Raw genomic sequence first — 57,671 nt, forward strand, 5'->3', positions numbered from 1 at the left:
TCTTTCGGGTGCAAAGCTACTACTTTGCCCGTAACACGCTGAAGTCGATTTGCCATCAGTTAAGCATGCAAGGCTCATGGGATAAAGCGACCGCGTTTCAGTCGGATTTCGTTAAGCGCGTGCCTTTTCTCCCCTGAAGAACTATCGATTTACCAACAACTGAACCAGACCCACCAGCAGTCTGGTTCAGCGTTTCATGCTTACGGCGTAATCACCGACGTCGTCAGACGCGAAATGCAGCACAGGCGATTCTGATTATCAAAAATCTCAATCTGCCACACCTGGCTACGGCGGCCAACGTGAAGCGCACGGCATACTCCCCGCACTTCACCTTCACGCACGGCACGCAGGTGATTGGCATTGATTTCCAGCCCCACCACCTGCTGATCGCCCTCAGAACACAGATAGCCCGCGACGGAACCCAGCGATTCCGCCAGCACGACGGAAGCGCCGCCGTGCAGTAAGCCAAATGGCTGCCGCGTGCGTGAATCCACTGGCATCACCGCTTCCAGATAATCCTCCGCAAGGCAGGTATAACGAATACCGACATGACCAACCATACACGCTTGGCTCTGTTGATTAAGCTGTTCAAGCGTAGCCTGTCGTTTCCATAGCATCAGAGAATCTCCAGTAGGGCCTGTAGCGGATGGCGTAATGCACTGCCTTCCATCCGTTTTACCTGACTACGGCACGAATAGCCGGTAGTCAGACAGCGTTTCTGCGGCAACTTCTGCAACACCTGTTGCCAGGATAGCGCATAGATTCCCTGCGAGTTGGCAAGGTTTTTGGCTTCATGACCGTAGGTTCCCGCCATACCGCAACACCCAACGCTGACATTCTCCAGTTTTGCGCCAAAGCGCGAGAAGATATCGGCCCACTGCTTAGTGCTGATCGGCAGCGCGGTCGTTTCGGTACAGTGGCCGAGCAAATACCAGGACTCGCCAGTGGAAGACTGAGGCGTGCTGTCTGCCAACGCTGTCACCAGCCATTCATGCACCAATTGCACCTGGAAATCACCACGCTTCTCACCCAGAATTTCACGGTATTCATCGCGGTAGCAAAGCACCAGTGCCGGATCGACACCCACCATCGGCATCCCCAACTTGGCAACGCGATTCAGGAAATCTGCCGTCTTCGACGCCGTTTTAGCAAAGCGCTGTAAGAAGCCTTTAATGTGCTGCGCCTTCCCGTTCGGCGAGAACGGCAATAGCACCGGTTTCAGCTTCAGTTTTTCGATCAGATGAACGAAATCCGCCACCACCTGCGCATCATAATAGCTGGTGAATGGATCCTGCACGATTAACACGTACTGCTGGCGCGCCTGTTCCGATAGCTGTTCCAACTGTTCAAGCGTGGTGTTGACTCCGCTATGCCCGGCAAACTGCTGACGAAGCGACGGCGATGACAGCAAGGGCAAATCAACCATGCCGATCTGGCTGCGGCTCAGGTTATTCAGCAACGGCATTTTCAGGAAGAAGTTAAACGTCTTCGGACTCCGCGCCATCAGCGGCGCATAGCTTTCGACGCCGGCCACCAGATAGTCACGAACCGGGCGCAGGTAGCGCGTGTGATAAAGCTGTAGGAAGCGGGAACGGAAACCGGGCACGTCGATCTTGATCGGGCACTGCGTTGAGCAAGCTTTACACGCCAGACAGCCTGACATCGCCTCTTTAACTTCATGCGAGAAGTCGTAATCGCCTTGCTTCGCCTGCCAGGTATTGCGGGTTTTCTGGATAAAGGCGCGCAGGCTCAATTTCTGCTGCGGTAAGGCGTTCTCCAATACAACCGGATCGACGCCCTGCTCCGCCAGCAGACGTAACCATTCACGCACCAGCGTCGCGCGGCCTTTCGGGGAATGAATACGGTTTCCGCTGATTTTCATCGACGGACACATTGGGCTACGGGCATCAAAATTGAAGCACAATCCGTTGCCGTTACATTCCATCGCACCACGGAACGCAGTACGCACCGTCAGCGGGATCGTACGGTCGAACGTGCCGCGCTTGACTGCATCAACTTTCATCATCGGTGCGTCGACATCGAGCGGCGCACAAATCTTCCTAGGATTAAGTCGGTTATCAGGGTCAAACGCCGCCTTGATGCGACGCAGCTCGGCATACAGTTCCGGCCCAAAGAATTCGGGACTGTATTCGGCGCGGAAGCCTTTACCGTGTTCGCCCCACAGCAGGCCACCGTATTTGGCGGTCAGCGCGACAATCTGATCGGAAAGCTGTTTCATCAGCATTTCCTGTTGCGGGTCACACATGTCCAGCGCGGGGCGAACGTGCAGTACTCCTGCATCCACATGACCAAACATGCCATACGTCAGATTGTGGCTGTCCAGCAGCGCGCGGAACTCTTCGATGTAATCCGCCAGATGTTGTGGCGGCACGCAGGTATCTTCCGCAAACGGGATGGGCTTGGCCAGCCCCTTACTGTTGCCCAGCAGCCCGACGGCTTTCTTACGCATGGCGTAAATACGTTCGATTCCGGTAAGGTCGTTACAGGTTTGATAGCCAATTATCCCGCCTTCCCCAGTAGCCAGCAGCGTGTCCAGCCGTTGACATAGCGACTCAACCTGCCCGTTGATGAGTGCTTCATCGTCACCGGCGAACTCAACGATATTTAGGCCAAGCATTTCCTGATTAGGTACATCGGTAATCAGTTCACTGACGGAATGCCACACGATATCTTCACGGGCAAGGTTTAAGACTTTGGAATCCACCGTTTCGACGGATAACGCTTTCGCTTCCACCATAAACGGCGCATTGCGCAACGCGGAATTAAAGGAGTCGTACTTGATATTCACCAGACGACGGCTCTTCGGCAACGGCGTGATATCGAGCTTCGCTTCAGTGATAAAAGCCAGCGTGCCTTCAGCCCCAGTCAGAATACGCGTCAGGTCAAAGGTGCGGAGATCGTCGCTGAACACATGGCGCAGGTCATAACCGGTCAGAAAGCGGTTCAACTTGGGGAACTTGTCGATAATCAACGCGCGTTGTTCACGACAGCGGTGCAGCACCGTGTGGTAAATACGGCCGATAGATGAATCTTCTTCCGCCAGTTGCTCTGCCAGTTCTACTGGCATTGCCTGCGTATCCAGCATCTCGCCGCCCAGCAGTACTGCACGTAGCCCCAGCACATGGTCTGAGGTTTTACCGTACACCAGCGAGCCTTGCCCTGACGCATCGGTATTGATCATGCCGCCCAGCGTCGCACGGTTACTGGTCGACAGCTCAGGCGCGAAGAAATAGCCATAAGACTTAAGATACTGGTTGAGCTGGTCTTTAATAACGCCAGCCTCGACGCGCACCCAGCCTTGCTCAGGATTGATCTCAAGAATGCGGTTCATATAACGCGACATATCGACCACGATGCCGCGATTCAGCGCCTGCCCGTTCGTTCCTGTCCCGCCACCGCGTGGGGTAAAGGTTAGCCCTGAAAAGCGCGCCTCACCCGCCAGTCGCGATAGGATCGCGACATCGGCGGTTGAACGGGGGAAGACCACCGCATCCGGCAAGAGTTGATAGATACTGTTATCCGTCGCCATCGTCAGACGATCGGCATAATCAGTCGCCGTATCGCCCGTGAATCCGTTTTTCTTCAATGCTTCCAGAAAATTAAGCACCGGCTGGACCAGCCCGGGAGATTGCGTGATCTGTGGGATCATTATTTTTTGACCCTGTCCGTACATGATGTGTTTGCCAATATGTCGTGATATGCCTGTGAAGAGGGGTATATTCGCTTAAGGATAGAGATACCGTGGCGACCACGGTGTGAGGCATCCCTACGGGGACCTCATCACCGTGTTTCCCCTAAAGCCATGCTTAAGTGACTAGCATTTGTATATATAGCCGCCCTTTCATCGGGGACATCACGTTTTATCACATTTCGCAATCGTGTGCGCTCCCAGAACGGCAAAAACATACAGCGTGTTGGCTAACGGCTGTTTCACCAACAAAATGTTCAACAGGCTGTCAAAACACCCGGAAATATCTCATGATGACTTGTGATGAGATCCGTTTACCTAAACCACCTCGCCTTCAGCCTTTTCTTTTTCTATTAAGGAACGATTCGTTGAGCAAATATTCTCAACCACCACGATTTGACCTGGCCAGAATCCTGTTCAGTCTGGTGTTTATTACCATCATGATTATTGCCTGTTTTTGGGTGGTGCAGCCTTTTATTCTAGGATTCGCCTGGGCATGCATGGTGGTCATTGCCACCTGGCCAATGCTGATTAAATTTCAGGCGCTATTATGGGGGCGACGCTCTCTGGCGGTACTCGTCATGACGCTTCTGCTTATTCTGCTATTTGTTGTGCCGATTGCCGTCCTCGTCAGTAGTGTGATCGATAACAGCTCGGCACTAATGAGTTGGGGATCCAGACAGGAAAACCTTTCACCACCAACACTGGAATGGCTGACGTCAATCCCCTTAGTCGGGGAGAAGTTGTTCAACAGCTGGCAGGCACTATTGCAAAGCGGTGGCAGCGGTCTGTTCGCCAAAGTGCAGCCCTATTTTGGTAAAACTGCGACCTGGCTGGTGGCACAGGCTGCCCATGTCGGGCGCTTTCTGATGCACTGCTCCCTCATGCTTATCTTCAGTGCTCTGCTGTATTACAAAGGTGAGGCCGTTGCGAAAGCCGTGCGACATTTCGCTATCCGGTTGGGGCGGGAGCGCGGCGATGCTGCCGTGATTCTGGCTGCACAATCGATTCGTGCCGTTGCACTGGGCGTGGTGGTAACGGCCATCGTGCAGTCGGTGTTGGGCGGGATCGGTCTGGGCCTATCTGGAATCCCCTACACCACACTACTAACCGTTCTGATGTTTCTGTGTTGTCTGGCGCAGTTGGGGCCACTTCTGGTACTTATTCCGGCCATTATCTGGCTGTATTGGACGGGTGATAATACCTGGGGCACCATCCTGCTGGTCTGGAGTTGCGTCGTTGGAACGATTGATAACGTGATTCGTCCAATGCTAATCAGAATGGGTGCCGATCTTCCTATGCTACTGATTCTTTCCGGCGTGATTGGCGGATTGCTGGCGTTTGGCATGATTGGGCTGTTTATTGGCCCGGTCGTCCTCGCCGTTTCCTATCGTCTGCTGTTTGCCTGGATGCGCGAAATTCCCGAACCGCAGAACCTCCTCTCTGTTAATACGACCAAGACACCGAATAAAGAGTCATAGCGGTAAATCTCCCCTTGTCTTTCCGTGAGCGGTGCGCCGCTCACGCATTTCCCTCGCATTCCCTTCTTTCAGGATCGCGTCTTCGTGAGTATTTTTTTCTCATGACTCAATAGGTAAAAATAGCTAATGATTAAGCCTCTATTCTTAGGGATTACTCTTAAAAATTTTGGTATCATTTCTCTAATGCATCAATATTATTGACAATATAAAAACTCTGAGAGGCCAATCCTTAAAAGATAATTAACTATTAGGATGATTCTTAATGACTGAGTCGGGCATAATCCATAGGATTAATAACGGAGCTAGTATTAACCTACTGTTTGTCAATGAGGTTTCCTCCTCGTCAGAGCTAGTAACGAATTGCTGTGTGTAGTCTTTGCCCATCCCCTGAGATGGGCCTTTTTTTTCCTTTCATTTCTCTTCCATTCAATTACGCTGCATTCCTTTTTTGCTACTCTCCTGTCTGCCACCCTCGGTTCAGCTTTTTCAGGAGTTTTTCATGACGCCTCTCGCCGCGAAGAGATTACTACTCTGTGGCTTATTCAGTCTTCTGACAGCCTGCGATAATCCGACACCTTCAGCACAGCGCCCTTTGTTGACAATTGAAGGCAAAACAATGGGGACGTTCTACAGCGTAAAAATTAGCGGCGACGTCACCGAAGATAAAACACAGCTGCAACGGGAAATTGATGCTCTGTTGGAGCAAGCCAATAACGACATTTCTACCTACCGTGACGATTCCGTCCTATCTCGCTTTAATCAGTATCGGGGAACGGACCCGCAGCCTATCAGCAATGGCATGGCCGATATTATTCTAGCCGCACTGCGTATCGGTAAAGCCACTCACGGCGCGATGGATATCACCGTCGGCCCGTTGGTTAACCTCTGGGGGTTCGGCCCGCAGAAGCAGCCGACACGCATTCCCAGCCAACAGCAGATCGATTTAGCACGGCAAAACGTCGGGCTGCGCCACCTGAAACTGATCGGTGACGAAAAAGGAGAATGGATTCAGAAAGATCTCCCGGATTTGTACGTCGATCTTTCCACACTGGGTGAAGGTTACGGCGCAGACATTCTCGCGCAGTTGATGACGCGTAAAGGGATCACTAATTATCTGGTTTCCGTCGGCGGTGCGATTTCTAGCCGTGGCATAAATGCCGAAGGAACGCCATGGCGTGTGGCGATTCAGAAGCCAACCGATCAGGAAAATGCAGCGCAGGCGGCTGTGAATTTGCAGGGTTACGCGATTAGTACGTCCGGCAGCTACCGAAATTATTTTGAGGAGGACAGCAAGCGCTATTCTCACGTTATCGATCCCGAAACGGGCAGGCCGATTACTCATCAGTTGGTTTCTGCCACCGTGATTGCTCCGACTGCGCTGGAAGCGGATGGCTGGGATACGGGTTTGATGGTGTTGGGAACGGAGAAAGCGTTGAAGTTGGCGGAGCAGCAAGGGCTGGCGGTTTATCTGATAACCAAAACGGATAAGGGTTTTAGTACGGTAATGACACCGCAGTTTAAATCATTCCTGATTTCAGCACCGTGATTTTCAGCACGGCTTGCCATCAGCGGCGGTCAAGCGGTGGTAATGGATAGATCGTAAAGACGCTGTGAATACGTCCCTGTACGCTCGGATTGCGCAGATATGAATCTCATCCCTGAGATTCACCCTTTCAGGGCCGTCGCAAGCGACGTTCAAAAGTGTTCTTGACGCTTTTGTCCATGGCGCAAACGCTTTACTCTTCTATTCCATTACCACCGTTTTCATTCTGTGAATACTGTTTCAGTTACCTGATGCCTGATGATTATATATCAGGCATTCACCGTACTGATTACTTGTGCTCAGCCAGATTCAGCCAGGTTTGCACCACGGTGTCTGGGTTGAGTGACAGGCTATCGATACCCTGTTCCATCAGCCAGATCGCGAAATCTTCATGGTCTGATGGGCCCTGCCCGCAAATACCGACGTATTTACCCTGCTTCTTAGCGGCTTTAATCGCCATCGACAGCAGCGCTTTCACCGCATCGTTGCGTTCGTCAAACAGCGCTGATACCACACCGGAGTCGCGATCCAGACCCAGCGCCAGCTGCGTCATGTCGTTTGAACCGATGGAGAAGCCATCAAAGTGTTGCAGGAATTCATCAGCCAACAGCGCGTTGGACGGAATTTCACACATCATGATGATTTTCAGGCCATCCTCGCCACGGCGCAGCCCCTGATTCGCCAGCTCAGCAATGACCGCTTCCGCTTGCGCCACGGTACGAACGAACGGGATCATGATTTCTACATTCTTCAGACCCATCACGTTGCGCACGCGTTTAACCGCTTCACATTCCAGCGCAAAACAGGCTTTGAAGTCTGGTGATACATAGCGACCTGCACCACGGAAGCCCAGCATCGGGTTTTCCTCTTTCGGCTCATAGCGCTCGCCGCCGACCAGATTGGCGTATTCGTTCGATTTAAAATCGGACAGACGGACGATGACGCGCTTCGGCGAGAATGCCGCTGCCAGCGTCGCAATTCCTTCCGTCAGACGACCCACGTAGAATTCCACCGGATCGTCATAACCCTGCATCAGCGTTTTAATCTCGCGTTGCAATTCTGGGGCCTGCTGGTCGAATTCCAACAGCGCACGCGGGTGCACGCCAATCATACGGTTGATGATGAATTCCAGACGCGCCAGACCGACGCCATCGTTCGGCAGGCAGGCAAAATCAAACGCACGATCAGGGTTGCCTACGTTCATCATGATTTTCAGCGGCAATGCGGGCATTTCGTCAATCTGTGAACTCTTCACGGAGAAGTCCAGCAGATCCTGATACACATAACCCGTGTCGCCTTCCGCACAGGACACGGTTACTTTCTGCCCCTTGCGCAAACGCTCGGTCGCATCGCCACAACCCACAACAGCCGGAATGCCCAGCTCGCGCGCGATAATCGCTGCGTGGCAGGTACGTCCGCCGCGATTGGTAACAATCGCAGCCGCTTTCTTCATGATCGGTTCCCAATCTGGATCGGTCATGTCGGTCACCAGCACATCACCCGCGTTGATCAGGTGCATCTCGCTGATGTCCTGAATCACTTTCACTTCGCCCGCACCGATGCGGTGGCCGATCGCACGGCCTTCCACCAGCACCGTACCGCTGGCAGGTAGATGATAACGCTCCATAACCTGACCGTTGGAACGTACCGTTTCCGGACGTGCCTGCACGATATAGAGTTTGCCAGTATGACCATCTTTCGCCCATTCGATGTCCATCGGGCGACCGTAGTGTTTCTCAATCAGCAGAGCCTGACGCGCCAGCGCCTGCACTTCATCATCCGTCAGGCTAAAACGCGCTGTTTGTTCTGCCGGTACATCTTCAATCCGCACTTGCTTGCCATGTTCCTGGCTCGCGGCATACACCATACGGATTTTTTTCGATCCCATATTACGGCGCACAATAGCAGGCTTGTTGCTCTGCAAGGTCGGCTTGTGAACATAGAACTCATCTGGGTTCACCGCCCCCTGCACCACCATTTCGCCCAAACCGTAAGCCGAAGTAATGAACACCACCTGATCAAAACCGGATTCGGTATCAATGGTAAACATCACGCCCGCCGAGGCCAGATCGGAGCGCACCATACGCTGTACACCTGCCGACAGCGCCACGCCACGGTGGTCATACCCCTGATGCACGCGATAGGAAATAGCGCGATCGTTGAACAGCGATGCAAATACGTGCTTCACCGCGACCATCACCGCATCAATGCCTTGCACGTTCAGGAAGGTTTCCTGTTGGCCAGCAAAAGACGCATCTGGCATATCTTCCGCGGTGGCGGAAGAACGCACGGCAAACGAGGCCTCTTTTTCGCCATCGGCCAGTTGCTGATAAGCATCACCGATCGCCTGCTCCAGTTCTGGCTGGAACGGCGTATCAATAATCCACTGGCGAATCTGCGCACCGGCGCGGGTCAATTGGCTCAGATCGTCAATATCGGTACGATCGAGCAGCTCATAAATGCGCTGGTTAATCCCGCTTTGATTAAGAAAATCATTAAACGCCTGCGCCGTTGTCGCAAAACCGTTGGGAACGGCTACACCTAAATCTGAAAGGTTGGTGATCATTTCACCCAGAGAGGCATTTTTGCCTCCCACCCTTTCAACGTCGTGCATACCGAGCTGGTTATACCAAAGGACATTACGCAAATCAGGGCCGTTATTGGACATCGAAAATAATCCTTTCTGCATACAATTAGGGTATGAAAGAGTTCGGTTGAGAATCGCCTCAACACAATCAGGTTAGCATAGCGTTTTGATGAACATGGACAGGTGAATCGATCAACCTATGAAAAAAAACTGATTTCATGGCGAATGATTGCTTAACGCGGTAAAAATCCAATATCGTAGAAGATTAGTATTCTTTATCATGAAGATAATGAAATGGCGTTTTAATAAAAGTGTTATTGAAACGCAATTTTTGACGAAGTTAACGTATTTGAGCTGTCGAAAATATCACCAGGGGGTTATGTGGAAAGAAGCGTATTTTATGTCTCGGACGGTACGGCTATTACGGCAGAAGTACTGGGCCATGCGGTGCTGTCTCAGTTCCCCGTGAACACAGTTAGCTATACCTTACCTTTCGTTGAAAGTGAAGTTCGCGCTAAAGCCGTGTGTGAACAAATCAATACGTTGTATCAGCAAACTGGTGTGCGGCCGCTGGTGTTTTACTCCATCGTGACACCGACCGTTCGTAATATTATTACCAGCAGCGACGGGTTTTGCCAGGATATCGTACAAGCGCTGGTTGCGCCTTTGCAGGAAGAATTGAATATCCCTCCTACGCCGGTTGCCAACCGCACTCACGGTTTGACAGCCAATAATCTGGGCAAATACGACGCCCGTATCGCGGCTATCGACTATACGCTGGCGCACGATGACGGCATCTCGCTGCGCAATCTCGATCAGGCTCAGGTTATTCTGCTGGGTGTGTCACGCTGTGGCAAAACACCGACCAGCCTGTATCTGGCGATGCAGTTCGGTATTCGCGCTGCCAACTACCCTTTCATTGCCGATGATATGGACAACCTGCGCCTACCGGATGCGCTGAAACCTTTCCAGCACAAGCTATTCGGGCTCACTATTGATGCCGAACGGCTAGCGGCAATTCGGGAAGAGCGACGAGGCAATAGTCGCTATGCTTCTCTGCGCCAGTGCCGTATGGAACTTAACGAAGTCGAAGCGCTGTTTCGCAAACATCAGATTAAATATCTCAATACCACCAATTATTCCGTCGAGGAAATCTCCGCCAAAATCATCGACATTCTCGGCATGAGTCGAAGGATGTACTAGTACATGGTGTATTTTTTTGTCCTGATGCGGTTGTAATGTGCGCCATTTCGTTTATTGTGTGCTCCATCACTTCCCGGCATTTCGCCGCTGCGAAGCAACCCTTTAGTTGAAAACATCGCTTGAAAACAGGGTCTGAAACACTTTCAGCTCAACGTTTTTTCGGCAAAGACAGGTTTTCGACTTGACCGTATTCAGAGACAAAACATGCTACAAACAGATGAACTGCGGAGCGCGCGCATCGAGAGTCTGGTTACGCCCCAAACGCTACTTGCCAGACTCCCGATTACCCCTGACGTTGCCGAAAATGTCACCTCCTCACGCAAGAAAATTGAAGCCATTCTCACCGGCCACGATCCCCGTTTACTCGTTGTGATTGGCCCATGCTCGATCCATGACACCGACAGCGCCTTGGACTATGCGCGCCGTCTGGCAGTGCTACGCACGCAGTATCAGGATCGACTGGAAATTGTCATGCGCACTTATTTTGAAAAACCGCGCACGGTGGTGGGTTGGAAGGGGCTTATCTCCGATCCTGCACTCAATGGCTCGTTTCAGGTGAACGAAGGGCTGGAGATTGCTCGTCGCCTGTTGCTGGACGTCAATCAACTTGGATTGCCGACCGCAACGGAATTCCTCGATATGGTCACCGGCCAATATATCGCCGATTTGATTAGCTGGGGCGCGATTGGTGCGAGAACCACCGAAAGCCAAATCCACCGTGAAATGGCCTCTGCGCTATCCTGCCCTGTCGGTTTCAAAAACGGGACGGATGGCAATACACGCATCGCCGTCGATGCGATCCGTGCCGCACGCGCTCAGCACATGTTTCTCTCGCCGGATAAACAAGGTTTCATGTCGGTTTACAAAACGCAGGGCAACCCGTTTGGCCACATTATTATGCGCGGCGGGAAAAAGCCGAACTATCACGCGGAAGATATTGCCGCTGCCTGTGCGCATCTCAGCGAGTTTTCTCTGCCCGAACATCTGGTGATCGATTTCAGTCATGCCAACTGTCAGAAACAGCACCGTCGCCAGCTCGATGTTGCCGATGATATCTGCCAGCAAATTCGCGCTGGTTCACGCGCCATCGCGGGGATCATGGCGGAAAGTTTCTTAATCGAAGGGAGTCAGCCGGCCATCAACCCGCTGGCGCTAACGTATGGGCAATCCATTACCGATCCTTGCTTAAGCTGGCAGGACACCGAAACGCTGCTGGCACGTCTGGCAAGCGCTGTCGATAGCCGATTCTAGGCCTAATCACTCCCCAGTGGTTCACCGCCACTGGGGAGATTTAGAGTATGTCATTCGTTCCGACGATTTCGCGACGTAATAACCTTCCCTCCCTCTTTTATCTAATGAATAATATGGTGATATTAGTTTTCACGCTTATTTTTTCGCAGAAAAATAACGTGCGGACGTAGTGTCCCCCGGGCAACTATAAGTTGACCATATAAAACCACCGAGTAAAGTTATTAATAGAATCCAGAATAGGATTCATTATTTATATTTATCCATGCACGACAAGGCTATTCTTATTTCTGTACAGCAGCCTACTGGTGATATGGCATGGCTGTTTTCACTCAGCCAAATTATAATTATTGAATATGTGGTTTACTTACTATGACGATACTAACTACTCGAATTACGCTCAGCGCAATGCTGGCGGCAGGATTATCATTTTCAGCCGTTAATTACGCGGCAACAGATCATAATCAGCAAGATACACAGGCGATGGTAGCCGTTAATGATGGCGTTTCTGCGCATCCAGTGTGGTGGAAAGAAGCCGTATTCTATCAGGTTTATCCCCGATCATTTAAAGACAGTGACGGTGACGGGATTGGCGATCTGAAAGGGCTGACTGAAAAGCTCGATTATTTAAAAGCGCTCGGTATTAATGCCATCTGGATTAACCCCCATTATGATTCGCCGAATACCGATAATGGCTACGATATTCGTGATTATCGCAAGATAATGAAAGAATATGGCACAATGGATGACTTCGACCGACTCATTGCAGAAATGAAAAAGCGTGATATGCGATTAATGATAGATGTTGTCGTTAATCACACCAGCGATGAGCATGAATGGTTTGTTGAAAGTAAAAAATCAAAAGATAATCCTTATCGCGACTATTATATTTGGCGCGATGGCAAAGATGGCACACCACCTAATAATTATCCCTCCTTCTTCGGCGGTTCCGCCTGGCAGAAAGATAACGCAACACAGCAATATTATCTGCACTATTTTGGCGTACAGCAGCCCGATCTGAATTGGGATAATCCCAAAGTACGTGAAGAAGTGTACGACATGCTGCGTTTCTGGATTGATAAAGGGGTATCTGGGCTGCGTATGGATACCGTCGCAACCTTTTCCAAGAACCCGGCTTTCCCCGACCTGACGCCAAAGCAACTGCAAAACTTTGCCTACACCTACACGCAGGGCCCTAATCTGCATCGTTACATTCAGGAAATGCACCAAAAGGTGCTGACAAAATACGATGTCGTTTCCGCAGGTGAAATTTTCGGTGTACCGCTGGAGGAAGCGGCCCCGTTTATCGATCAGCGCCGTAAAGAGCTCGATATGGCCTTTTCATTCGATCTTATCCGTCTCGATCGCGCCGTAGAGGAAAGATGGCGGCGGAATGACTGGACGCTGTCCCAGTTCCGTCAGATCAACAATCGACTGGTTGATATGGCCGGGCAACATGGCTGGAATACCTTCTTCCTGAGCAACCATGACAACCCGCGTGCGGTATCACACTTCGGTGACGATCGCCCCGAGTGGCGCACCCGTTCCGCTAAAGCACTGGCGACGTTGGCGTTAACGCAGCGCGCAACTCCGTTTATTTATCAAGGAGACGAATTGGGCATGACCAACTACCCGTTTACGTCCTTGTCTGAATTTGATGACATTGAAGTTAAAGGCTTCTGGCAGGACTTTGTAGAGACAGGAAAAGTGAAACCTGATGTCTTCCTGGAAAACGTGAAACAAACCAGCCGCGATAACAGTCGCACACCGTTCCAATGGAGCAATACGGCACAGGCAGGCTTTACTACAGGTACTCCCTGGTTCCGTATTAACCCCAACTATAAGAACATCAATGCAGAGGAGCAAACGCAAAACCCAGACTCCATCTTCCATTTCTATCGTCAACTGATCGCATTACGGCATGCTACGCCAGCGTTCACGTACGGAACTTATCAGGATCTCGACCCGAATAATAACGAGGTACTTGCTTATACTCGTGAACTCAACCAGCAACGTTATCTGGTTGTGGTGAACTTTAAAGAGAAACCCGTGCATTACGTTCTGCCGAAAACACTTTCCATCAAACAGTCTTTACTTGAAAGCGGGCAAAAAGACAAAGTAGAACCAAACGCGACGACGCTTGAATTACAGCCGTGGCAATCTGGGATTTATCAGTTGAACTAATCGGTACGCCCGCACGTCGCACCCCGGCGAGCGGGCGAATTTACAGCGAAAGCTTATTACGCTGCATATAAAAGCTAACCTGATAATCATGTACGTTATAAATCATAATCGAAAAGTCGAGATACGCACCTTCAACCGACTGCGATAGAGAGGTCATTTGTAGCAACGGCGCGCCCTCGCTCACGCTCAATAAACGCGCCACCGACGCATCAGCCAAAATCGGCGAAAAAACCTCGTAGCAACCGGCAATCTCAATATGTTTTTCGTCCTCGATATAAGCGAATTTCGATCCCTGCAAATGTTTTACCGACAGTTCAGGAAAGGGAGCAACCGGTAAATAGCTGTCTTCCAACATACAGGATTTACCGTCCACGTAGCGAATACGTCGGGCAAAGTAGATCTTTTCATCTGTCCGAAGCCGCAGCTGTCGGGCAATCGCTGGCGGCGCGGGGATAATACGAAAATCCACGACGTCATTCGTCGTCGTACGACCAATCAAACGCATATGTTCGGCAAAACTGTTCAGCGCGTGACTCTCATGCTGGACATCTTTTTGCAGAATATAGGTTCCACTCCCGTGGCGGCGATCCAGTAACCCTTCCGCCACCAGCATTTCTAGCGCTTTACGCACGGTCATCCGCGAAACGGAGAATTCTTTCGCCAGATGTTTCTCCGCTGGCAACACCTCACCAACGCGAAATTCTGCGGAATTAATGCGTGAACGAATCTGTTCGGCAATAAATTTATAGATCACTTTTAGACCTCCCTTTCCTCTTTCCGATGCCATGAGATTCGCCTGACATCCTTAATTTTTATTTCCTAATCATAGTATTACGTTTCTCTCACCGCCAACGCTCTCCTGCAAAGAATAAACAGGTCTGCAAGACTGCCAAAAGCTATACCTCTTCCCGTGCGCCAACTTGTTGATTGAGCTCACAAATCATCGATACATGCCCTGTTTGTGTGAAGCAACCTGCTTATTCTCACTACAGAACGCGTTATCTAGACCAAAAAAATAAATTTCCCTACAAACATAAAAATGAAGGACACCATTATGCTCAGTCAAATTCAGCGGTTTGGTGGCGCAATGTTCACACCCGTGCTGCTATTTCCTTTTGCCGGTATCGTCGTCGGGTTGGCGATCATGCTGTCGAATCCCATACTTGTCGGTGAGTTAGCCAACCCGGACAGTCTATTTTTCCAGATAGTTTATGTGATTGAAGAAGGTGGATGGACCATCTTTCGCAATATGCCACTGATTTTTGCTTTCTGTCTGCCGATTGGATTGGCAAATCACTCGCCTGCCAGAGCATGTCTTGCAGCACTGGTTTCTTACCTGACCTTTAATTATCTAATTCAAGCAATGGCAACCCAATGGGGCAGCTATTTCAATATTGATTTCAGCGCTGAGATCGGCGGCATCAGTGGATTAACGACGATCGCAGGCATCAAAACGCTGGATACCAGCATTATTGGCGCTATCGCCATCTCCGCCTTTATCACCGCGCTTCACAACCGTTATTACAATAAAACGCTGCCAGTTTATCTCGGCATATTTCAAGGCACTGCTTTTGTGGTGATCATCAGCTTTCTGCTGATGCTTCCAGCCGCCTGGTTGACCTTACTTGTCTGGCCTAAAATCCAGATGGGAATCGCGTCCCTTCAGGGATTGCTGCTGGCATCAGGCGCTGCCGGAGTCTGGGTATACACGTTTCTGGAACGCATTTTAATCCCCACCGGACTGCATCATTTCGTTTACGGACCGTTTATCTATGGTCCAGTCGCAGTAGAAGGCGGTATTCAGGTTAACTGGATCGCCAATATTCAGGCTTTCAGTCAGTCCACACTGCCATTGAAGACGCTTTTTCCCGTTGGTGGATTCGCGCTGTTTGGCAACGCTAAGATTTTTGGTGCCATCGGCATCGCCGCAGCCATGTACGCCACAGCCAGCCCTGAAAACAAAAGCAAAGTTGCAGGCTTGCTGATCCCTGCCGTACTTACCTCCGTGCTGGTTGGTATCACCGAACCACTTGAGTTCACTTTCTTGTTCATCGCCCCTGTCCTGTTCGCGATCCATGCTGTGCTGGCCGCCACGATGGCCACCGTGATGTATATGCTGGGCGTAGTCGGCAATATGGGCGGCGGGCTGATTGAAATCGCCACGCAAAACTGGCTCCCCATGTTCCACCATCACGCCATGAATATGGTCATCCAAATTAGCGTCGGCATCCTGTTCTCTTTTCTCTATTTCCTGATTTTCCGCGCCGTGATTTTGCGTTTCAACATCAAAACACCGGGACGGGAAGACAGCGAAATTCGCCTCTACTCAAAAGCGGATCTTGCTGGAAAAACCACGCCTCAACACATGACACAACACGCAGCACAACAGGACGAAGCCAAAGCGTATCTGACCGCGTTGGGCGGAGCAGAAAACATAGCCAGTCTCACCAACTGCGCAACCCGTTTACGCATCACGCTGGCAGACCCAACGCTAATGCAGCCCGATGACGTATTCCGCCAGCTCGGCGCACACGGCGTCGTCCGCAACAGTCACGCCATTCAGATTATCGTCGGCCTGTCGGTTCCTCAGGTACGCGATCGTCTGGAAAATCTCATGCACAACACACATCCTATGGAGATTTAACCATGAAAAAGTTTTCAATTTTGATCGCAGGCGGCGGCAGTACCTTTACCCCCGGCATTGTTCTCATGCTGCTGCAAAATCAGGATCGTTTTCCAATCGGTACGCTGAAATTTTATGACAACGACAGCGCGCGTCAGGAAATCGTCGCCGAAGCCTGCAAAATTTTGCTGCGAGAGCAGGCACCTGAAATCAAATTCAGCTATACCACCGATCCACAAACCGCATTTACCGACGTGGACTTTGTGATGGCACACATTCGCGTCGGTAAGTACCCCATGCGCGAACTGGATGAAAAAATTCCACTGCGTCACGGCGTGGTTGGGCAAGAAACCTGTGGCCCAGGCGGGATTGCCTACGGTATGCGCTCTATTGGCGGCGTGCTTGAACTGGTGGATTACATGGAGCAGTACTCACCACAGGCGTGGATGCTAAATTACTCCAACCCAGCGGCAATCGTGGCAGAGGCGACCCGCAAGCTACGTCCTAATGCAAAAATACTTAATATCTGTGATATGCCAATCGGCATAGAAGGCAGAATGGCAGACATTCTTGGCCTGAAATCGCGCAAAGAGATGACGGTACGCTACTACGGACTGAATCACTTCGGCTGGTGGACATCGATTCAGGATAAAGACGGTAACGAGTTACTGCCAGCTATCCGCGAACACGTTGCACAACATGGTTATATTCCACTGACGGTTGAGAACCATAACGAAGCAAGCTGGAACGACACGTTTGCCAAAGCGAAAGATGTCTGCGCACTCGATCCGCAGACGCTACCCAATACTTACCTGAAATATTATTTCTTCCCCGATTATGTCGTGGCGCATGCCAACCCTGACTATACGCGAGCCAATGAAGTGATGGCCGGACGGGAAAAACAGGTGTTTGGCGCCTGCCGTGCCATCACTGAAGCGAAATCGGGTGCGGCTGGCGATCTCGAAATCGATGAACACGCGTCTTATATTGTTGATCTGGCACGCGCTATCGCATTTAACACGCGAGAAAGAATGCTATTGATTGTTGAGAACAACGGCGCGATACGTAACTTTGACCCTAGCGCGATGGTGGAAATTCCGTGTCTCGTTGGCAGCCACGGGCCTGAGCCGCTGCAAATAGGCGACATTCCTACATTCCAAAAAGGATTAATGAGCCAGCAGGTTGCCGTCGAAAAATTGGTGGTTGAAGCCTGGGAAGAGGGATCGTATCAAAAACTGTGGCAAGCGCTGACATTGTCCAAAACGGTTCCTAGCGCAAGCGTCGCCAAAGCCATTTTGGACGATCTGATTGATGCCAACCGCGATTTCTGGCCTGAATTACACTAACAGGAAACGACTTCCCGCCCCTTCTTATTGCGAAGGGGCTTTCTCCTGTCACTTTTCCCGTTATCGCGCAGCACGTAAATTCCTCTCTCAATTTCCCTTATTCCACTTATTAAGAAAACTTCACTTGAGGTTGCGTTTTTGTTACATGAAAATGATTCTCATTCATTGCTATAATCTCTACGACAACGATTAAGGGAACGAACGAGATGCAGACGTCCATTTACCAACAGTACCTTCAGGCTAAAGTTGAACACCCGCGTAAATACGCACGCGATCTGGCTACACTACTCAACATCAGTGAAGCGGAATTGACTCATGCCCGCGTCGGACATGATGCGCAGCGCCTGCAGGGTGACGCCAAAGTTTGGTTAAGTGCGCTGGAGCAGGTTGGTAATACCAAGTCGATCACACGCAACGAGTACGCCGTGCATGAGCATACCGGTTACTACCAAAACCAGACGCTTGATGGACATGCCGGTCTTATCCTCAACCCGCGCGAGTTGGATCTGCGTTTGTTCCTTTCTCAATGGGCATCCGCCTTTGCGCTGCGTGAAAATACCGCACGCGGTGAGCGCCAGAGCATTCAGTTTTTCGATCATCAGGGTGATGCCATTCTGAAGGTCTACACGACCGACACCACGGACATGGCCGCCTGGCAGCTATTCGTTGAGAAATTTACTAGCAGCGAAAACCCAGCGTTGACACGTCGTCCAGCGAGTAACACCGCCGTGGAACAGCCGGTTGCCCATAATCCTCAGTTTGAAGCAGACTGGCGTGCGATGACGGATGTGCATGATTTCTTCATTCTGCTCAGACGCTATAACCTGACGCGTCAGCAGGCGTTTAACTCGGTCGCTGACGATTTGGCCTACCGTGTAGAAAACGATGCGCTGTCACAGATTCTGTTTGCCGCACGTGAAGATCAGAACGAGATCATGGTGTTTGTCGGCAACCGTGGCTGTGTGCAAATCTTCACCGGTACGCTTGAGCGTGTCGAGCGCATGGAGCAACACGCCGAATGGATTAATATCTTTAATAAAGATTTCACCCTGCATCTGATCGAAGGCGCGATCGCTGAAAGTTGGATCACGCGTAAACCGACAGCCGACGGCATCGTGACCAGCCTGGAACTCTATGCCGCAGATGGCTCTCAAATTGCACAACTCTTTGGGCAACGTACCGAAGGAACGCCGGAACAACAGCAATGGCGCAACCAGATCGATGCCCTGAAACTGCGTAAGGATCTTGCTGCATGAAAAACTGGTTATTCCCCCTGTTATTGACACTTCCTCTCGGGGTGTCCGCTGCCGAGCGTGTCGTTTCTATCGGTGGCGACGTTACCGAAATCATCTATGCGCTGGGCGCAGAGAAAAATTTAGTTGCACGCGACAGCACCAGTCTGCACCCAGAAGCCGTGAAAAAGCTGCCTGATGTGGGCTACATGCGTCAGCTCAACACCGAAGGCATTCTGGCAATGAAACCTTCTCTGGTTGTCGCCAGCGATCTGTCCCAGCCATCGCTTATCTTGCAGCAGGTTGCGGACAGCGGCACCAAAGTGGTTCATGTAACCGCCGAGCCATCGCTGGATGCCGTGCCGAAGAAAATCGGGGCCATCGCGCAGACGCTAGGAAAAGACGCAGAAGGTAAAAAACTGACAGAAACCTATCAGCAGCAGTTGGCGGCAGTCAAAACGTCACCGCTGCCGGTTAACGTGCTGTTCGTTCTCAGCCACGGCGGTATGACCGCGATGGCGGCAGGAAAAAATACCCCAGCGGACACAATTATCCGCCATGTCGGGTTGAAGAATGCCATGCAGAACGTTGAACGCTACCAGCCGCTGTCGCAGGAAGGCGTGATTGCCAGCGCACCGGATCTAATTCTGATTTCCAGCCAGGGACTGAAAATGCTGGGTGGTGAAGCACAAGTCTGGAAATTACCCGGTCTGGAACTGACGCCTGCGGGTAAGCACAAGCGTCTGTTGGTGGTCGATGACATGGCGATGCTCGGCTTTACGCTCGAAACCCCAGCGCTGATGGCTACGCTGCGTCAGACAGCCGAAGCGATAAAATGACGTCACGGTTTCACCCGCGATTTTGGTTGATCGCACTGCTGTTACTGATGGTGGCACTGATGGTCGGTGCCGCCAACATGGGTGCGCTGAGCCTGTCGCTAAAAATGTTATGGCAGACCCCCTTTGACGATCCAATCTGGCATATTTGGCTGAATATCCGCGTTCCCCGCGTGCTACTGGCGATACTCGTCGGTGGGGCATTGGCCTGTTCCGGCGCGATTATGCAAGGGCTGTTTCGTAATCCGCTGGCCGACCCCGGCCTGCTGGGTATCAGCAGCGGTGCCGCCCTCTGCGTAGCGCTGACCATCGTGCTACCGCTCGGCCTGCCTCCGCTGTTGGCGCTTTACGGTCCGATGTTCGCCGCCTTTGCGGGTAGTCTGGCGATTACCGCTATCATCTTCATCCTCAGCCGTTCCGAACAGGGTGGGTTAACGCGGCTATTACTGGCAGGTATCGCGCTCAATGCGTTGTGTATTGCCTTCATCGGCGTCTTGACCTACCTCAGTACCGACCAGCAGTTGCGCCAGTTTTCACTGTGGGGCATGGGGAGTCTCGGGCAGGCGCAGTGGCCAATGCTGCTTGTTGCCAGCACGCTGACAATCCCTGCGATGATCGCTACATTGTACTATGCACGTCGCCTGAATCTGTTGCAGCTAGGGGATGAAGAAGCGCACTACCTCGGTGTTAACGTGAAGCGCACCAAATACACGCTACTGTTGCTGAGTTCGCTGCTGGTTGGCGTGGCGGTTGCGGTCAGCGGCGTGATCGGGTTTATCGGGCTTATCATCCCACACCTGATGCGTATGCATCTGGGTGCCGATCATCGCTGGCTCCTTCCGGGATCTATCCTGGGCGGTGCCTGTCTGCTGCTGTTTGCCGATACGCTGGCACGCACATTACTTTCTCCGGCAGAAATGCCCGTTGGGTTATTAAGCAGCCTGATTGGCGGCCCCTATTTCTTATGGCTGATCGTTCAGCATAAAGGACGCGGCAATGACTGACTCAGCGCTCGACCGGACGTTAGTCGCCCGCCATCTGCGCTTTCAGACCAACGGGCGTTATCTGACCGATGATGTCTCTCTGGAACTGAATTGTGGGGAAATCGTGGCGATTATTGGTCCTAACGGCGCGGGAAAATCGACCCTGCTCCGTTTACTGACCGGTTATTTGACGCCCGATGACGGTGAATGCCTGTTAGCCGGACAACCCTTTTCGCACTGGCAGCCCAGTGCATTGGCAAAAACGCGTGCGGTGATGCGCCAGCATAGCGGCATGGCGTTTGCGTTTAGCGTGCAGGATGTCGTTGCGATGGGGCGCTCCCCTCATGGGCGCTACCCGAAAAACGATGACGTTGTTCAACAAGTCATGGCGCAAACGGGCTGTCTGGAACTGGCGACGCGCGACTATCGTCATCTTTCTGGCGGAGAGCAGCAGCGGGTGCAGCTGGCCCGTGTGCTGGCACAGCTGTGGCATCCCGAACCGACGCCAGGCTGGTTATTTCTCGATGAACCAACCTCGGCGCTGGATCTGTACCATCAGCAACACCTCTTGCGGCTGCTCAAGCAACTCACGCGTGAACAGCCGCTAGCCGTATGCTGTGTCCTGCACGATCTGAATCTGGCGGCGCTGTATGCCGACCGCATTCTACTACTGCACGAAGGCAAACTGGTCGCACAAGGCTCGCCTGCGGACGTACTACAGGCAGAGACGCTGGCTCACTGGTATCGTGCCGATCTTAGCGTGGGTTCGCATCCTGACTACGCCATCCCACAGGTTTATCTGCGTCAATAGTTTGCCCCCCTGCTCCGGCTTAGCTGGAGCAGGATATCTCCAGATGCTTACCCCAGTCTGGCGGTAACGCCGCCAAATCGTGGCTATCCGGCTGCTCGTCAAACGGCCGACACAGCGCCTGATGCAGACGTGCCAGCGCGCTAGTATCGTCACTTTCCGCCCGTTCAATCGCCATTTGCGCCAGATAATTACGCAGAATATATTTTGGATTCGTCGCATTCATCAGACGACGGCGTTCCTCATCGTCCTGATCTTCCTGCATCAACCTCTGGCGGTAGGTAGCAAACCAGCTATCGAATGCCGCTCTATCAATGAATTCATCACGGAGCGGCGAGCGCGATGCCTGCTTCTCGCTGTCCGCTAACAGCCGGAACGTGCGGGTGTAATCGCTGCCTTCTTTCTGCATCAGGCGCAATAGCCCGACCAGCACGTCATTATCGTCGGGGCTCGCGGTAAATAAGCCCAGCTTGGCGCGCATCAGCGTGCCATAGTGCTGCATCAGCGCCGGTTCATAGCGAGCAAGCGCACGCTCCAGCGTGTCGGTATCCATCAATCCCGACAGCGCCTGCCCCAAACGATGTAGATTCCACAGCCCAACTGCAGGCTGGTTGTCAAACGCGTAGCGCCCGCGATGGTCAGAGTGATTGCAAATGAAGTCCGGCTGATAGGCATCTAAAAAACCATAAGGGCCGTAGTCGATAGTCAGCCCCAGAATCGACATGTTGTCCGTGTTCATGACACCGTGCGAAAATCCGACCGCCTGCCAGTGTGTAATCAGCCGAGCGGTACGTTCTACCACATCGCCAAACCACAGTTCATAACGACGTTCGTCGTTTTCCCACTGTGGCCAGTGACGAGCAATCACATACTCCACCAACTGACGCACTTTTTCCGGCTCACGACGATAGTAGAAGTGTTCAAAATGACCAAAGCGCACATGGCTTTCCGCCACGCGCAGCAGCATTGCGCCCTTTTCTTCTTGCTCACGCTGCACTGGATGTTGGCTGGTGACAATCGTCAGCGCCCGCGTAGTGGGAATCCCCAGATGATGCATCGCTTCCGAGGCCAGAAATTCGCGTATTGCCGAACGTAACACGGCACGACCATCCCCCATGCGCGAATACGGTGTTAGCCCCGCACCTTTCAGGTGCCAGTCCATGCTGCGGCCATCCGCCAGCTGTTGTTCCCCTAGCAGGATGCCACGCCCGTCACCCAGTTGGCCGGCCCACGAGCCAAACTGATGACCGCTGTACACCTGCGCCAGCGGCTCCATTCCCGGCAGTAAACGCGTACCGCTCCAGACGTCATCCTGTTCTGGCGTAAACCAGTCGGAAGACAGGCCAAGTTCTGAGGCCAATCCCTCACTGTGATAAAGCAGACGAGCGCCATGCAGCGGCGTCGGCTGTAGCGCGGTATAGAACCCTGGCAATTGATGAAAATAGTGGTTTTTGAATAACGGTGTTTGCTGCATCTTGTCTCCCTAATACCACCCTGCTCAGGTGAAGAGAGCCACACGCTCACCACACAACGACTAACGGGTATGCAGAAAGTGTAGAGGGATGGCAACGAAATTAACACGGAGGAAATACAGGGATATTATTTTCACAACGCATATTCAGGAAGAACATCGTTGCCAAAAGCGGTGAATCTATTGCATTAGCCGATCAGCGCCGTACGCTGCTCAAGTCGTTCGAAATGTACCGCTGGCCACATCCGTCCTTGGACGGCATCAATGTTCAACGGCTTTATTTTATTCAAAATCGCCAGGGTATCGATCTCCTTAGCGACGATACTAATCCCTGAATAGCTGTTTTTAATCGTCCGTAATAACGGCTCCATCATCAGCGTATTGGTCGGCCGCGATAAAAGTTGCCCGATAAACTGACGATCCAGCTTCACGCCGCGCACTAACCCATCGTGTAAAGGTTTAAGCGTGGTTTTTCCAGAACCAAAATTATCCAGCCATAAAGGAACGGATTGGCTCAAATTAAGCAGTGCTGCGTTTTCTTTTCCCTGCGATAGCTGTGGGAAAAGCTCATTAATTTCCAATAAAACAAAATTGAGGTGTTTGATTTCGCCGCGCAGTACGTCGGATTTAATTAACATCTCTGTTATCTGACGCCCTACCTTGAGTACCAGTTGAATGTGGTTATCGATAAACCATGCCGATTTTTCTTTGATAAAAAGAAGCTGTTCATGAATAAAATCATGTTGTTGTCGCGGGCTTAACTGCATAAGGAGAATATCGGCGGGCATGCTCAACTTACCCGCAAGACCATTAAAATGGCTTATCATTTCAACGGCAAGCAGTGTTCCATCCAACCTGAATATCGGCCAAAAAACGTAGTCACTGGTGTAATCAACAGCAAGATGGATGCGCATGATCTTGTACTACACAGAATAAATAATAATCACATTAAGTTATTATCATAGACGAATCTATAGCACTTACTCGTACTAAGCACGAAAAGCACTCTTCTGCCATAACGCCAGTTTATTCAGAGTCCGGCTTCGCTTAGAGTTGCGTCCACTTTACGTGGGTAAGATCATGATTCGGTTGCCCTCAGAACGAGGGCAACCGGAAAGCAGGGTTTAAATCACCATATTCAGCAGCAGACAGCCAATCAGGCCACACACCGCAATAATGGTTTCCAACGCAGACCAGGACTTCATGGTTTCGACAATAGTCAGGTTGAAATACTCTTTAAACAGCCAGAAACCCGGATCGTTCACGTGAGAGAAAATCACGCTGCCGGAACCCACAGCCAGCACCATCAGCTCAGGACTCACCCCAGTGATGGTCAGCAACGGCGCAACAATCCCGCCTGCGGTCATAGCCGCAACGGTCGCTGAACCCAGAGCCAGACGCAATGCCGCAGCAATCGCCCATCCCATCAGTAACGGCGACAGCGTACTGCCCGCCATCAGCGTTTCGATATACTTCGCAACGCCACCGTCCACCAGAATTTGTTTGAATGCACCGCCACCACCGATAACCATCAACATCATGGCGATGATCTTGATGGAATCGCTAACGGTATCCATTACCTGATCCATGCTACGACCGCGATTAAGCCCGAAGGTAAAGATCGCCACGATAACGGAAATCAGGGTCGCCATAACCGGGTCGCCCAAAAACTCCGCGTAACCCAGCACTGGGTGGCCTTTTTGCAGCGTCATTTCTGCCACTGCACGGCCCGTCATCAGAATAACCGGAATCAGGGTAGTGAATACGCTGATACCAAAGCTCGGCATCTCATGGTCGGCAAACACTTTTGGATTGTGCAATCCAGCAGGAATAGGTTTATCGATACTTTTCAGGAAACGCGCATAGACCGGCCCCGCCAAAATCACAGTAGGGATAGCAATCAGGGTTCCGTAAAGCAGGGTTTTACCCATATCGGCTTTGAACAGAATAGCGATAGCGGTCGGGCCCGGATGCGGAGGCAACAGCGCATGGGTTACCGATAACGCGGCAGCCATCGGCACACCGATAAACAGCAATGGAATTTGCGCCGCAGCTGCAATGGTAAACACCAGCGGCAGCAACAACACAAAGCCAACTTCATAAAACAGCGCAAAACCGACAGTAAAACCGGTTAAGACCACTGCCCACTGGATACGGTCCTTACCAAATTTATCGATAAGCGTTGTCGCAATACGCTGGGCGCCGCCGCAATCTGCCAGCAGTTTGCCCAACATGGCGCCAAACCCCATGATCAGGGCCAGGCTGCCCAGCGTGCCGCCAACCCCATTTTTGATAGAAGTGATCACGCCATTGACGTTAAATCCCCCCTGAGTGGTGTAACCCAACGCCAAGCCGACGGCCAGCGACACCAGAATCAATGAAATGAACCCGTTCAATTTACAACGGATCATCAGCAGCAGCAGCAGGGCAACCCCAATTGCTACGATGATTAATGGCATAATAATTCTCCGATATAGGAATCGTACAGATGCTGTCGCTATTCTAGTCAGATCTATAAAAGCTACGTTGACTTCAAGATAGCGTTCTTTTTGTTACCGGGTAGCGCTTGCTACCGAGCTTTGGGGGCCAAAGCCTGACATGCCGGAGTTGTACTTCACGCCCTCTATTATGCCATCGGTAATTTGTGATTTTTGTCACACCCCTACTTGTTACCGGTATCATGATACCGGTAACGTGATAAAATGCGAAACTACCAAGTAAGCTTAAATATTCATTTTGAGATAGAGATCAAACTATGGCTGGACAAAGCATCATCATCATGGGCGTATCTGGGTGTGGTAAATCCAGTGTGGGAGCCGCCATCGCGAACGCGCTGGGCGCTAAATTCATCGATGGCGACGATCTGCACCCGCGAGCCAACATTCAAAAAATGGCCAGCGGCCAGCCACTAGATGATAACGATCGTGCGCCGTGGCTTGAGCGTCTCAACGATGCCGCCTACAGCCTGCGCCACAAGAACGAAGTGGGCCTGATCGTCTGCTCTTCGTTAAAACGCCGTTACCGCGATCGCCTGCGTCAGGACAATCCAGAAATGCTGTTCCTTTATATGAAAGGCAGCTTTGACGTCATTCTGGAACGCCTCAAGGCACGCGCTGGGCATTTCATGCCAACCGATCTGCTCAAAAGCCAATTCGAGGCGTTGGAAGAACCGGCCGCTAATGAAACTGACGTGGTCAGTATCGACATCGATGGCGACTTTGATGAAGTGGTTGCGCGTGGCCTGGCAGCATTGCGCAACGCGGGTGTTGTATCTCGCCGCTAAGGGTTCAAATACTGCCGCCGTGCAGGATAGTGAAGCCCAAGTCCAATCGTTGCGGGGTAACAACCTCCCCGCGTAACCGGGCCAGCAGCCTCTCTGCCGCCACCTGCCCCATTACTTCACGCGGCGTCAACACGCTGGCCAGTTTAGGTTCCATCGACTGGCCAATATCGTGTCCGTGAAAGCCGGCGATCGCCATTTGATCGGGGATGTGCAACCCTTGCCGTTGGCACTCGAAGGCGGCACCAATGGCGATATCATCGTTGGTGCAAAACAGGCTGTCGGTTTCCGGATAACGCTCGAGCGCTTCTTTCATCAGTTCGCCGCCCAGGCTGTAAGACGAGGGACGATCGGTACTGACATCACGCGGCATCAGCCCGGCCTCACGCATCGCCTGTTCATACCCCTGCATTTTAATCAGAGTACGTTCATCCAAACGCGAGCCGAGATAAACAGGAAAACGGTGTCCACGCGCCAGCAGTACCTGAGTCATCTGGTAGGCAGCTTCAAAATTGTTAAAACCCACGGCCAGATCGATACAGGGAGACTCGCTGTCCATGATTTCAATCACTGGAATGCCGGCCACTTCAATCATCTTGCGCGTGCGTTCCGTGTGCGAACGCTCAGAAAGGATCAGTCCATCGATGTTGTAGGAAAGCAGTGACGTCAAGCGCATCTCTTCACGCTCGGCGTGGTAGCCATAGTGCGCCAGCATCGTCTGGTAGCCATGCGCATCCGTCACGCGCTCAATGCCACGCAATACTTCAGCAAACACCTGATTGGTCAATGAAGGAAGCAGAACGCCAATCGCTCGGCTAGTGGCATTCGATAAAATCTCTGGTGCCCGGTTGGGTATGTACCCCAATTCATCCAGCGCAGCGGCAATCCTGTCGCGTAGCGTCGCCGATACCTTCTGCGGATCGCGTAGATAGCGGCTAATGGTCATTTTAGTGACGCCTACACAGTTGGCCACATCTTGTAAACCTGGTCTTTTCTTCTTCATTTTCAATCAATTGAAATATTGTTGGCCGGTACTCTAGTGTAACAAAGAAAACCAACGCTGTCTGTGAGCGAGGGTGACACGATGGCAACCCGTTCACTACCCGAACCAACATAACAATTAAATGATTAATAATGACAAAACAACCCTGCCCTTCCCCTTATTTTTCATTGAAAAAACGTCATAATTCCGAGCACATTGACATCCATAAAAAATATTCAACGCGGCGCTTTGGGAAAAAAAATTCCGCGACACATTAGTTAACTTCTATTTTTCATTCTTTAACTTTAAATAATATAGCCCCATAAAAACGACATTAAAAACCCAAACTAATTTTTATTTTTTCCATTATTATTTTAGATATTACTACCCATCACGATAAAGCCTGATATAGCACATTTTGCGCCTTTCCCACTAGCACACATCACAACGTGATCTTCATCACAAAATAATTTTCATCTCAGCTGAATCGAGTAAAGCGTCATCATTAAACTCATTGTTACCGGTATCATTTGAGTATATAGTGGTCTCATCACCGTCAGGGCGTCCTGATACATGGCCTATTGGAGAGAAAACTTAGCGGCAAAGATGAAAGTCTGAATCAAGTGAGGTCGCGATAAACCCTATTCGCGCCCTGAATACGCCCATACTGTTTTACGGTATATACACCGTATTAAAGGGCACTTTATTTATTGACGATCTCGTATCGTGCGTTTATTTGCACGAGAGCATTTCTCATCTTAAAAATAATAAAAACGCCCGCTAACCACAGTAGTCCGATTATTTCTTTCGACGTCATTGGCATCTAATTTTAATTAAGCAAAGCATCAATGTTAAACACATGGGGCATAGCATGAATCCTATTGTTGCACGCGTCACCCAGAATATCCTGTCTCGTTCTCAGGCTGAACGTAGCCGTTATCTGGCACAGATTGCATTAGCCAAAAATAAAACCGTACACCGCTCCGAGCTTGCCTGCGGCAATCTGGCGCACGGCTTTGCCGCTTGCTCGCCAGAAGATAAAGCCGATTTGAAGAACATGATCAAAAGCAACATCGGCATTATTACGTCCTATAACGACATGCTCTCTGCCCATCAACCTTACGAACGTTACCCAGAACTGATCAAAAAGGCGTTGCACGCCATCGGTGCCGTCGGCCAGGTAGCAGGCGGTGTACCCGCCATGTGCGACGGCGTGACACAGGGGCAAGATGGCATGGAGCTTTCACTGTTCAGCCGAGATCTGATCGCGATGTCAGCGGCGATCGGGTTGTCACACAACATGTTTGATGGCGCGCTCTTTTTAGGCGTGTGCGACAAGATTGTCCCCGGGTTGTTTATTGCCGCCCTCTCTTTTGGCCACCTGCCTGCGGTTTTTGTGCCCGCAGGTCCGATGCGCACTGGCATTTCCAATAAAGAGAAAGTGCGTATCCGCCAACTGTATGCTGAAGGGAAAGTAGGCCGTGATGCGCTGCTGGAATCGGAGGCCAGCGCTTACCACGGTGCCGGTACCTGTACCTTTTACGGTACGGCCAATTCGAACCAGATGGTCATGGAGATCATGGGGCTGCACCTGCCCGGATCCTCTTTTATCTACCCGGATATTCCGCTGCGTGATGTGTTAACTGAAGCTGCTGCACGTCAGGTCACTCGAATGACGGAAAGTGCAGGAGATTATCTGCCTGTCGGCAAGTTGGTGGACGAAAAAGTGATCGTCAACGGTATTGTCGCACTGCTTGCAACCGGTGGCTCCACTAACCACACCATGCATCTGGTGGCAATGGCGAAAGCGGCCGGTTTTACTGTCACCTGGGATGATTTTTCTGAACTGTCTGAAGTCGTGCCACTGCTGTGTCGCATCTACCCTAACGGCCCTGGCGACATCAACTATTTTCAAGCCGCAGGCGGCGTATCATTGTTGGTCCGGGAATTACTGCGCGGTGGCTTGCTGCACGAAGATGTTCACACCGTGGCAGGTTTTGGCCTACACCGTTATACCCAGGAACCGTTCCTCGAAGAGGGTAAGTTGGTCTATCGCGAGGGTCCACAGGTATCGCTGGATGCCGATGTGATTGCCCCGCTGGAAGCCCCGTTCGCCAAACACGGCGGCACCAAGGTGCTTTCCGGCAATCTGGGGCGCGCAGTGATGAAAACCTCTGCTGTGCCGAGTGAAAGACAAACCATCGTAGCGCCCGCCGTGGTCTTCAACGATCAGAATGATGTCGATGCCGCCTTTAAAGCCGGTCGACTGGACAACGATTGCGTCGTTGTCGTGCGTTATCAGGGACCGAGGGCGATAGGCATGCCGGAACTGCACAAACTAATGCCACCACTCGGCGTCTTGATGGACAGGGGCATCAACGTCGCGCTGGTGACGGATGGCCGCTTATCGGGCGCATCTGGCAAGGTGCCTGCGGCTATCCATGTCACACCGGAGGCTTACGTCGGAGGGTTGCTGGCAAAAGTCCAGGATGGCGATATGATCCGCGTTGACGGCATCAGCGGCGAAATCAGCCTGTTGGTCGATGAAACCGAACTGGCACAGCGCCATCCCGAACAACCGGATTTATCCGCATCCCACGTGGGTATGGGGCGAGAGTTGTTTACCGCATTACGCGAGAACATTACCGGTGCAGAACAGGGAGCCAGCGCGATCCCCAACCGTTACGCACATTCGCCACAGGAATCTGCGTAATAGCGTTTTACGCACGTTTTAAGCACAAATAGACGTGCAAACCAGGATTGGTCGATGTCATCGCGAATAACGGGACAACTTGCGTGTGATGCGTGACATCGGATGGAATTAGATGCGGCGGGCCTGCCAGTAAGCCCGTTTCCAATAGACGTTATCCAGCGACGAACGGATGACGCCCTGACTGGTGGAAGCGTGAATAAACTGGTCGTCTTTATCGTAAATACCGACGTGCAGCCCGCTGCTGCCACTGCCCGTTTTGAAAAAGACCAAATCGCCCGGCAGCAGATTATCACGGTCAACGCGCTCACCCAGCTCGGTTTGTTCTTCCGTCGTGCGCGGCAACTGCATGCCAAACTTATCGCGAAACGTCAGGTAGACGAAACCGGAACAATCGACGCCGTTACGATCCAGACCGCCATAGCGATAAGGCGTTCTGTACCATTGCCCCAGTTGATCGTTTAGCTGCACCATCACCATGATTGAATCGCTCAGACGCGCATTCGGCGGCGGGTTGTTATGCCGACTACTGCTACAGCCGACCAAAATCAGGCTGGCGAGGAGCAACCCATATCGTAGAACCAAACCAGGTCGTAGACGTATCATGCGCGATTACCATAAAAGCAGCCGAGGCCACAGGCTGACGGCGGCAGAGAAGAATGCCAAGTATAGACTCTACATAATTCGAGTTTCAGGACAAAAACGGCAAGGCGTTTTTGAACAGCGCTTGCGCTGACCCCGAAGGGGTGAGGCCATAAGGCTGAATAACGCGGCAAGCGAAGGAATCCCGATGAGCTTACATAAGTAAGTGATTCGGGTGAGTGAACGCAGCCAACGCACATGCAACTTGAAGTATGATGAGTATTGATTAATTTAGCGTTTAATCGGGGTGGCTGGCAAGTAAAGGCGATTTTTCCTATTTTCTGGCGACGCAGATTCTCTCGCGACAGCAATTAGGCACTGCGAGTGGTGATCCAATTTCTGCCATCGACCACGTGCCGCTGAAACGCAACACCGAACACAGGAGATAACACCTCCGGCAGCATGACATCCTCCGTTTCACCCTGTGCCACCAGAACGCCCGCCGACAGTAGCCACACGCGATCCGCATGGTGGGCGCTGTGGTTGAGATCGTGTGCGCAAACCACGACGGCAATCCCCAAGCGACAGAGTTCGCTCAGTAGCGAATCCAGTGCCACCTGCTGAGCCACATCCAGACTGCTGGTGGGTTCGTCCAGCAGCAGCAAACGCGCGTGCGGATTGGTCGTCGGCCAAATCTGCAATAACGCCGCCACCAGCCGAGCACGCTGCCACTCACCGCCTGACAACTGCGTAAGCGGGCGCGCCAGCTTATCGGTTAGCATCAGGCGTTCCGCCAAGAAATGCACCACCTTTTCAACCGCGTATTCCTGAGCCAGCGGCGGTTGATGCCGTTGCCAATACTGAAACACTGGCATCAGTGCCAATGGCGGTTGCTGCTGTGCCAGATAGGCGCGCCGCACGGCTAGGTCCGCTGCCGTATACTGCGACAGCGGCGTGCCAGCCAGATAGACCTCGCCTTCACCCGCCAATAAGCCAGCCGCTCTTGCCAGCAAGGTGCTCTTTCCTGCGCCGTTCGGGCCGATAATATGCAGTAGTTCACCGGGACGGCACTCTGCATTCGTTGGCGACAAACGCGGCAAGACACTAGCCTGCCGCAGTTGCAATACCGGGGAAGTCTGCTGCGTCAATTATTTTGCCAACGCCGCTTCTATCGCTTTGACGATAGTGTCATGGTCAGGCGACATATCCGGAGCAAAGCGCTCAATCACGCGCCCTTCGCGATCGACCAGAAACTTCTCGAAGTTCCACAAAATATCTTCTGGATTCTTGGGCTTACGGCCTTTGTTTACCAAACGAGCAAAAAAATCACTCTTCCAGGTGCCGTTGGCCTCGGGTTGCTGGCGAATCAACAGCTGATACAGCGGGTGGCGGTTCTCGCCATTCACTTCAATCTTGCTGAACATCGGGAACTGAACGCCAAACGTCCCACGGCAGAATTCTTGAATCTCTTCTTCTGAACCCGGTTCTTGCCCCGCAAATTCATTTGATGGGAATCCCAGCACGACCAACCCTTTGTCACGATAGGTTTCGTAGAGTTTTTCCAACGCGTCGTATTGTTTAGTCAGGCCGCATTTCGATGCGACGTTGACAACTAAAGCAACCTGTCCTTTAAACGCTTCGAACGTTGTCGCTTTCCCGTCGATGATGGTCAGCGGAATAGCATAGATTTCAGTGCTCATCGTTTTGATCCTTTTGTTGGTAAAAATCAGCAGCGTCAGCAATATAGACGAGCTAGAGTCGATTACGTAATAACAGCCAGATAAACCATGGCGATCCCAGCGTAGCGGTAACCACGCCTATCGGCAACTCGGCTGAATTCAACGCAACGCGTGCGACCGTATCCGCCAGCAGCAAAACGCTACCGCCAGCCAATGCACATCCAGTCAATAAATAACGCTGATCGGTCAGTCCACATAGTCGCAACATGTGAGGAATAATCAATCCAATAAACGCAATAATACCGGCTAGCGCCACGCTCAACCCAACCTGTACGCCCATAACCAGCACGAGAACCGTCCGCCAGCGGTAAACTGGGATGCCCAACTGACGCGCCTGAATCTCACCCAGCGTCAGCCCGTTCAACACCGTGCCCTGACCGCTCAGCCACAGCAGCAGCGGCAATAGCGCCAGCATCAGCCAGCCGTGTCGCCAATCAATGCCGCTGAAACCGCCCATCATCCAGTACATCAACTGGCGTAAATCAAGACTGGTACTGAAATAGACCGCCCAGGTCATCACCGCGCTACAGATAATCCCGAGCGCAATGCCGATGAGTAGTAAACGGGTATTGGAAATATGACGGCGAGCAAAATGGAGTAACAGAAAGGTAATCAGTAGCGCACCGGCAATCGCACTCAGGCTTAACACCCAGACAGGTAAAAGTCCCTGCCCCAGCAGTACCGTTAGCACCAAGGCTACGCCTGCACCGTTCGCCACACCCAACAGCCCCGGTTCAGCCAACGGATTATCAAAGACGGCCTGCATGACAGTGCCTGACATAGCCAGACTAGCGCCTACTAGCATCACGGCCAGCGTTCTGGGTAACCGCAGTTGCCAGACAAAGAGTTGCTGAGCATCATCCAGCCAGGCCGTCGGCCAAATCCAGCGTTCCCCCGCGCACAAGCTGACAACCAGCGTGAGCACAAGAAACGCCAATAGCAGCGCCAGACTCCGACGATCGCGTCTGCACTGCTGTTGTTTTAGCTGGCTGTAATGGGGTAACTGCATCGCGTGTTTTAGCGGGATATCACCCGGCAGTAATGGCTGCATTGTTCACCGTAACAAGGAATCCAGCGCAATAAGAGCATATTCCCTAACGGTTCTACCGCTTGGGGCATCTCTAAACGTTGTCACGTATGTTAAACGATTTCGCCTGCCTTACACGCTTTTTCCTTGTTGCCGCTACACGTCAAAAGGACGTAGCGCCGCATACTGTCATTACTTGGTGCTGCACACGGCAATATAGTTAAGCTGGTTCCGATTGCGGCGGAAGGTATGAAACATGTTGAAGAACATGCTGCGATTTTCTTTTTTCAGCGCATTTTTTACGATACGCGCCGCACCGGCCACGCCTTCATCATAAATCAGCCCTTGTGGCGTCAGCAGCGTCATCGCGCCGTTATCATAGTTGACCTTGCTAAAACCACATTCCTGAAACAGCGTAACCCAGCGTTCACGCAGCATCGGCTGAGCGTGTACGTTGATCGCTTTATGCATCTGTTCCACCGCCTGCAACGCTCCAGTATCCTTCTCGGAAAGCAGCATGATATCGTGGGTAATGAGGCGACCGCCCGGCTTCAGCACGCGATAATACTCGGCAATAATGCGACTCTTGGCCTTATCGGCATACATGGTCAGCATGGCTTCATTAATCACCACGTCAAAGTGATTATCGGGAAACGGCAGTTCCAGCGCATTCGCCTGCATAATCGTGACCTGTGAGGCCAGACCGTTCGCCGCCACATTTTCCTGCGCCTTCTGTAGTGCCGCTTTATCCATGTCAGCGCCGATGACCTTGCAGCCAAAGCGACGCGCGATTTCCATCGCAGTGGTGCCCATATTGCAGGCCACTTCCAGCACCACGCTGTCCTGCCGGAACGCCGCCTGACTCAGTAGCCACTCGGTTGCCTTTCTGCCGCCGGGGCGCAGGCGTTTTTTCCCCAATCGGGCTAAGAATTTATGTCCTGCTTCATGATCGCTCATACTGTCACTCCTTCATTCGGTGTTATCGCAGTTGCCGTTTACTGAGCTTTCAGCGTCTTCAACATGGTCAGCAACATACGTGACGACTGCTGCGCATCGACGGCGTGAGGGATATTGGCAGGCATACGCACCAGCGTGCCGGGCTGTGCGACGACGGGTTCCCCCCCGATCGTCAGCAATAATTCACCTTCAAGTACCATAACCAGTGCATCATAAGGCGCACTGTGTTCGCTCAACCCCTGTCCTTGGTCGAAGGCAAATAGCGTGACATTGCCGCCGTCGGTACGGGCCAGTACGCGACTGGCGATACCGTGTTCGGTTGGGGTAATCAATTCATGGAGAACCAGCGCCTGTGCCGCCGGAAGGGTATTTTCTTTCATGGAAACGCTCCGCTATTTTCGATTCAGCGTGCCGTGATTTTGCTTGCTGAATTCATGCAAGTGATTATTATTTTCATTTACTAGTTTGATGGTAATACCAGCCTCTGGGAGGGCAAATGACATTTGTCAAAAAGGCACTATCACCCGATGAATACGGCGAAGTGCTGTTTCAGCATGACTGGATGCGCGGTGAACCCAGCGACGTGGTGTGCGAGTTATTGGCAAAAAGCGAGCGCCTGTTTTTCCGGCAGGATGATGTTCTGTTTCGCGAAGGCGACAAAATGCAGCACTGTTTGCTGGTTGAAACGGGAAAATTGCAGGCTTTTCGCCATACCTATGGTGGAGACGAGAAAATTTTCGGGCAGTTTGAACGTGGTGAGTTTGTCGCGATTGCCGCCGTCTTTATGGATCACGGCCGTTTCCCGATGAATATCCGTGCGCTAAGCGATGGCCACACGCTGATGATTCCGCGGCAGGATATTCATCAGTTTTGTTTGCAACGTCCTGAGTTGGCGCTGCGTTTGCTGAATTATCTGGGCAAAAAGCTCTACTCAACGATCAACCAAATCGACTGGCTGACCTCCAGCTCTGCGCCACAGCGTCTGGCGGATTACCTATTGCGGCAACACCACATTCAGCAAACTCAGCATCTGACATTGCCGGTGAGCCGGGGACAGCTCGCCACGTCATTGGGGATGCGCGGTGAAACATTGAGTCGATTGATGTCCGACTGGAAGCGGCAAGGTCACATTACCTATCGGGGCCATCAGGTGGAATTGTGCGATCTGAATTATCTGAAAGAACTGGCTGCCGAGGCAAGAAGGACATTCTGACGGGGATAACTGATTATGCTAAGGCTTTGTAAGATGAAGCATAGCGGTGCTATAGAACAACATTGGATATACATTTTGACAATTGTCATTCCCCCATCACCGGATTATCAACTACGCTTAGCTTACATTGATGAGAATAGCTCTCATTAACATAAGTATCTCATTAACATCGTGATGAGATACCGTGAGGGTAACGCTATGCTAGGCTTTCTCCGACGAACCTTATCTCTTCATGGAGCGCGGTCATTCCATGCACTGTCACGCAATAACGGCCAACAGCCGCCGCATCCGCAGACGGCCGTGCCGACAGAAACCGCAGTCCATGCTCGCTGTAGCGAGAGCGAATATTGTTTCTTTAATCACGCCGCCATGTTGCCATTCGATCAGCTTGACGAATGTTGCTACAGCAACGATCGACAAGAGAAAGCGTCATCCTCACACGATTCATGACGCTTTCACTTTTTGCTGGCGCTTAAAACGTAATGCTTTTGCCACGCGTCAGCCAGGCACTGACAAACTCGGGCACTACGGTGCTGGCAGGGCCGTAAATTTTTTCATCAAACTGGCTTTCTACCTGACTGGGTTCCAGATTCAGTTCCAGCGTGTAGGCACCGTGCGAGTGGGCTTCATGGACAAAGCCAGCGGCGGGATAGACGTGCCCGGACGTACCAATCGCGATAAAGTAATCCGCCTGCGACAGCGCATGGTAAATCTTGTCCATGTGCAACGGCATTTCACCAAACCATACAATATGCGGGCGTAACGGCGCGGGAAATTGGCAACAGTGGCAGCGTTCACCGACGGCGAGATCGTCCCTCCACTCAAAAATCTGTCCACTTTGGCTACAGCGTATCTTCAGTAGTTCACCGTGCATATGAATGACGCGCTGGCTGCCAGCACGTTCATGTAGGTTATCGATATTCTGTGTGATCAGTTGAAAATTGTCTTCCAGCATCGCTTCCAGATTCGCCAACGCCAGATGCGCGGCATTGGGCACAATTTCCGGCTGCTGTAGCTGACGACGACGGGCGTTATAAAATTCCTGCACCAGTTCGGGGTTGCGCTGAAAACCTTCAGGTGTTGCGACATCCTCAACGCGGTGTTCTTCCCACAGGCCATCGGCTGCGCGAAAGGTACGAATACCCGATTCTGCTGAAATGCCTGCGCCCGTCAATACCACAACGCGCGGCTTTTTCACTTCGCTTGCGGCCAGATAATCACGATGGAAAATACGCGCCCGAAGACGCTGTTGCCGCATACGCTTTCCCTTGTGAAAACGCCCTAATCGTTGACGCGTATACATACTTTCTCCAGCTAGTTATCCATTAAGTGTAGCAACGCCGCGCCACGTACGCCGCCCGCATCGCCATGACGCGCTTTCTCTATACGTGGCAGTTTCGCAATTGGTAAAAGTCGCGAAGGAAGACGCGTCGGCAAAATTTGATAAATTTCGTCAAAATTAGACAGGCCGCCGCCCAATACTAACAAATGCGGGTCGAACAGGGTCAGCAGATTACCCAGACAAGCCGCCAGTAAATCCATAAAACGATCGACAAACTCTAGCGCTTTCTCTTCTCCACCACGGTAGTGCCGGATGATGGTTACCGCTGGCAGGGCTTCGCCATACAAATGTTCGTATAACCATTCAAAACCGCGACCGGAAATATAGTTTTCGATACAGCCGAATTGCCCACAGCCGCATTTCACGCGGGGAATATCCACGCCGATGATATCCAACGCGTCGGACGGCAGGCGGAGATGACCGAACTCACCCGCGATACCGTTGCGCCCGTCCACCGGGCGTCCGTTAATCACTAGTCCACCACCCAGTCCTGTGCCCAAAATCAGCCCCAACACGACAGGATAGGAACGAAACTCTGCATCCCAAGCTTCCGACAGTACAAAGCAGTTGGCGTCGTTGCTAATGCGAACATCGCGCTGCAAGCGCTGTGACAAGTCAATCCGCAGCGGTTTTCCCATCGTCGCAGGCAGGTTAGCGGTGAATAACGCCCCCTCATCTCCCGTCTGGATGCCCGGTACGCCAATACCCACGCTCCCCTGCACGCCAACCTGTGCGTCGGCTTCATGCACCAGATCGATCAGCATAGCGAGCAGATCATCATAATTATTGCGCGGGGTCGGCACCCGCTTTTGCCACACCTTATTCAACTCAGCGTCGAACACGCCCAGCTCAATTTTCGTGCCGCCCATGTCAAAACCGTAGTACATGACTGCTCCTTAGGGTGTGATCGCATTGCCACACGATAGGGAATATCCCCGTCATCTCTCAAGCCGCATGTACGTTATCTCGGCTTACTGTCCGCTCAACACGCGGGCTGGATCAATCCTGCTAGCACGTCGCGCCGGATACCAGCTGGCAATCAGACTCAACACTAGCGACGTTCCTAACACGATAAACACATCCATCAGATGCAATTCCGACGGCAGGAAATCGATAAAATAGATATCGCCGGACAGCAGCTTATGGCCGATGAGTGCTTCAATACCGCGAATCATCGGCGTCAGTTGCAAGGTCGCGATCACGCCGACCACAGCCCCTATCACACTGCCCAACAGCCCAGCCAATAGCCCGTACCAAATAAAGATAGCCCGAATCAGCCCATCTGACGCGCCCAGCGTACGTAGAACCGCGATATCACTACTTTTGTCTTTCACCGCCATCACCAGCGTTGAAACAATATTAAAACAGGCCACGCCGATCACCAGGATCATCGCCAGATACATGATAGTTCTCACCATCTGGATGTCCCGATACATATAACCATAGGTGCCAATCCAACTGCGAATATGGACATAGAGATTCGTCGCTTTGCCTGCATCGCGCACCAGTTTATTGGCAGAGAACACGTCGTTGGCCTTGATGGCGATCCCCGTCACGCTCTGCCCCATATCCAGATACTGCTGGGCATCCGCAAGCGGAATCAGCGCTAAGCTATGATCGAGCTGACCACTCAGTTGCAAAATACCGCTGACGTGGAGTCGGATGCGTTTAGGCTGCATCAGCTTCATTTCCGGATCGCTGTTAGGGATCATCACCGTGACCCAATCCCCTTGAGCAACATTCAGCGTTTTTGCCACGCCTTGACCGATAATGACCTGCTGCTCACCTGGGCGAAACCGCTGCCAGGCATCATTGAGAACATAGTTGGGCAACGCACTGAGGTGTGTTTCCTGCTGCGGATCGACGCCTTTTACCTGAATAGCCTGAAGTTTAGCGCCGCTCTCTAGCAGCCCGGTGAAATTGATATAAGGCGCGGCGGCAGCGACGCCGGGCACCTGCTCGATGGTAGGCAGGAAGTCTTGCCAACCATCAAAAGGCTGATTAACTGGCTCGATCTCGCCATGTGGCACCACCGCAAGAATGCGATTATTCAGTTCACGCTCAAACCCATTCATCGCACTCAGGCCGAGAATCAACACCGCCACGCCGAGAGCGATACCCAGCGTCGAAATGACTGAAATCAGTGAAACCATGCCGCCACGCCGACGGCCACGGCTAAATCGCAGGCCAATCTGCAACGAGAGCGGAGGAAAGGTCATTGCCGCGCTCCCATCAGGGTCAGTTCCTGCTGCAATTGACCGTCGCGCATTTCCAGTTGGCGGTTCAGTCGACCAGCCAATTGCAGGTCATGCGTCACCACCAGAAAAGCAGTCCCCTGCCGAACGTTCAGTTCTCCCAGTAGTTCAAAGATGGTATCTGCCGTACGCTGATCGAGATTACCGGTCGGTTCATCCGCCAGCACCAGCGACGGGCTGTTAACCAAGGCTCTGGCAATAGCGACACGTTGTCGCTCACCGCCGGACAGCTCCGACGAACGGTGGTGGCTACGCGCTTCCAGCCCGACAGCCGCCAGCATTTCGCGTGCTTTATCCTGCGCCTGTGAAGTCGGTACTTTGCCAATCAGCAACGGCATCGCCACGTTTTCCAGCGCAGTGAAATCCGGCAGCAGATGGTGGAATTGATAAATAAAACCCAGTTCACGATTGCGCAAATCTGCTTTTGCTGCCGCCGATAGCGTACTCAACGGTTGGCCTTTAAAGATAACCTCGCCTGATGTTGGCGTATCTAATCCACCCAGCACATGCAGCAGCGTACTTTTGCCCGAGCCAGAACTCCCGACTATCGCCATCATCTCACCGCTGCTCATCTCAAAAGAGACATCGCGCAGCACGTCGGTAGACAGCTTGCCGTCCTGATAACGCTTGGACAAATTAGTACACTGCAATAATGATAAATCACTCATAACGTAAAGCCTCAGCGGGTTGAACGGTGGCAGCGCGCCATGATGGGTAAAGTGTCGATAAGAGGGCAATCACCATCGCGGAAATGGCGATAGTCACCACCTGCATGGGATCAATATCCACCGGCAACGCGGCACCATCCAGTAATACGCCCAGCACTGGCATCAGCGTATTCAGTTGGCTGGCCAATAATGCCCCCAGCAATGCCCCTAACAACGCGCCAACAATGCCAGCGCTGCCCCCCTGCACCATAAACACCGCCATCACCTGACGTTGAGTCAGCCCCTGCGTTTGCAGAATGGCGACTTCTCCCTGTTTTTCCATCACCAGTAAACCCAGCGAGGTAATAATATTGAACGCGGCCACAGCAACGATCAGGCTGAGCAACAGCCCCATCATGTTTTTCTCCATGCGCACGGCCTGAAACAGCTCACCTTTACGCTCGCGCCAGTCTTTCCAGACCGTGCCTTCCGGCAGCGTTTGCGTACTCAACGTATCAACCGACAGCGGCTTTTCCAGCCACAAACGCCAACCGGTAATGTGGTTCGCCGGATAGCGCATCAGGCGCGAAGCATCCTGTTGGTTCACCAACAGTTGGTAGCTATCTACTTCGCTGTTGGCGGCAAAGGTTCCGGCAACGGTGAAGATACGTTGGCTAGGAATACGCCCCATCGGCGTCAGTTGGCTAGCGCTCGTTACCATCATGCGTACCTGATCGCCCGTATTCACACCCAGTTGCTCGGCCAGTTTCTCACCCAAAATGGCCTGATACTGACCGGGTTGAAGCTGCTGCTGTTTGACGTTGACCAGATAGCGTGACAGCGGTTCCTTCTCGTCAGGGTCAATCCCCAACATCACGCCAACGGCGACGCTGCGAGCGCTTTGCAGCACCACATCGCCCGTCGTCAGCGGCGCAACACGCGTCACGCCTTCCAGCGAATCGAGGGAGGAAGCAGGAATCAGCACGGGGTTCAGCGAACCTTGCGGCGTAGAGATCACCGCCTGAGGCATCACGCCCAGAATGTTGCCTTCCAGTTCGCGCTCGAAGCCGTTCATGACGGAAAGCACGGTGACCAGCGCCATCACGCCCAGCGTGATGCCAATGGCGGATAACCAGGAGACAAACCGGCCGAAGCGGTCTGATGCACGCCCACGCATATAACGTAGGCCAATAAATAAAGCGACAGGTTGATACATGAAATCCGTCTGGATAAGGTTGCCAAAGCAAAGTGATCAAGGATAATAAAGGGTAGTACTGCTTTATGGAACCCTAACACCCTCACTCTACGGCTTTTTCTTGGCCGGATGCAGGGGGACGAGACCCGATAATCAGATGATGCCTGAAAATTACCGTTATTCGTTGCCACCCAAAGCGGGCGAGCAACGCCTGTTGGGCGAGTTAACCGGCGCGGCCTGCGCCGTTGAATGTGCAGAGATCATTGAACGCCACGCTGGGCTGGTGGTGCTTATCGCCCCCGATATGCAAAACGCTTTGCGATTGCGCGATGAGATTCAGCAATTTACCAACCAGCACGTCACCACACTGCCTGACTGGGAAACGCTGCCCTACGATAGCTTTTCTCCACATCAGGAAATTATTTCGACTCGACTCTCCACACTCTATCAATTGCCCAACATGACGCGCGGCGTCCTGATTCTGCCGGTCAATACGCTGATGCAGCGCGTTTGTCCGCACAGTTTCCTGCACGGTCATGCGCTAGTGTTGAAGAAAGGCCAGCGCCTCTCGCGCGACAAACTGCGTTCACAGTTGGAGCAGGCGGGCTATCGCAGCGTCGATCAGGTGATGGAGCACGGCGAATATGCGACGCGCGGCGCATTGTTGGACCTATTCCCAATGGGGAGCGAAGAGCCCTATCGCATCGATTTCTTTGACGATGAGATCGACAGCCTGCGTCTGTTCGATGTGGATACGCAACGCACGCTGAATGAAGTACCGCACATTAATCTACTGCCCGCACATGAATTCCCAACCGATAAGACGGCAATCGAGCTTTTTCGCAGCCAGTGGCGCGAACAATTCGAAGTCCGGCGCGATGCTGAGCACATTTATCAGCAGGTCAGCAAGGGCGTCTGGCCCGCAGGGATCGAATACTGGCAACCGTTATTCTTCAGTGAGCCGCTGCCGTCGCTGTTCAGCTACTTCCCGAGCAACACACTGATCGTTAACACGGGCAATATCGAGCAGAGCGCTGAGCGCTTCTGGCAGGATATTCAGCAGCGTTTTGAAAGTCGCCGTGTCGATCCGATGCGACCGCTGCTACCATCGGACTCACTCTGGCTGCGCGTCGATGGTCTGTTCACGGAGCTGAAAGCATGGCCGCGCGTGCAGTTAAGAACCGATATGCTGCCGGAAAAAGCCGCCAACGTGAACCTGGCCTATCTGCCGCTGCCGGATCTGGCGATTCAGCATCAGCAAAAATCCCCGCTGGATGCATTGCGCCGTTTTATCGAACAGTTCGACGGTCAGATCATTTTCTCCGTCGAGAGCGAAGGTCGTCGCGAAACGCTGCAAGAGCTACTGACCCGTATCAAACTGAACCCCAAGCCTATCAGCACATTGGAGCAGGCACAGGGGCGTGGCTCTTATCTGATCATCGGTGCCAGCGAACACGGCTTTATTGACACTCTGCGCCAGCGCGCCTTAATCTGCGAAAGCGATCTGCTGGGTGAACGCGTCAGCCGTCGCCGTCAGGATAGTCGCCGCACAATTAATACCGATACGCTGATCCGCAATCTGGCAGAGCTGCGTCCGGGACAGCCCGTTGTTCACCTCGAACACGGCGTTGGCCGCTATGTCGGGCTGACCACGCTGGAAGCCGGTGGCATCAAAGCCGAATACCTGATTTTGACCTATGCGGGTGAAGACAAACTGTACGTCCCCGTTTCTTCGCTACACTTAATTAGCCGCTACGCGGGCGGTGCCGATGAGAATGCGCCGCTGCACAAACTGGGTGGTGAAGCATGGTCACGCGCACGGCAAAAAGCGGCGGAAAGAGTGCGTGATGTCGCAGCCGAGCTGCTGGATATTTATGCCCAGCGTGCAGCGAAAAGCGGTTTTGCCTTTAAGCACGACAAAACACAGTACCAGTTGTTCTGCGAAAGTTTCCCTTTCGAAACCACGCCCGATCAGGCGCAGGCCATCAACGCCGTACTGAGCGACATGTGCCAGCCGCTGGCGATGGATCGTCTGGTGTGTGGTGATGTCGGTTTTGGTAAAACCGAAGTGGCAATGCGCGCCGCGTTCTTAGCGGTTGAAAACCATAAGCAGGTTGCCGTTCTGGTGCCGACAACGCTGTTGGCACAGCAGCATTTTGACAACTTCCGCGATCGCTTTGCCAACTGGCCAGTGAAGATTGAAATGATCTCCCGCTTCCGCAGCGCGCGTGAACAAACCCAGATTCTGAAGGAAACGCAGGAAGGCAAAGTCGATATTCTGATTGGCACCCATAAACTGCTGCAGAGCGACGTGCACTGGCACGACTTAGGGCTGCTCATTGTAGACGAAGAACACCGCTTCGGCGTACGTCACAAAGAGCGCATCAAAGCGATGCGGGCGAATGTCGATATCCTGACGCTGACCGCTACGCCAATTCCGCGAACGCTCAACATGGCAATGAGCGGGATGCGCGATCTGTCGATTATCGCCACACCTCCAGCCCGCCGTCTGGCGGTGAAAACGTTCGTGCGCGAATATGACAATCTGATGGTACGCGAAGCCATCCTGCGTGAAACTCTGCGCGGTGGGCAAGTGTACTATCTGTATAACGACGTCGAAAATATCGAGAAAGCCACCCAACGGTTGGCGGAACTGGTGCCGGAAGCACGCATCGCGATCGGCCACGGTCAGATGCGCGAACGCGAGCTGGAACGGGTGATGAACGATTTCCATCACCAGCGTTTTAACGTGCTGGTGTGTACCACTATCATCGAAACCGGAATCGATATACCGAGCGCCAACACCATCATCATTGAGCGAGCCGATCACTTCGGTCTGGCACAACTGCACCAACTGCGTGGTCGTGTGGGGCGTTCCCACCATCAGGCTTATGCCTATCTGCTGACGCCGCCACCCAAAGCAATGAGCACCGATGCCCAGAAACGTCTGGAAGCGATCGCCTCATTAGAAGACCTCGGTGCCGGCTTTGCGCTAGCGACGCACGATCTGGAAATTCGCGGCGCGGGCGAACTGCTTGGAGACGATCAGAGCGGACAGATGACTAGCGTCGGTTTCTCGCTGTATATGGAACTGCTGGAAAGCGCTGTAGATGCCCTGAAAGCAGGACGAGAGCCGTCACTGGAAGATTTGATCAACAGCCAGACTGACGTCGAGCTACGGTTGCCCGCCTTGTTGCCTGACGATTTCATCCCCGACGTCAATACACGCCTGTCGCTATACAAACGTATTGCCAGTGCGAAAACCCTCGCCGAACTGGATGAGCTAAAGGTTGAACTGATCGATCGCTTCGGTCTATTACCTGATGCAAGTCGCCATCTGTTGCAGGTTGCCGCCTTGCGCCAGCAGGCGCAAGCGTTGGGTATTCGCCGTATTGAAGGGAACGAGAAAGGTGGATTTATCGAATTCGGCGAGCAAAATCGCGTCGACCCGTCCCACCTTATCGGTCTATTGCAGCGCGATCCGAGCACCTTTCGTCTGGATGGCCCGACTCGTCTGAAATTTATGAAGGATTTGAGCAACCGTCCACAGCGCATCGAGTTTATTGGTTCACTGCTGGGGAACATGGCGCAGCATACGCTGGCGGCATAATCCGCTTTCACGATAAAAAACGGGAACCTTCGGGTTCCCGTGAGGTTGCTGACAAAAGCCGCCGTTCGGGAAAGTCTTCCGTTGCATCCACCTTTACAAGTACTGCCGTAACGCAGTAAAGTCGCCAACCTTTTTTAGGGCCTGCCATCCTTGGCGGCATCCCTTCCGGGCCGTCGCTGGTGCGACGTTAAAAGTTTCTCCCGGAAATCTTTATGGCATGGGGCCTCACTATGTTTATCGGTTTTGACTACGGTACCGCCAACTGTTCCGTGGCAGTTATGGATGCAGGCACACCAAGGCTCCTGTCGCTGGAAAATGGCTCGCCTTATCTTTCTTCCCTGCTGTGCGCGCCGGTGCGTGAAGCGGTTAGCGAGTGGCTATGGCGGCATCATCAAGTCAATGCTGAGGGCGAAAATGCGCTGCTGCTGAAGCGCGCCATCAGCTACAACCGCGAAGAAGATATTCGCGTGCAGCCCGATAGCGTGAAATTCGGGCGCGATGCGTTACGCCACTATATGGATGATCCAGAAGAGACATGGTTCGTTAAATCGCCGAAGTCCTTCCTCGGTGCTGTCGGGCTTAAAGCACAACAGATTGCGCTGTTTGAAGATCTGGTCTGCTCCATGATGCTGCATATCCGCACGCAGGCAGAAACCCAGCTCGATCAGCCTATTCGTCAGGCCGTCATCGGGCGACCGATCAACTTTCAGAGCATCGGCGGCGAAGAAGCCAACCAGCAGGCACAAGGGATTTTAGATCGTGCGGCACACCGCGCCGGGTTTGAAGACGTCGTCTTTCAATTTGAACCCGTGGCTGCTGGGCTGGATTTTGAATCTACGCTGACGAAAGAAACGCGCGTGCTGGTCGTGGATATCGGCGGCGGAACCACCGACTGCTCCATGCTACTGATGGGGCCGGAGTGGCATAAACAGCACGAGCGTTCGCAAAGTCTGCTGGGGCACAGCGGCTGCCGCGTTGGCGGTAACGATCTGGACATCATGCTTGCGTTCAAACAGTTGATGCCACTGCTTGGCATGAATAGCGAGTCGGAAAAAGGTATCGCCTTGCCGATCATGACTTGGTGGAATGCGGTCGCCATTAACGATATTCCGGCACAAAAAGAGTTCCATAGCACCGCCAGCCGCGCGTTAATCAACGAAATGATCCGCGATGCCCGCCAGCCCGAACTAGTGAAAAGATTGCTGACCGTTTGGCAACAGCGCTTGAGCTACCGTCTAATCCAACTGGCCGAAGAGAGCAAAATCGCGCTTTCCAACCAAGCGGAAACGGCGGCCGATTTGCACTTTATCGAATCAGGTCTGGCAACACGCATTCATGCTGATGAACTCAACGCCGCGATTGATAATCCGCTCACGCGTATTCAGCAACAGGTAACGCTGGCGTTAGAAACCAGCCAAACCCAGCCAGAAGTCATCTACCTGACTGGCGGTAGCGCAAAATCTCCTCTGCTGCGTCAGGCCATTCAGCAGTTGCTGCCTGATATTCCTATCGCCAGCGGCAACGATTTTGGCTCCGTTACCGCCGGACTAACGCGCTGGGCAGAGATAGTTTTTCGCCGTTAAGTCAGATACAGGACGTAAGCTATGCGTCTCGTCAGACTATGGCTTTATTAACTATCGTGGCTTGACCAACAACCCACGCAGCAGTAATTCCAGCGCGGCAACGGCTTGTGCCAGCCGCGCATTACCATCTTCTCCGTCCGCGATCCAAAACGCCGCTTCGGCCAGACTGCCGTAGATCAACGATGCCAGCGCCTGTGGATCGGCTTCAGCCACCACGCCTTGGCGTATGAGATTGTCGATCAATCGCTGCATCGACTCAACGCAATGCCGTTGTGAATCCGGCGATGCGCCACCCAATACAGCCCGCGCATCACGCAGCACGATGCGCTGAATCTCCGGCTCCAGCGCCATTTCCAGATAGGCACGGCAGCGACACCGGAAACCTTCCCAGTCATCTTCGGCGGTATCGGAGATCGCTTGCAGTCGCTCATCCATCTCAGCATCGATCTGCTCCACCACCGCCGCCAGCAATCCTTTCTTGTCACCGAAGTGGTGATAAAGCGCCCCACGGGTCAGGCTCGCCTGCGCAGTAAGATCGTCCATTGAGGTATCGGCATAGCCGCGTTCGCTGAAGACCTTACGAGCGGTCGCCAGCAGTGTAGCGCGTGTTTCTTCCATTTCAGCACGGGTACGACGAACCATCGACACATCCTTACATACACATCGTATGATTATTTACATTCACTCCGTATGAATATATGCTTTTATTCATACGCTCTGTATGTATTGTCGCTGCACCGCCATCTTGTGGCAAGTGGATTCACTTTGGAGAACGAAATGCTCAACCCTTATCGAGAACTTTTCACCGCCCCTGGTACGAGAGGCTTTGCGCTGGCAGGCCTGTTGGCACGGATTCCGCTGCCCATGACGGGCATCGGCATTATCACCATGCTGTCGCAGTTGCGCGGCAGCTATACGTTGGCAGGAGCGGTATCTGCCACTTTTGTCCTGACCTACGCACTGCTATCACCACAGATCTCCCGTCTTGTGGATCGACATGGACAAGGGCGCGTACTGCCGCTGGCAGCGATGATCAGCACGATCGGCATGCTGCTTCTGCTCGCCAGTTCCCGGTGGCAAGCGCCTGACTGGACCTTATTCATCGGCGCATTATTGGCCGGCTTCATGCCCAGCATGTCAGCGATGGTAAGGGCTCGCTGGACGGCTATCTATCGCGGGCAACCTCGCTTGCAGACCGCTTACTCGCTGGAGACAGTGCTCGATGAAGTCACCTTTATCGCCGGGCCTCCGCTGGCTGTCGGGCTGTCCGTCGCGGTGTTTCCTCAAGCTGGCCCGCTGGCAGCGGCGCTATTGCTGATTATTGGTGTGTTTGCTCTGGTTACACAACGCGGCACCGAACCACCGGTGGAAAAGCAGGATGTCAGCACGGATCGTTCGGGAGCGGTGATCAAGCAGTCAAATGTGCGCTTGCTGACACTGTTGATGGTGGCGATGGGCATCATCGTTGGCACCGTTGACATCGTCAGTGTGGCCTTCGCCGAACAGCATGGCCAACCGGCAGCAGCTAGCCTGATCTTGTCAGCTTATGCGGTCGGTTCCTGTCTAGCCGGACTGCTCTTCGGTGCCCTCAAGCTGCGAACTGCACTGCATCACCTGCTATTACTCGGCGGTGTGGCAACAGCAGCAACCACGCTGCCTCTGCTGCTGGTTGGCAGCATTCCCACATTGGCTGCGGCCGTACTGATCGCGGGACTGTTCTTCGCTCCCACCATGATCGTGGCGATGTCACTAGTCGAACGTTTGGTGCCTGAACACCGCTTAACTGAAGGTATGACCTGGCTGCTGGCAGGGCTAAATATCGGTGTGGCTCTGGGCGCTGCGGTATCGGGTCACGTGGTAGATGAAAGTGGCGCGCGTGCTGGATTCGCCATTGCATTATGCGCTGGTGTTTTGGTGCTGCTGGTCGCGATTTGGGGATATCAGCGCTTGCGGGTACATGCCTCCTCCCTTCCCACTGCCGTTTGACTCTCATAGCCTGTTTCCCGTGTTAAGGACTAAACCATGAATACGTCTTCACCTATCCTCACTGGGCCTACTGCACAGTATCCTTGGCTGGCCGTCGTCTCCATAGGCCTTGCAACTTTCTCTGTTGTCACGACGGAAATGCTTCCGGTCGGTCTGCTAACCCCGATTGCCGACACACTAAGTACCTCTACCGGAACCGCAGGCCTGATGATCTCACTCCCTGCACTGTTGGCCGCATTATTCGCCCCACTGGTGGTGATCGCATCCGGTGGCATGGATAGACGCAGGATTTTATGCGGTCTGCTGGCGCTACTGGTTATCGCCAACATCGCCTCGGCACTGGCACCAGACATCGGCTGGATGCTGGCAGCACGCGTGCTTGTAGGCTTCTGTATGGGCGGCATCTGGGCGATTGCGGGAGGTCTGGCTGCACGACTCGTTCCCGAGCCTGCCATCGGTCTGGCAACATCCATTATCTTTGGCGGCGTCGCCGCGGCGTCCGTGCTGGGTGTACCGCTAGGTGCCCTGATCGGTGATGTCGCCGGATGGCGCTGGGCTTTCGGCTGCATGGCCGTGCTTAGCGGGCTAGTGCTGATACTCCATCTCGCGGTCATTCCTGCGCTACCCGTCGCCGGTTCAGCCACCGTGCGCCAGTTCGGCGAGCAACTGACCAACCGTAAGTTGCAAGTCGGACTGATTCTGACGCTGTTACTGGTGGCAGGGCATTTCATTGCCTTTACCTTCGTGCGCCCGCTGTTGCTATCGGTGTCAGGATTCGATGCGCAGTGGATTAGCGCATTGCTGTTCGCCTATGGCGTTGCAGGCATCGTTGGCAATTTTCTGGTAGGTATGATCGCGGCACAGCGTACGGCTTTAGCCTTGATGGCGATTACTCTGGGGCTGTTGTTGACCTCGATACTGTTCCTGACCATCGGGGGCTCGCATGTTGGCGGCGGCATGGCGTTGCTGGTCTGGGGGCTAGCCTACGGCGGTGTATCCGTTGGTTTGATGACATGGATAATGAAGGCCGCACCGCGCGCCGTGGAGATGGCTTCCGCGCTGTATGTTGGCGTTTTCAATGTTGGTATCGCGCTTGGGTCCTGGGTCGGTGGCCAGATAGTCGATGGCTCAGGCCCAATCGCAACGCTGTGGCTGGCGGGTGGATTCGCGGCGGTCGCCTTGCTGTTATCCCTGAAGATCAGGTTGACTGAACGGCAGAACATCGTCGAATGAAAAAAACCGCGAGCACCTTATTCAGGTGTCTCGCGGTTTTTAGAGATGGTGTCAGCGCAAAAACGTAGACGTTGGGGGAAATCAGCTCTGTTGATTCAGGACTAATTGACCGTTCCTGTCCACTGGAATTTGTGTACCCGGATCGCGATCCATACGGATTTTACCCTGCTGTTCGCCGATTTTATAGGTGACATCATAACCTAGAACTTTTTGTGATTTATCGTACACCGTCTGACAACGCTGCTGCTGTGTCGTGTACGTATCATTTTCCTGCATGCCACTTTGTACACGGTTACCCGCGTAGCCGCCTGCCAGTGCACCCGCTACCGTCGCGACATCTTTACCGCGTCCGCCACCGAACTGATGTCCCAGAACACCACCCGCCACGGCACCCAGTACCGATCCGGCTATCTGGTTTTCATCCTGCACCGGACGACGGTGAGTCACGTTTACGTTACGGCACTCTTGGCGAGGCGTTTTGACCGTTTCTTTAATAGGTGTTGCCGTTAGCACCTGTGCATACTGAGGTTTAGAGGAAAAAACGTCCATACTCGCCACCGCCGCCACACCCAATGCCGCAGCCACACCAATACCTACACCCGCTAACATTGATTTGTTCACAGGATACCTCCCGAATCTATTCTCACGCATTCCCCATCTGCAATTCTGCCGTAATCTTGTTTTACGTCAGCTCGCGTTTAACGCGATGAATCCGATGGTTCCTTCTGAATAATCGCATTCAGAATTTTCGGCGTGCGTGCTACGCCTTCTGTAAACAGTGGAAAGTCTGCACAATGTTTCACACTCTCGCAATAAGACTAACTAACCAAAAGTGTCAGATTCGTAACATAAAACTGTCATTTGGGAATTATCTTAACCGGAATTGCTAATAGGACGATATTTTATACTGTTATTTCAGGGCGATGCTCAGTGGCATGACGAACGGAGGTGCGGCTTAGGGGGGAATATTGTCAATACATTGACGGGAAGGCACGTCTTTTCCAGAGAACCAGAGCAGACCGATAAGAAAAAGAATACGGGCGCGAAATTGCGTTCACGCCCGTATCAGAAGGATGTCAGCCGTTGCGGATTAATGCAGTTTGAGGCGCGGGCGTATCACCCGGTTGATGCCACCGACCAGCATCATCAAGCCCGTTTTAACATAGCCGTGCAGGGCAACCTGGTGCATACGATAGAGGGAGATGTAAACGAAGCGAGCAATGCGCCCCTCTACCATCACTGAACCCCGCATCAGGTTCCCCATCAGGCTACCTACCGTACTGAATTTAGATAGCGAAACCAGCGAGCCGTGATCTTTGTAGACGTAAGACTTCAGCGCCTGTCCATTCAACAACGCGATGATGTTGCTGTGACAGCGTGATGCCATCTGGTGAGCCGCCTGCGCACGCGGTGGCACGAAACCGCCGCCTTCCTGCGGGCAGGATGCACAGTCGCCAATGGCGAAAATGTTAGGATCGCGTGTCGTCTGCAACGTGGGTTCAACAACAAGCTGATTGATCCGGTTGGTTTCCAGACCGGCAATGTCTTTCATTGCATCCGGTGCTTTGATTCCTGCCGCCCAAACCATCAGGTCGGCTTCGATAAATTCACCGTCCTTCGTATTCAGACCGGCGCTTTCCGCACTGGTTACCATGGTTTTCGTCAGCACGCGGACGCCAATATTATTCAGCTCATGGTGTGCCGCCGCTGAAATGCGCGGCGGAAGCGCTGGCAAAATACGTTCGCCCGCTTCAACCAGCGTCACATTCAGTGTTTGGTTATCCAGTCCGTCAAAACCATAGCTGTGCAGCTGTTTCACCGCGTTATGCAATTCCGCAGACAGCTCGACGCCAGTCGCTCCACCGCCCACAATCGCAATATTTACTCGCTCTTTTTCGTCCTGATTTGCTGTGAATTTCAGGAACAAATTCAGCATTTCATTATGGAAGCGACGGGCTTGTTTTGGATTATCCAGGAAAATACAGTGATCTTTCACGCCCGGCGTGCCGAAGTCATTTGAAGCGCTGCCTAAGGCAACTACCAAAATGTCATACGGAATGCGGCGCGCCGCAACCAGTACGTCGCCTTGATCATCACACACTTCGGCCAGTTGAATCTGCTGCTGTTCACGATCGATATCCGTCAGCATCCCCAGTTGGAACTGGAAATGGTGATTGCGGGCGTGCGCCAGGTAGCTCAGCGCATCCATATCGTCGTCCAGCGAACCGGTCGCGACTTCGTGCAGCAATGGTTTCCACAGGTGGCTGTGGTTACGATCCACCAGCGTAATGTCCGCTTTTTTCTTGCGTCCTAACTTGTGGCCCAAACTCGTTGCGAGTTCAAGTCCGCCAGCTCCCCCGCCGACAATGACAATTTTTTTGGTTGGTGATGTCAAAATGACCCCCTAAAATGTGAACCAATCGTTAATAAAGAGTAAAAAATAATATCCTTATATAACATAGGGTTCGCGTAAGTTAAGCCTGATATCTGCTGCAAGAATAGCACGCTAGGTTATTTGGTCATACCAAAATTGATATATATCAATTTATTTTGCGGCGCGGGTTTTTACCGAGAAAATTCCATCTTTATTTCAGTGAATTAGCGGAAGTCTATCTGAAGGGAAAATGCTGAATCGTGCGCCTATGCACGTCTGTACGAACTAAGGAAAGGGAATAAATAACGTCACTCCTCCTGATATCCCTCTCAAACAGGGACATCAGAAGAAACACCCGCAGCCATTAACACCGCATGCTAACCGAGCGTTTTGAAGGCTTTTATCCGCTGTAGATGGGGAGAGATACTTTTGAATTTATGCGTCTGGATATCGTCCCAAACAATCTCATAATATTCTCCCAGCGCTTGCGCACTGCGCTGGCTGTCGAGCATCTCATCCTGACGGGAAAGCATGACCATGCAGCGATCGCGGTTTTTTTCACGAAAATTCGCGACACACTTCGTGGCGATATCCAGATATTCTTCCGGTCGATCGATTTTCCCGCTCATGTTTTCCTGCGGGAAAAGGTTCGGATTGACAATAACTTGTCGTATATCACACAGAAAACCGACCCGTTCAGCCCAAAAACCGCCCAACCCCACGCCACAAATCAGCGCACGATCGTCATTTGAATGCTGAATCATCTTATCCACCTGCTTTAGCAGGTGTTGCATATCATGACGCGGATGCAGCGTGCTATAGCTAATCAGCCGTACATCTTCATCGATAAACTGAAGCTGCAAGACTTTTTCATGGTTACCGGGGCTGGTTGAGTCAAAACCGTGTAAATAGATAATCATCTTTTATCCTCACCACTGACTAGGTTGCCTATTTCTCACCATTTTTATGCGCCTGCCAGCGCTCACTGAGTGCGCTGAGCGCCTGATTTGCCTGCTTCCAGCGCGACGAATCCAGCAGTTCCCGACGAGAAAACGAACCCTGATGATATAAGCGCGTTAGTTGCTCCGCTTTGACCGGGGATAGGTTATCCAGCACGCTGACCGCTCCTTCACGATGATTGCAAACCAGAATCATGTCACATCCCGCCTGCAACGCGGCCTGCGCCCGCTCTGGGTAACTTCCCATTACAGCCGCACCTTCCATCGACAGATCGTCGGAGAAAATGATGCCATCAAAGCCTAACTCTTCACGCAGTACTGTTTTAAGCCAGTAGGGAGAACCGCTGGCGGGACGCGGATCGGCCTCGGTGTAAATCACATGGGCAGGCATGATCGCATCCAACTGCTGACGTTGGATCAGCTCTTTAAAAATCAGCATATCGTGTGCGCGAATCTCCGCAAGCGGACGCGGATCGCGCGGCGTTTCTTTATGTGAATCGGCGCTGACCGCACCGTGACCGGGGAAATGCTTACCCGTGACTTTCATTCCTGCGCTGTGCATACCGCGAATAAAGCTCTGCGCTACAGCCAACGCCGTTTCCGGCTGTTCATGAAACGAACGCTCGCCAATCGCCGCACTCTGGTGACCGATATCCAGCACGGGTGCAAAACTAATGTCGATATCCATCGCGATCATTTCTGCCGCCATCAACCAGCCGCCTTCTTCCGCCAACCGTTGGGCTTCTGGCATGCTATTTAATGCAGCAAACGCCTGCGCGGCGGGCAAACGGGTAAATCCATCACGAAAACGCTGAACGCGCCCGCCTTCCTGATCCACAGAAACCACGAGACGCTCGCGCGACGCCGCGCGGATTTGGCGCACTAATTCACGTAACTGCGCCGCATCATGAAAATTACGGGTGAACAGAATAACGCCGCCAACGAGCGGGTGTTCCAGCACTTCACGATCTTCTGCATCCAGCTCATAGCTGGCGACATCTAACATTACCGGACCCACAAAAACCTCATTCTTTAATAGTACTGCTGAGTAAAATGACTACGACCACAAAAATCATACCGTCAGCTTGACTGTAGCCCATGGCCCAGTTGTAGCCGATGATAGAGTGCGGGAATTTCCGCTAAAAACTCGGGGTTCTTCGTTTGTTGCCAGCGTATTTCAAACCACATCAATACCAGATAATCGACCCAGGGGAACCACTGCATCATCTGTTGCTGAAGACGGCTCACGGAAAACCCTCGCCGATGCTGCTGGTAGCTCTGTAGAAAGTGCGTTTGCGCCATGCTTTCCATCTGACTGGCTCGGACAATGAACGCTAGCTCAAAGGCGATATCGCCATCTGAGGCATATTCCCAGTCGATCAGCATGGTTCCTTGCGGTGTAATCAGTAGGTTCTCAGCATGTACATCCAGATGGAGGGGACCTAACGCCAAAGGCGTGGGTAACGCAGCACGTTGAAAATGATGGTGGGCACGCAACAACGCAGGCGAACGACGGCACGGATCCATCAGTTGCCAATGTTGAGCGAATAATATTTTGAGATTGAGGGGATGACCGCTACGCGGCTGACGATGGAGCTGAGACAATACACGCGTCACTTCGCCATTAGCCAGCATCATCAGGAACTCATCTGTGGTAGCAATGCGCCCCGGCACCCACTCGACAATTAACCAGCCGTCACGCCACAGCAGCGGCCGTGGCGCGAGTCCTATCGCCGACGTCTGCCGCAGCAGAGCGAACTCTCGCTGACGGTCGACGCCCATTTTTCGCTCAACTGGCGACTGCCGGCGTGCAAGCCACTCAATACCCGGCCCACGAATACGCCAGCTTTTACTACTTAGCCCCCCGACCAGCTCAAAGCGAATATCCGCCATCTCCACAGTAGGGAAATGTTTCTGGATCGTCGCCGTCAGCTGTTGCCGGATGCCCGCCGATTTAATGCTGAACGGCGCCATTGCCTGACCAAACAATTTCGCCGGTCTGTACCAGCATCAATTGCATATCAATTTGCGGTGATTTCACATCACCACTGACATCGCTGTACAACACATACTGCGCGCTAACATAACGCGCCAGACCAATCGCCTTGCTGCGCGATCCTAAGCTGTCATCAACCGACAGACCCAGCGTTTGCTTCGCAGTAGCCAGTTGCTCACGTGGTACCAGCGTAAAGGCCTTACCGGAGGATAACGCGCTGTACAACGCATTTGTTGCTTTCGCTATCGGCAATGAACCATTGGTGTTATTTTTCACGCTATCCACCAGCAGTATGCTGCCCGGTGTAACGCCATCGGCTTTCAGCATCTGTGCCACCAACGGATTGATGCTGGCTTCCCAGTTCAACGTCTGGATTTTAGGCGGTTGCGGTACAGATTCCCCCGGCGGCGGCGTTGGCGTGGTTGGCACTTGAGGCTCAACCGGCTCAATGGTCGCAGGCGGTTCAGTCGGTTCCGGCGGACGGCTTGGGCACCCTGTCAGTACCAACGCTGCCAGTATCACCCCTAGATACTTTTTCATATTTTCTCTCTCAGCACACCATTACAAAAACAGATGAAGACGAACCTGACGCGCATTAGGATTGCTACGCGTTGAAAAAACCGTCATTTCCGTCTGTGGCGGGATTTCAATGGACTGCACCTCTTCAAACGGCAGCACGTCCAGCCCGTTTTCATCATACCAATAGAAACGGTAATGCACGGTCACCGCATGTGAAGCATCGTTGCTGACAGCGGAAGAAGCTCGCAGTCTGCCATTTTCTGAATCCAGAGACGGATTCCCCGCCGTAATGCCAGCGGATAGCACGGGAGCATCCAATACCAGCGTTTGTCGCTCATTGATAGTCAGCACCTTTGGCGCACTACAGCCCGCTATCAATCCCAGCATCAAACACGCAAACATAAAAGGCGTCGGGTTACGCATGGTTTACTCGCATGATGGTTTTCTCACCTGATTGTCTAACCATGTCTATCGAACTTAGCTCTACAGGATCTAGTTCGCCAGCAAAGGCCCTAATGCACGGCCACCAAGTAGATGCATATGGATGTGATAAACTTCCTGCCCACCGTGTCGGTTGCAGTTAATAATCAGGCGATAGCCGTCTTCTGCAATGCCTTCCTGCTGCGCAATTTTACCCGCAACCGTCACCATACGTCCCAGCGCCGCTTCATGCTCTGGCGCCGTGTCGTTAACGGTTGGGATTAATACATTCGGGATAATCAGAATATGGGTTGGCGTGCGGGGCGCGATATCACGGAAAGCGGTGACCAGTTCATCCTGATACACGATATCGGCAGGAATTTCCCGGCGGATGATTTTACTAAAGATGGTTTCTTCAGCCATGATTGATTTCCTTGTTAAAGCTGGCGTTGAACGACGTCATGTAGGCAGTATGAGTGACATATTCCATTTCTTTCAACCTTCTTCGTCTATTTCTGGTGCAGGTGGTCAAAATACGACACGCAGAAAAAACCTGTCTGTACCGAACACTGCCACGCTATCACCACGGCGGCAAGGGTTTGACGCCGCTTAGCGAATGCCCATCGCGTCCCTTCCTTTGTCAGTTAACCGACTGCGGCGTTCTCACCAACATTAACAACAGGATGCAAACCAGCAAAGCCGCGCCTAAGTTGTAGAGCATTCCCACGACAAAGGCAGAAATGTATTGATCCGCTTGTGTAACAGCGTCATCGCCTGTCGCCAGCGCGGTGCCAAACAAGATGCCAACCACTGCCACACCCAACGCCGCCCCAACCTGCTGAACCGTCGAGATCACGCCCGATGCCATACCGGCCTTAGCTTCATTTACAAAGCCCAAAACCAGATTCAGTAGCGGCGTCATGATAAAACCTTGACCTGCACCAAGCACCACCAGCACAGGAATCAGCCATGCGGCCACCAGATTCGCTCCCGCTAGCTGCACTTGCATAATCAACAGCCCGATGGAAACGGCATAAACTAACGCCCCCGCGACGATGGCTGGCATACCCCAGCGGGCAACCAGGCGCGGTGCAGCCAGCGACGCCAGAACGAAGCCCACGCTACAAGGCGCGAAAATACTACCGGCGAGAAAGGGATCGAGCCCCAACCCAACTTGCACCAGCAGAGCAAAACACAAGAAAAATGAGCTGGATGTGGAATACACCAGCAGCACCAGCAACACGCCCAACAGGAACCGACGCTGCACGAGCAGACGCATATCAACCAGCGGAAGATGTCCCGCTAGTTGTCGCCATTCCTGCTGGTGATAAAAAACTGTCAGCAGGACAGCCGCAGCAGCCAGCATCCACAGGCTCCATGCAGGCCAGCCTTGTCCCGGTCCTTCGATCAGCGGCACCAGCAGCAACGTCAACCCAATGCTAACCAGCGCCACACCCGCCCAATCCAGCGAAGGGCGCAGCGGCGTACGGGATTCAGGAATAAATCGAGCTGCCGCGATAGCCAACAGACCAATAGGAACATTAATAAGAAAGATGCTACGCCAGCTCAGCCCGAATAGGTTGGCATGCACCAGCCATCCTCCCAGTACCTGACCCGCGATAGCGGCTAGCCCCAGCGTCATCCCCAGCAGACCGAAGGCACGGCGACTATCGTTCCCATCGAAATTGACGCGGATAGAGGCGTAAACCTGTGGGAACAGTAGCGCGGCCGCGAGTCCCTGCAAGATGCGTGCGCTAATCAGAAATTCTGCGTTGGGCACTAAGCCACACAGCGCAGAAGCAATCGTA

At 52.7% G+C, this 57,671-nt stretch carries 49 protein-coding genes and 1 other RNA gene (2 of these 50 running past the window's edge); 21 read left to right on the forward strand and 29 right to left on the reverse strand.

From position 1 onward, the window contains the following. On the forward strand, positions 1-137 hold the 3' end of the coding sequence (locus GZ59_RS13215; RefSeq protein WP_011093429.1) for a hypothetical protein. Its footprint begins 265 nt before the window's first position; the window shows 137 of its 402 coding nt (coding positions 266-402); its start codon lies beyond the left edge, outside the window; it ends in the stop codon at positions 135-137. 63 nt (positions 138-200) lie between these two features. Here GZ59_RS13215 and GZ59_RS13220 read toward each other — a convergent pair whose 3' ends face one another. Further along, the gene (locus GZ59_RS13220) at positions 201-617 is read right to left on the reverse strand and encodes a hotdog fold thioesterase (RefSeq protein ID WP_011093428.1); all 417 of its coding nucleotides are present in this window, start codon (positions 615-617) and stop codon (positions 201-203) included. Beyond that, the gene (ydiJ, locus tag GZ59_RS13225; RefSeq protein WP_039292378.1) at positions 617-3,670 is read right to left on the reverse strand and encodes a D-2-hydroxyglutarate dehydrogenase YdiJ; all 3,054 of its coding nucleotides are present in this window, start codon (positions 3,668-3,670) and stop codon (positions 617-619) included. Before ydiJ ends, GZ59_RS13220 begins: the two co-directional genes overlap by 1 nt. Positions 3,671-4,077: 407 nt before the next feature. On the opposite strand from ydiJ, the gene ydiK reads away from it, so the two are divergent. The 3 genes from ydiK (at position 4,078) to apbE (ending at position 6,736) form a co-directional block, all read left to right on the forward strand. Next, a complete protein-coding gene (gene ydiK, locus GZ59_RS13230) occupies positions 4,078-5,190 on the forward strand; it encodes an AI-2E family transporter YdiK (protein ID WP_011093426.1) in 1,113 nt (370 codons plus the stop codon). A 296-nt stretch (positions 5,191-5,486) separates the two neighbouring features. Beyond that, an RNA gene (rprA, locus tag GZ59_RS23000) (antisense sRNA RprA) lies at positions 5,487-5,598 on the forward strand. A gap of 91 nt (positions 5,599-5,689) precedes the next feature. After that, positions 5,690-6,736: an FAD:protein FMN transferase ApbE gene (gene apbE / locus GZ59_RS13235; RefSeq protein ID WP_011093425.1), complete on the forward strand. Its 1,047-nt coding sequence runs from the start codon at positions 5,690-5,692 to the stop codon at positions 6,734-6,736. Positions 6,737-7,022: 286 nt separating this feature from the next. On the opposite strand, the gene ppsA is transcribed toward apbE, so the two are convergent. After that, positions 7,023-9,401: a phosphoenolpyruvate synthase gene (gene ppsA, locus GZ59_RS13240; protein WP_011093424.1), complete on the reverse strand. Its 2,379-nt coding sequence runs from the start codon at positions 9,399-9,401 to the stop codon at positions 7,023-7,025. Positions 9,402-9,701: 300 nt separating this feature from the next. On the opposite strand from ppsA, the gene ppsR reads away from it, so the two are divergent. The 3 genes from ppsR to GZ59_RS13255 all read left to right on the forward strand — a co-directional run bounded on the left by ppsR (position 9,702) and on the right by GZ59_RS13255 (position 13,955). Then, entirely contained in the window at positions 9,702-10,523 is an 822-nt protein-coding gene (gene ppsR, locus GZ59_RS13245; RefSeq protein ID WP_011093423.1) for a posphoenolpyruvate synthetase regulatory kinase/phosphorylase PpsR, read from the forward strand. Between the two features lie 204 nt (positions 10,524-10,727). Beyond that, positions 10,728-11,774 (forward strand): 3-deoxy-7-phosphoheptulonate synthase, encoded by a 1,047-nt coding sequence (locus GZ59_RS13250; protein ID WP_039292381.1) that lies wholly within the window; start codon positions 10,728-10,730, stop codon positions 11,772-11,774. A 480-nt stretch (positions 11,775-12,254) separates the two neighbouring features. Further along, entirely contained in the window at positions 12,255-13,955 is a 1,701-nt protein-coding gene (locus tag GZ59_RS13255; RefSeq protein ID WP_226302298.1) for a glycoside hydrolase family 13 protein, read from the forward strand. 40 nt (positions 13,956-13,995) lie between these two features. Here GZ59_RS13255 and GZ59_RS13260 read toward each other — a convergent pair whose 3' ends face one another. Further along, complete coding sequence (locus tag GZ59_RS13260; protein ID WP_039292384.1) at positions 13,996-14,709, reverse strand: GntR family transcriptional regulator; 714 nt, start codon at positions 14,707-14,709, stop codon at positions 13,996-13,998. Between the two features lie 300 nt (positions 14,710-15,009). Between GZ59_RS13260 and GZ59_RS13265 the strand changes: the two genes are divergently transcribed. The 6 genes from GZ59_RS13265 (at position 15,010) to GZ59_RS13290 (ending at position 21,786) form a co-directional block, all read left to right on the forward strand. Then, positions 15,010-16,599, forward strand: a complete 1,590-nt coding sequence (locus GZ59_RS13265) for an alpha-glucoside-specific PTS transporter subunit IIBC (protein ID WP_039292385.1) — start codon at positions 15,010-15,012, stop codon at positions 16,597-16,599. A 2-nt stretch (positions 16,600-16,601) separates the two neighbouring features. Then, complete coding sequence (locus GZ59_RS13270; RefSeq protein ID WP_039292387.1) at positions 16,602-17,924, forward strand: 6-phospho-alpha-glucosidase; 1,323 nt, start codon at positions 16,602-16,604, stop codon at positions 17,922-17,924. 206 nt (positions 17,925-18,130) lie between these two features. Then, on the forward strand, positions 18,131-19,180 hold the full coding sequence (locus tag GZ59_RS13275) for a hemin-degrading factor (protein ID WP_011093417.1): 1,050 nt from the start codon (positions 18,131-18,133) through the stop codon (positions 19,178-19,180). Continuing rightward, positions 19,177-19,995, forward strand: coding sequence for a heme/hemin ABC transporter substrate-binding protein (locus tag GZ59_RS13280; RefSeq protein WP_011093416.1), 819 nt, complete (start codon positions 19,177-19,179; stop codon positions 19,993-19,995). The genes GZ59_RS13275 and GZ59_RS13280 overlap by 4 nt, the downstream gene beginning before the upstream one ends. Further along, on the forward strand, positions 19,992-20,996 hold the full coding sequence (locus GZ59_RS13285; protein ID WP_011093415.1) for a FecCD family ABC transporter permease: 1,005 nt from the start codon (positions 19,992-19,994) through the stop codon (positions 20,994-20,996). The genes GZ59_RS13280 and GZ59_RS13285 overlap by 4 nt, the downstream gene beginning before the upstream one ends. Then, a complete protein-coding gene (locus tag GZ59_RS13290; RefSeq protein ID WP_011093414.1) occupies positions 20,989-21,786 on the forward strand; it encodes a heme ABC transporter ATP-binding protein in 798 nt (265 codons plus the stop codon). Before GZ59_RS13285 ends, GZ59_RS13290 begins: the two co-directional genes overlap by 8 nt. 19 nt (positions 21,787-21,805) lie before the next feature. Here GZ59_RS13290 and GZ59_RS13295 read toward each other — a convergent pair whose 3' ends face one another. The 3 genes from GZ59_RS13295 to gntT form a co-directional block, all read right to left on the reverse strand. Then, positions 21,806-23,257 (reverse strand): protein adenylyltransferase SelO, encoded by a 1,452-nt coding sequence (locus GZ59_RS13295; protein ID WP_011093413.1) that lies wholly within the window; start codon positions 23,255-23,257, stop codon positions 21,806-21,808. A 185-nt stretch (positions 23,258-23,442) separates the two neighbouring features. Then, complete coding sequence (locus GZ59_RS13300) at positions 23,443-24,168, reverse strand: EAL domain-containing protein (RefSeq protein WP_039292392.1); 726 nt, start codon at positions 24,166-24,168, stop codon at positions 23,443-23,445. A gap of 210 nt (positions 24,169-24,378) precedes the next feature. Next, positions 24,379-25,713, reverse strand: coding sequence for a gluconate transporter (gntT, locus tag GZ59_RS13305; RefSeq protein ID WP_011093411.1), 1,335 nt, complete (start codon positions 25,711-25,713; stop codon positions 24,379-24,381). Positions 25,714-26,009: 296 nt separating this feature from the next. Between gntT and GZ59_RS13310 the strand changes: the two genes are divergently transcribed. After that, positions 26,010-26,537 (forward strand): gluconokinase, encoded by a 528-nt coding sequence (locus tag GZ59_RS13310; protein WP_011093410.1) that lies wholly within the window; start codon positions 26,010-26,012, stop codon positions 26,535-26,537. Positions 26,538-26,541: 4 nt separating this feature from the next. Here GZ59_RS13310 and gntR read toward each other — a convergent pair whose 3' ends face one another. Further along, complete coding sequence (gene gntR, locus GZ59_RS13315) at positions 26,542-27,537, reverse strand: gluconate operon transcriptional repressor GntR (protein WP_039292397.1); 996 nt, start codon at positions 27,535-27,537, stop codon at positions 26,542-26,544. An 850-nt stretch (positions 27,538-28,387) separates the two neighbouring features. On the opposite strand from gntR, the gene edd reads away from it, so the two are divergent. Continuing rightward, positions 28,388-30,229: a phosphogluconate dehydratase gene (gene edd / locus GZ59_RS13320; protein WP_039292401.1), complete on the forward strand. Its 1,842-nt coding sequence runs from the start codon at positions 28,388-28,390 to the stop codon at positions 30,227-30,229. Positions 30,230-30,337: 108 nt separating this feature from the next. Here edd and GZ59_RS13325 read toward each other — a convergent pair whose 3' ends face one another. The 6 genes from GZ59_RS13325 to GZ59_RS13350 all read right to left on the reverse strand — a co-directional run bounded on the left by GZ59_RS13325 (position 30,338) and on the right by GZ59_RS13350 (position 34,911). Further along, positions 30,338-30,832: an NlpC/P60 family protein gene (locus tag GZ59_RS13325; protein WP_080641342.1), complete on the reverse strand. Its 495-nt coding sequence runs from the start codon at positions 30,830-30,832 to the stop codon at positions 30,338-30,340. A 347-nt stretch (positions 30,833-31,179) separates the two neighbouring features. Further along, a complete protein-coding gene (btuD, locus tag GZ59_RS13330) occupies positions 31,180-31,956 on the reverse strand; it encodes a vitamin B12 ABC transporter ATP-binding protein BtuD (protein ID WP_039292403.1) in 777 nt (258 codons plus the stop codon). After that, on the reverse strand, positions 31,957-32,508 hold the full coding sequence (locus GZ59_RS13335) for a glutathione peroxidase (protein ID WP_039292405.1): 552 nt from the start codon (positions 32,506-32,508) through the stop codon (positions 31,957-31,959). Between the two features lie 52 nt (positions 32,509-32,560). After that, positions 32,561-33,598 carry a vitamin B12 ABC transporter permease BtuC gene (gene btuC / locus GZ59_RS13340; protein WP_039292407.1) on the reverse strand — a complete coding sequence of 346 codons (1,038 nt, stop codon included), beginning with the start codon at positions 33,596-33,598 and terminating at the stop codon, positions 32,561-32,563. Between the two features lie 168 nt (positions 33,599-33,766). Then, complete coding sequence (locus GZ59_RS13345; protein WP_011093402.1) at positions 33,767-34,531, reverse strand: class I SAM-dependent methyltransferase; 765 nt, start codon at positions 34,529-34,531, stop codon at positions 33,767-33,769. 38 nt (positions 34,532-34,569) lie between these two features. Further along, positions 34,570-34,911, reverse strand: coding sequence for a cupin domain-containing protein (locus tag GZ59_RS13350; protein WP_011093401.1), 342 nt, complete (start codon positions 34,909-34,911; stop codon positions 34,570-34,572). Between the two features lie 116 nt (positions 34,912-35,027). Between GZ59_RS13350 and GZ59_RS13355 the strand changes: the two genes are divergently transcribed. Both GZ59_RS13355 and GZ59_RS23005 read left to right on the forward strand, forming a co-directional pair. Continuing rightward, entirely contained in the window at positions 35,028-35,744 is a 717-nt protein-coding gene (locus GZ59_RS13355) for a Crp/Fnr family transcriptional regulator (protein WP_011093400.1), read from the forward strand. A 198-nt stretch (positions 35,745-35,942) separates the two neighbouring features. Continuing rightward, positions 35,943-36,194: a hypothetical protein gene (locus GZ59_RS23005; protein ID WP_071598503.1), complete on the forward strand. Its 252-nt coding sequence runs from the start codon at positions 35,943-35,945 to the stop codon at positions 36,192-36,194. Between the two features lie 22 nt (positions 36,195-36,216). On the opposite strand, the gene cobB is transcribed toward GZ59_RS23005, so the two are convergent. From cobB to lolC, 5 genes are all read right to left on the reverse strand, one after another. Beyond that, positions 36,217-37,047: a Sir2 family NAD+-dependent deacetylase gene (gene cobB, locus GZ59_RS13360; RefSeq protein WP_011093398.1), complete on the reverse strand. Its 831-nt coding sequence runs from the start codon at positions 37,045-37,047 to the stop codon at positions 36,217-36,219. Between the two features lie 11 nt (positions 37,048-37,058). Then, positions 37,059-37,973, reverse strand: coding sequence for an N-acetylglucosamine kinase (gene nagK, locus GZ59_RS13365; RefSeq protein WP_011093397.1), 915 nt, complete (start codon positions 37,971-37,973; stop codon positions 37,059-37,061). An 84-nt stretch (positions 37,974-38,057) separates the two neighbouring features. Further along, positions 38,058-39,305: a lipoprotein-releasing ABC transporter permease subunit LolE gene (gene lolE, locus GZ59_RS13370; RefSeq protein WP_011093396.1), complete on the reverse strand. Its 1,248-nt coding sequence runs from the start codon at positions 39,303-39,305 to the stop codon at positions 38,058-38,060. Continuing rightward, positions 39,302-40,009 carry a lipoprotein-releasing ABC transporter ATP-binding protein LolD gene (gene lolD / locus GZ59_RS13375; protein ID WP_005970460.1) on the reverse strand — a complete coding sequence of 236 codons (708 nt, stop codon included), beginning with the start codon at positions 40,007-40,009 and terminating at the stop codon, positions 39,302-39,304. Before lolD ends, lolE begins: the two co-directional genes overlap by 4 nt. Beyond that, positions 40,002-41,204, reverse strand: coding sequence for a lipoprotein-releasing ABC transporter permease subunit LolC (gene lolC, locus GZ59_RS13380; RefSeq protein ID WP_011093395.1), 1,203 nt, complete (start codon positions 41,202-41,204; stop codon positions 40,002-40,004). Before lolC ends, lolD begins: the two co-directional genes overlap by 8 nt. Positions 41,205-41,340: 136 nt before the next feature. On the opposite strand from lolC, the gene mfd reads away from it, so the two are divergent. After that, a complete protein-coding gene (gene mfd, locus GZ59_RS13385) occupies positions 41,341-44,793 on the forward strand; it encodes a transcription-repair coupling factor (protein WP_181023453.1) in 3,453 nt (1,150 codons plus the stop codon). Between the two features lie 230 nt (positions 44,794-45,023). After that, positions 45,024-46,376 (forward strand): molecular chaperone, encoded by a 1,353-nt coding sequence (gene yegD / locus GZ59_RS13390; RefSeq protein ID WP_039292414.1) that lies wholly within the window; start codon positions 45,024-45,026, stop codon positions 46,374-46,376. A gap of 51 nt (positions 46,377-46,427) precedes the next feature. Here yegD and GZ59_RS13395 read toward each other — a convergent pair whose 3' ends face one another. Further along, positions 46,428-47,018, reverse strand: a complete 591-nt coding sequence (locus tag GZ59_RS13395) for a TetR/AcrR family transcriptional regulator (protein WP_039292415.1) — start codon at positions 47,016-47,018, stop codon at positions 46,428-46,430. Between the two features lie 135 nt (positions 47,019-47,153). On the opposite strand from GZ59_RS13395, the gene GZ59_RS13400 reads away from it, so the two are divergent. Next, positions 47,154-48,362 (forward strand): MFS transporter, encoded by a 1,209-nt coding sequence (locus GZ59_RS13400; protein ID WP_039292416.1) that lies wholly within the window; start codon positions 47,154-47,156, stop codon positions 48,360-48,362. A gap of 36 nt (positions 48,363-48,398) precedes the next feature. Beyond that, positions 48,399-49,595, forward strand: a complete 1,197-nt coding sequence (locus tag GZ59_RS13405) for an MFS transporter (RefSeq protein WP_039292418.1) — start codon at positions 48,399-48,401, stop codon at positions 49,593-49,595. Positions 49,596-49,676: 81 nt separating this feature from the next. Here the strand turns inward: GZ59_RS13405 and GZ59_RS13410 are convergent, their stop codons facing one another. The 9 genes from GZ59_RS13410 to GZ59_RS13450 form a co-directional block, all read right to left on the reverse strand. Then, positions 49,677-50,216, reverse strand: a complete 540-nt coding sequence (locus tag GZ59_RS13410) for a glycine zipper 2TM domain-containing protein (protein ID WP_039292419.1) — start codon at positions 50,214-50,216, stop codon at positions 49,677-49,679. Between the two features lie 469 nt (positions 50,217-50,685). Continuing rightward, on the reverse strand, positions 50,686-51,990 hold the full coding sequence (locus GZ59_RS13415) for an NAD(P)/FAD-dependent oxidoreductase (RefSeq protein WP_039292421.1): 1,305 nt from the start codon (positions 51,988-51,990) through the stop codon (positions 50,686-50,688). A gap of 356 nt (positions 51,991-52,346) precedes the next feature. Then, a complete protein-coding gene (gene ycfP / locus GZ59_RS13420) occupies positions 52,347-52,889 on the reverse strand; it encodes an alpha/beta hydrolase YcfP (protein ID WP_039292423.1) in 543 nt (180 codons plus the stop codon). Between the two features lie 28 nt (positions 52,890-52,917). After that, positions 52,918-53,946: a beta-N-acetylhexosaminidase gene (gene nagZ / locus GZ59_RS13425; RefSeq protein WP_071598502.1), complete on the reverse strand. Its 1,029-nt coding sequence runs from the start codon at positions 53,944-53,946 to the stop codon at positions 52,918-52,920. Positions 53,947-54,008: 62 nt separating this feature from the next. Further along, the gene (thiK, locus tag GZ59_RS13430) at positions 54,009-54,902 is read right to left on the reverse strand and encodes a thiamine kinase (protein WP_039292430.1); all 894 of its coding nucleotides are present in this window, start codon (positions 54,900-54,902) and stop codon (positions 54,009-54,011) included. Continuing rightward, a complete protein-coding gene (lpoB, locus tag GZ59_RS13435; protein WP_039292431.1) occupies positions 54,883-55,464 on the reverse strand; it encodes a penicillin-binding protein activator LpoB in 582 nt (193 codons plus the stop codon). The genes thiK and lpoB overlap by 20 nt, the downstream gene beginning before the upstream one ends. A 21-nt stretch (positions 55,465-55,485) precedes the next feature. Then, positions 55,486-55,866 (reverse strand): YcfL family putative periplasmic lipoprotein, encoded by a 381-nt coding sequence (locus GZ59_RS13440; protein WP_039292436.1) that lies wholly within the window; start codon positions 55,864-55,866, stop codon positions 55,486-55,488. Between the two features lie 69 nt (positions 55,867-55,935). Continuing rightward, entirely contained in the window at positions 55,936-56,286 is a 351-nt protein-coding gene (gene hinT / locus GZ59_RS13445) for a purine nucleoside phosphoramidase (RefSeq protein WP_010276226.1), read from the reverse strand. A 217-nt stretch (positions 56,287-56,503) separates the two neighbouring features. Continuing rightward, positions 56,504-57,671, reverse strand: the 3' portion of a protein-coding gene (locus GZ59_RS13450) for an MFS transporter (RefSeq protein ID WP_039292438.1). 284 nt of this gene lie beyond the right edge of the window; 1,168 of the gene's 1,452 nt are visible here — the last part of the coding sequence; the start codon falls outside the window, past its right edge; its stop codon occupies positions 56,504-56,506.

Source organism: Pectobacterium atrosepticum (genome assembly GCF_000740965.1).
Taxonomy (GTDB): Bacteria; Pseudomonadota; Gammaproteobacteria; order Enterobacterales; family Enterobacteriaceae; genus Pectobacterium; species Pectobacterium atrosepticum.

Bases quoted from the DNA above. Each gene is read 5' to 3' on its own strand.
- ycfP (WP_039292423.1), bottom strand. From the start codon at position 52,889: ATGATTATCTATTTACACGGTTTTGACTCAACCAGCCCCGGTAACCAT.
- GZ59_RS13440 (WP_039292436.1), bottom strand. From the start codon at position 55,866: ATGCGTAACCCGACGCCTTTTATGTTTGCGTGTTTGATGCTGGGATTG.
- cobB (WP_011093398.1), bottom strand. From the start codon at position 37,047: ATGTATACGCGTCAACGATTAGGGCGTTTTCACAAGGGAAAGCGTATG.
- btuC (WP_039292407.1), bottom strand. From the start codon at position 33,598: ATGCAGCCATTACTGCCGGGTGATATCCCGCTAAAACACGCGATGCAG.
- GZ59_RS13400 (WP_039292416.1), top strand. From the start codon at position 47,154: ATGCTCAACCCTTATCGAGAACTTTTCACCGCCCCTGGTACGAGAGGC.
- GZ59_RS13335 (WP_039292405.1), bottom strand. From the start codon at position 32,508: ATGAGCACTGAAATCTATGCTATTCCGCTGACCATCATCGACGGGAAA.
- GZ59_RS13350 (WP_011093401.1), bottom strand. From the start codon at position 34,911: ATGAAAGAAAATACCCTTCCGGCGGCACAGGCGCTGGTTCTCCATGAA.
- GZ59_RS13285 (WP_011093415.1), top strand. From the start codon at position 19,992: ATGACGTCACGGTTTCACCCGCGATTTTGGTTGATCGCACTGCTGTTA.
- mfd (WP_181023453.1), top strand. From the start codon at position 41,341: ATGATGCCTGAAAATTACCGTTATTCGTTGCCACCCAAAGCGGGCGAG.
- gntT (WP_011093411.1), bottom strand. From the start codon at position 25,713: ATGCCATTAATCATCGTAGCAATTGGGGTTGCCCTGCTGCTGCTGCTG.
- GZ59_RS13270 (WP_039292387.1), top strand. From the start codon at position 16,602: ATGAAAAAGTTTTCAATTTTGATCGCAGGCGGCGGCAGTACCTTTACC.
- GZ59_RS13395 (WP_039292415.1), bottom strand. From the start codon at position 47,018: ATGGTTCGTCGTACCCGTGCTGAAATGGAAGAAACACGCGCTACACTG.
- lolD (WP_005970460.1), bottom strand. From the start codon at position 40,009: ATGAGTGATTTATCATTATTGCAGTGTACTAATTTGTCCAAGCGTTAT.
- edd (WP_039292401.1), top strand. From the start codon at position 28,388: ATGAATCCTATTGTTGCACGCGTCACCCAGAATATCCTGTCTCGTTCT.
- GZ59_RS13355 (WP_011093400.1), top strand. From the start codon at position 35,028: ATGACATTTGTCAAAAAGGCACTATCACCCGATGAATACGGCGAAGTG.
- GZ59_RS13325 (WP_080641342.1), bottom strand. From the start codon at position 30,832: ATGATACGTCTACGACCTGGTTTGGTTCTACGATATGGGTTGCTCCTC.
- apbE (WP_011093425.1), top strand. From the start codon at position 5,690: ATGACGCCTCTCGCCGCGAAGAGATTACTACTCTGTGGCTTATTCAGT.
- ppsA (WP_011093424.1), bottom strand. From the start codon at position 9,401: ATGTCCAATAACGGCCCTGATTTGCGTAATGTCCTTTGGTATAACCAG.
- GZ59_RS13295 (WP_011093413.1), bottom strand. From the start codon at position 23,257: ATGCAGCAAACACCGTTATTCAAAAACCACTATTTTCATCAATTGCCA.
- GZ59_RS13405 (WP_039292418.1), top strand. From the start codon at position 48,399: ATGAATACGTCTTCACCTATCCTCACTGGGCCTACTGCACAGTATCCT.
- GZ59_RS13290 (WP_011093414.1), top strand. From the start codon at position 20,989: ATGACTGACTCAGCGCTCGACCGGACGTTAGTCGCCCGCCATCTGCGC.
- GZ59_RS13280 (WP_011093416.1), top strand. From the start codon at position 19,177: ATGAAAAACTGGTTATTCCCCCTGTTATTGACACTTCCTCTCGGGGTG.
- lpoB (WP_039292431.1), bottom strand. From the start codon at position 55,464: ATGAAAAAGTATCTAGGGGTGATACTGGCAGCGTTGGTACTGACAGGG.
- GZ59_RS13310 (WP_011093410.1), top strand. From the start codon at position 26,010: ATGGCTGGACAAAGCATCATCATCATGGGCGTATCTGGGTGTGGTAAA.
- yegD (WP_039292414.1), top strand. From the start codon at position 45,024: ATGTTTATCGGTTTTGACTACGGTACCGCCAACTGTTCCGTGGCAGTT.
- GZ59_RS13265 (WP_039292385.1), top strand. From the start codon at position 15,010: ATGCTCAGTCAAATTCAGCGGTTTGGTGGCGCAATGTTCACACCCGTG.
- ydiJ (WP_039292378.1), bottom strand. From the start codon at position 3,670: ATGATCCCACAGATCACGCAATCTCCCGGGCTGGTCCAGCCGGTGCTT.
- GZ59_RS23005 (WP_071598503.1), top strand. From the start codon at position 35,943: ATGCTAGGCTTTCTCCGACGAACCTTATCTCTTCATGGAGCGCGGTCA.
- lolE (WP_011093396.1), bottom strand. From the start codon at position 39,305: ATGACCTTTCCTCCGCTCTCGTTGCAGATTGGCCTGCGATTTAGCCGT.
- GZ59_RS13275 (WP_011093417.1), top strand. From the start codon at position 18,131: ATGCAGACGTCCATTTACCAACAGTACCTTCAGGCTAAAGTTGAACAC.
- thiK (WP_039292430.1), bottom strand. From the start codon at position 54,902: ATGGCGCCGTTCAGCATTAAATCGGCGGGCATCCGGCAACAGCTGACG.
- nagK (WP_011093397.1), bottom strand. From the start codon at position 37,973: ATGTACTACGGTTTTGACATGGGCGGCACGAAAATTGAGCTGGGCGTG.
- GZ59_RS13220 (WP_011093428.1), bottom strand. From the start codon at position 617: ATGCTATGGAAACGACAGGCTACGCTTGAACAGCTTAATCAACAGAGC.
- hinT (WP_010276226.1), bottom strand. From the start codon at position 56,286: ATGGCTGAAGAAACCATCTTTAGTAAAATCATCCGCCGGGAAATTCCT.
- lolC (WP_011093395.1), bottom strand. From the start codon at position 41,204: ATGTATCAACCTGTCGCTTTATTTATTGGCCTACGTTATATGCGTGGG.
- gntR (WP_039292397.1), bottom strand. From the start codon at position 27,537: ATGAAGAAGAAAAGACCAGGTTTACAAGATGTGGCCAACTGTGTAGGC.
- GZ59_RS13250 (WP_039292381.1), top strand. From the start codon at position 10,728: ATGCTACAAACAGATGAACTGCGGAGCGCGCGCATCGAGAGTCTGGTT.
- GZ59_RS13300 (WP_039292392.1), bottom strand. From the start codon at position 24,168: ATGCGCATCCATCTTGCTGTTGATTACACCAGTGACTACGTTTTTTGG.
- GZ59_RS13345 (WP_011093402.1), bottom strand. From the start codon at position 34,531: ATGAGCGATCATGAAGCAGGACATAAATTCTTAGCCCGATTGGGGAAA.
- GZ59_RS13255 (WP_226302298.1), top strand. From the start codon at position 12,255: ATGGTAGCCGTTAATGATGGCGTTTCTGCGCATCCAGTGTGGTGGAAA.